Annotated in this window: 62 protein-coding genes (2 of these 62 running past the window's edge); 15 read left to right on the forward strand and 47 right to left on the reverse strand. The window is 53.6% G+C overall.

The features are described 5' to 3' along the window. The 6 genes from Q9245_RS15035 to Q9245_RS15060 all read left to right on the forward strand — a co-directional run. A protein-coding gene (locus tag Q9245_RS15035) for a YrbL family protein (protein ID WP_305897946.1) crosses the window boundary here: on the forward strand, positions 1-641 show its 3' portion. 31 nt of this gene lie to the left of the window's left edge; only the last 641 of its 672 coding nucleotides appear in the window; its start codon lies off the left edge, out of view; it ends in the stop codon at positions 639-641. An 84-nt stretch (positions 642-725) separates the two neighbouring features. Further along, entirely contained in the window at positions 726-2,147 is a 1,422-nt protein-coding gene (locus tag Q9245_RS15040) for a mannose-1-phosphate guanylyltransferase/mannose-6-phosphate isomerase (RefSeq protein ID WP_305897947.1), read from the forward strand. After that, positions 2,144-3,052, forward strand: coding sequence for a lysophospholipid acyltransferase family protein (locus Q9245_RS15045; protein WP_305897948.1), 909 nt, complete (start codon positions 2,144-2,146; stop codon positions 3,050-3,052). The genes Q9245_RS15040 and Q9245_RS15045 overlap by 4 nt, the downstream gene beginning before the upstream one ends. A gap of 106 nt (positions 3,053-3,158) precedes the next feature. Continuing rightward, on the forward strand, positions 3,159-3,998 hold the full coding sequence (locus Q9245_RS15050; RefSeq protein ID WP_305897949.1) for a glycosyltransferase family 2 protein: 840 nt from the start codon (positions 3,159-3,161) through the stop codon (positions 3,996-3,998). Positions 3,999-4,027: 29 nt separating this feature from the next. Continuing rightward, the gene (locus tag Q9245_RS15055) at positions 4,028-4,858 is read left to right on the forward strand and encodes a glycosyltransferase (RefSeq protein ID WP_305897950.1); all 831 of its coding nucleotides are present in this window, start codon (positions 4,028-4,030) and stop codon (positions 4,856-4,858) included. 8 nt (positions 4,859-4,866) lie between these two features. Next, on the forward strand, positions 4,867-5,679 hold the full coding sequence (locus tag Q9245_RS15060) for a hypothetical protein (RefSeq protein WP_305897951.1): 813 nt from the start codon (positions 4,867-4,869) through the stop codon (positions 5,677-5,679). Here the strand turns inward: Q9245_RS15060 and Q9245_RS15065 are convergent, their stop codons facing one another. Continuing rightward, the gene (locus Q9245_RS15065; RefSeq protein ID WP_305897952.1) at positions 5,680-6,555 is read right to left on the reverse strand and encodes a glycosyltransferase family A protein; all 876 of its coding nucleotides are present in this window, start codon (positions 6,553-6,555) and stop codon (positions 5,680-5,682) included. It abuts the gene before it with no gap. Positions 6,556-6,723: 168 nt separating this feature from the next. Here Q9245_RS15065 and Q9245_RS15070 point away from each other — a divergent pair, with 168 nt between their 5' ends. After that, positions 6,724-7,944, forward strand: a complete 1,221-nt coding sequence (locus tag Q9245_RS15070) for an O-antigen ligase (protein WP_305897953.1) — start codon at positions 6,724-6,726, stop codon at positions 7,942-7,944. 6 nt (positions 7,945-7,950) lie between these two features. Here the strand turns inward: Q9245_RS15070 and Q9245_RS15075 are convergent, their stop codons facing one another. The 3 genes from Q9245_RS15075 to Q9245_RS15085 are packed head-to-tail and all read right to left on the reverse strand — an operon-like array spanning position 7,951 to position 10,186. Next, positions 7,951-8,727, reverse strand: a complete 777-nt coding sequence (locus tag Q9245_RS15075) for a glycosyltransferase family 25 protein (RefSeq protein WP_305897954.1) — start codon at positions 8,725-8,727, stop codon at positions 7,951-7,953. Next, on the reverse strand, positions 8,727-9,425 hold the full coding sequence (locus Q9245_RS15080) for a lipopolysaccharide kinase InaA family protein (protein WP_305897955.1): 699 nt from the start codon (positions 9,423-9,425) through the stop codon (positions 8,727-8,729). The genes Q9245_RS15075 and Q9245_RS15080 overlap by 1 nt, the downstream gene beginning before the upstream one ends. 29 nt (positions 9,426-9,454) lie before the next feature. After that, entirely contained in the window at positions 9,455-10,186 is a 732-nt protein-coding gene (locus Q9245_RS15085; RefSeq protein ID WP_305897956.1) for a 3-deoxy-D-manno-octulosonic acid kinase, read from the reverse strand. A 145-nt stretch (positions 10,187-10,331) separates the two neighbouring features. Here Q9245_RS15085 and Q9245_RS15090 point away from each other — a divergent pair, with 145 nt between their 5' ends. Continuing rightward, the gene (locus Q9245_RS15090; protein WP_305897989.1) at positions 10,332-11,363 is read left to right on the forward strand and encodes a glycosyltransferase family 9 protein; all 1,032 of its coding nucleotides are present in this window, start codon (positions 10,332-10,334) and stop codon (positions 11,361-11,363) included. Between the two features lie 85 nt (positions 11,364-11,448). Here Q9245_RS15090 and Q9245_RS15095 read toward each other — a convergent pair whose 3' ends face one another. The 3 genes from Q9245_RS15095 to glnE all read right to left on the reverse strand — a co-directional run bounded on the left by Q9245_RS15095 (position 11,449) and on the right by glnE (position 15,845). Further along, the gene (locus Q9245_RS15095; protein ID WP_305897957.1) at positions 11,449-11,856 is read right to left on the reverse strand and encodes a DUF6165 family protein; all 408 of its coding nucleotides are present in this window, start codon (positions 11,854-11,856) and stop codon (positions 11,449-11,451) included. 87 nt (positions 11,857-11,943) lie between these two features. Further along, entirely contained in the window at positions 11,944-12,870 is a 927-nt protein-coding gene (locus Q9245_RS15100) for a branched-chain amino acid transaminase (RefSeq protein ID WP_305897958.1), read from the reverse strand. Positions 12,871-12,950: 80 nt separating this feature from the next. Beyond that, complete coding sequence (glnE, locus tag Q9245_RS15105) at positions 12,951-15,845, reverse strand: bifunctional [glutamate--ammonia ligase]-adenylyl-L-tyrosine phosphorylase/[glutamate--ammonia-ligase] adenylyltransferase (protein WP_305897959.1); 2,895 nt, start codon at positions 15,843-15,845, stop codon at positions 12,951-12,953. Between the two features lie 80 nt (positions 15,846-15,925). Between glnE and Q9245_RS15110 the strand changes: the two genes are divergently transcribed. Both Q9245_RS15110 and mgtE read left to right on the forward strand, forming a co-directional pair. Then, a complete protein-coding gene (locus tag Q9245_RS15110; RefSeq protein WP_305897960.1) occupies positions 15,926-17,077 on the forward strand; it encodes a potassium channel family protein in 1,152 nt (383 codons plus the stop codon). A 17-nt stretch (positions 17,078-17,094) separates the two neighbouring features. After that, on the forward strand, positions 17,095-18,444 hold the full coding sequence (gene mgtE, locus Q9245_RS15115; RefSeq protein ID WP_305897961.1) for a magnesium transporter: 1,350 nt from the start codon (positions 17,095-17,097) through the stop codon (positions 18,442-18,444). Here the strand turns inward: mgtE and Q9245_RS15120 are convergent. From Q9245_RS15120 to typA, 5 genes are all read right to left on the reverse strand, one after another. Beyond that, complete coding sequence (locus Q9245_RS15120; protein ID WP_305897962.1) at positions 18,437-19,297, reverse strand: CYTH domain-containing protein; 861 nt, start codon at positions 19,295-19,297, stop codon at positions 18,437-18,439. The genes mgtE and Q9245_RS15120 overlap by 8 nt on opposite strands. A gap of 93 nt (positions 19,298-19,390) precedes the next feature. Further along, on the reverse strand, positions 19,391-20,389 hold the full coding sequence (locus Q9245_RS15125) for a porin (protein WP_305897963.1): 999 nt from the start codon (positions 20,387-20,389) through the stop codon (positions 19,391-19,393). Positions 20,390-20,789: 400 nt separating this feature from the next. After that, positions 20,790-21,257 (reverse strand): D-aminoacyl-tRNA deacylase, encoded by a 468-nt coding sequence (gene dtd / locus Q9245_RS15130; RefSeq protein WP_305897964.1) that lies wholly within the window; start codon positions 21,255-21,257, stop codon positions 20,790-20,792. 109 nt (positions 21,258-21,366) lie between these two features. Further along, positions 21,367-22,329, reverse strand: coding sequence for a prolyl aminopeptidase (pip, locus tag Q9245_RS15135; protein WP_305897965.1), 963 nt, complete (start codon positions 22,327-22,329; stop codon positions 21,367-21,369). 179 nt (positions 22,330-22,508) lie between these two features. Continuing rightward, the gene (gene typA / locus Q9245_RS15140; RefSeq protein ID WP_305897966.1) at positions 22,509-24,320 is read right to left on the reverse strand and encodes a translational GTPase TypA; all 1,812 of its coding nucleotides are present in this window, start codon (positions 24,318-24,320) and stop codon (positions 22,509-22,511) included. 392 nt (positions 24,321-24,712) lie between these two features. Here typA and glnA point away from each other — a divergent pair, with 392 nt between their 5' ends. The 4 genes from glnA to ntrC all read left to right on the forward strand — a co-directional run bounded on the left by glnA (position 24,713) and on the right by ntrC (position 29,604). After that, positions 24,713-26,116 (forward strand): glutamate--ammonia ligase, encoded by a 1,404-nt coding sequence (glnA, locus tag Q9245_RS15145; RefSeq protein WP_305897967.1) that lies wholly within the window; start codon positions 24,713-24,715, stop codon positions 26,114-26,116. Positions 26,117-26,311: 195 nt separating this feature from the next. Beyond that, positions 26,312-26,836, forward strand: a complete 525-nt coding sequence (locus Q9245_RS15150; protein WP_305897968.1) for a DUF4124 domain-containing protein — start codon at positions 26,312-26,314, stop codon at positions 26,834-26,836. Positions 26,837-27,073: 237 nt separating this feature from the next. Continuing rightward, positions 27,074-28,174 carry a nitrogen regulation protein NR(II) gene (gene glnL / locus Q9245_RS15155; RefSeq protein ID WP_305897969.1) on the forward strand — a complete coding sequence of 367 codons (1,101 nt, stop codon included), beginning with the start codon at positions 27,074-27,076 and terminating at the stop codon, positions 28,172-28,174. Further along, the gene (gene ntrC, locus Q9245_RS15160) at positions 28,171-29,604 is read left to right on the forward strand and encodes a nitrogen regulation protein NR(I) (protein ID WP_305897970.1); all 1,434 of its coding nucleotides are present in this window, start codon (positions 28,171-28,173) and stop codon (positions 29,602-29,604) included. The genes glnL and ntrC overlap by 4 nt, the downstream gene beginning before the upstream one ends. A gap of 80 nt (positions 29,605-29,684) precedes the next feature. On the opposite strand, the gene ssb is transcribed toward ntrC, so the two are convergent. Continuing rightward, positions 29,685-30,221, reverse strand: a complete 537-nt coding sequence (gene ssb / locus Q9245_RS15165; protein WP_305897971.1) for a single-stranded DNA-binding protein — start codon at positions 30,219-30,221, stop codon at positions 29,685-29,687. Between the two features lie 57 nt (positions 30,222-30,278). Next, positions 30,279-31,649, reverse strand: a complete 1,371-nt coding sequence (locus tag Q9245_RS15170; protein WP_305897972.1) for an MFS transporter — start codon at positions 31,647-31,649, stop codon at positions 30,279-30,281. 179 nt (positions 31,650-31,828) lie between these two features. Here Q9245_RS15170 and uvrA point away from each other — a divergent pair, with 179 nt between their 5' ends. Next, the gene (gene uvrA, locus Q9245_RS15175) at positions 31,829-34,651 is read left to right on the forward strand and encodes an excinuclease ABC subunit UvrA (protein WP_305897973.1); all 2,823 of its coding nucleotides are present in this window, start codon (positions 31,829-31,831) and stop codon (positions 34,649-34,651) included. Positions 34,652-34,868: 217 nt separating this feature from the next. Here uvrA and rplQ read toward each other — a convergent pair whose 3' ends face one another. The 33 genes from rplQ to rpoC all read right to left on the reverse strand — a co-directional run. Further along, complete coding sequence (gene rplQ, locus Q9245_RS15180; protein WP_114335808.1) at positions 34,869-35,264, reverse strand: 50S ribosomal protein L17; 396 nt, start codon at positions 35,262-35,264, stop codon at positions 34,869-34,871. A gap of 33 nt (positions 35,265-35,297) precedes the next feature. After that, a complete protein-coding gene (rpoA, locus tag Q9245_RS15185) occupies positions 35,298-36,302 on the reverse strand; it encodes a DNA-directed RNA polymerase subunit alpha (protein ID WP_133006537.1) in 1,005 nt (334 codons plus the stop codon). Between the two features lie 35 nt (positions 36,303-36,337). After that, on the reverse strand, positions 36,338-36,958 hold the full coding sequence (rpsD, locus tag Q9245_RS15190) for a 30S ribosomal protein S4 (protein ID WP_199007989.1): 621 nt from the start codon (positions 36,956-36,958) through the stop codon (positions 36,338-36,340). Positions 36,959-36,976: 18 nt separating this feature from the next. Next, a complete protein-coding gene (gene rpsK, locus Q9245_RS15195) occupies positions 36,977-37,366 on the reverse strand; it encodes a 30S ribosomal protein S11 (protein WP_004580767.1) in 390 nt (129 codons plus the stop codon). Between the two features lie 13 nt (positions 37,367-37,379). Beyond that, positions 37,380-37,736 (reverse strand): 30S ribosomal protein S13, encoded by a 357-nt coding sequence (gene rpsM / locus Q9245_RS15200; RefSeq protein WP_029655315.1) that lies wholly within the window; start codon positions 37,734-37,736, stop codon positions 37,380-37,382. A 140-nt stretch (positions 37,737-37,876) separates the two neighbouring features. Next, on the reverse strand, positions 37,877-37,990 hold the full coding sequence (gene rpmJ, locus Q9245_RS15205; RefSeq protein WP_008174902.1) for a 50S ribosomal protein L36: 114 nt from the start codon (positions 37,988-37,990) through the stop codon (positions 37,877-37,879). Positions 37,991-38,021: 31 nt separating this feature from the next. Beyond that, positions 38,022-39,344 (reverse strand): preprotein translocase subunit SecY, encoded by a 1,323-nt coding sequence (gene secY / locus Q9245_RS15210; RefSeq protein ID WP_199007990.1) that lies wholly within the window; start codon positions 39,342-39,344, stop codon positions 38,022-38,024. 17 nt (positions 39,345-39,361) lie between these two features. Next, positions 39,362-39,796 carry a 50S ribosomal protein L15 gene (gene rplO / locus Q9245_RS15215; protein ID WP_305897974.1) on the reverse strand — a complete coding sequence of 145 codons (435 nt, stop codon included), beginning with the start codon at positions 39,794-39,796 and terminating at the stop codon, positions 39,362-39,364. Between the two features lies 1 nt (position 39,797). After that, positions 39,798-39,986: a 50S ribosomal protein L30 gene (gene rpmD, locus Q9245_RS15220; RefSeq protein WP_007153997.1), complete on the reverse strand. Its 189-nt coding sequence runs from the start codon at positions 39,984-39,986 to the stop codon at positions 39,798-39,800. A gap of 4 nt (positions 39,987-39,990) precedes the next feature. Then, the gene (rpsE, locus tag Q9245_RS15225; protein ID WP_305897975.1) at positions 39,991-40,491 is read right to left on the reverse strand and encodes a 30S ribosomal protein S5; all 501 of its coding nucleotides are present in this window, start codon (positions 40,489-40,491) and stop codon (positions 39,991-39,993) included. 12 nt (positions 40,492-40,503) lie between these two features. Then, complete coding sequence (rplR, locus tag Q9245_RS15230) at positions 40,504-40,851, reverse strand: 50S ribosomal protein L18 (RefSeq protein ID WP_114335801.1); 348 nt, start codon at positions 40,849-40,851, stop codon at positions 40,504-40,506. 9 nt (positions 40,852-40,860) lie between these two features. Further along, positions 40,861-41,394 carry a 50S ribosomal protein L6 gene (gene rplF / locus Q9245_RS15235; RefSeq protein ID WP_223132796.1) on the reverse strand — a complete coding sequence of 178 codons (534 nt, stop codon included), beginning with the start codon at positions 41,392-41,394 and terminating at the stop codon, positions 40,861-40,863. A 9-nt stretch (positions 41,395-41,403) separates the two neighbouring features. After that, a complete protein-coding gene (gene rpsH, locus Q9245_RS15240; RefSeq protein ID WP_114335799.1) occupies positions 41,404-41,796 on the reverse strand; it encodes a 30S ribosomal protein S8 in 393 nt (130 codons plus the stop codon). An 88-nt stretch (positions 41,797-41,884) separates the two neighbouring features. After that, a complete protein-coding gene (rpsN, locus tag Q9245_RS15245) occupies positions 41,885-42,190 on the reverse strand; it encodes a 30S ribosomal protein S14 (protein WP_199007993.1) in 306 nt (101 codons plus the stop codon). 12 nt (positions 42,191-42,202) lie between these two features. Next, entirely contained in the window at positions 42,203-42,742 is a 540-nt protein-coding gene (rplE, locus tag Q9245_RS15250) for a 50S ribosomal protein L5 (protein WP_133006544.1), read from the reverse strand. Between the two features lie 15 nt (positions 42,743-42,757). After that, complete coding sequence (gene rplX, locus Q9245_RS15255) at positions 42,758-43,078, reverse strand: 50S ribosomal protein L24 (protein WP_114335796.1); 321 nt, start codon at positions 43,076-43,078, stop codon at positions 42,758-42,760. A gap of 17 nt (positions 43,079-43,095) precedes the next feature. Next, entirely contained in the window at positions 43,096-43,464 is a 369-nt protein-coding gene (gene rplN, locus Q9245_RS15260) for a 50S ribosomal protein L14 (protein WP_007154005.1), read from the reverse strand. Positions 43,465-43,482: 18 nt separating this feature from the next. Then, on the reverse strand, positions 43,483-43,749 hold the full coding sequence (gene rpsQ / locus Q9245_RS15265; RefSeq protein ID WP_114335794.1) for a 30S ribosomal protein S17: 267 nt from the start codon (positions 43,747-43,749) through the stop codon (positions 43,483-43,485). Between the two features lies 1 nt (position 43,750). Next, the gene (gene rpmC, locus Q9245_RS15270; protein ID WP_114335793.1) at positions 43,751-43,942 is read right to left on the reverse strand and encodes a 50S ribosomal protein L29; all 192 of its coding nucleotides are present in this window, start codon (positions 43,940-43,942) and stop codon (positions 43,751-43,753) included. After that, a complete protein-coding gene (gene rplP / locus Q9245_RS15275) occupies positions 43,942-44,355 on the reverse strand; it encodes a 50S ribosomal protein L16 (RefSeq protein WP_114335792.1) in 414 nt (137 codons plus the stop codon). Before rplP ends, rpmC begins: the two co-directional genes overlap by 1 nt. Positions 44,356-44,367: 12 nt before the next feature. Next, positions 44,368-45,051: a 30S ribosomal protein S3 gene (gene rpsC / locus Q9245_RS15280; protein WP_011784249.1), complete on the reverse strand. Its 684-nt coding sequence runs from the start codon at positions 45,049-45,051 to the stop codon at positions 44,368-44,370. An 11-nt stretch (positions 45,052-45,062) separates the two neighbouring features. Beyond that, on the reverse strand, positions 45,063-45,395 hold the full coding sequence (rplV, locus tag Q9245_RS15285) for a 50S ribosomal protein L22 (RefSeq protein ID WP_044387658.1): 333 nt from the start codon (positions 45,393-45,395) through the stop codon (positions 45,063-45,065). A gap of 16 nt (positions 45,396-45,411) precedes the next feature. Next, the gene (gene rpsS / locus Q9245_RS15290; protein ID WP_114335791.1) at positions 45,412-45,687 is read right to left on the reverse strand and encodes a 30S ribosomal protein S19; all 276 of its coding nucleotides are present in this window, start codon (positions 45,685-45,687) and stop codon (positions 45,412-45,414) included. Between the two features lie 23 nt (positions 45,688-45,710). Further along, positions 45,711-46,538, reverse strand: a complete 828-nt coding sequence (gene rplB, locus Q9245_RS15295; protein ID WP_199007995.1) for a 50S ribosomal protein L2 — start codon at positions 46,536-46,538, stop codon at positions 45,711-45,713. A gap of 17 nt (positions 46,539-46,555) precedes the next feature. Further along, positions 46,556-46,849 carry a 50S ribosomal protein L23 gene (rplW, locus tag Q9245_RS15300; protein ID WP_114335789.1) on the reverse strand — a complete coding sequence of 98 codons (294 nt, stop codon included), beginning with the start codon at positions 46,847-46,849 and terminating at the stop codon, positions 46,556-46,558. Next, entirely contained in the window at positions 46,846-47,451 is a 606-nt protein-coding gene (rplD, locus tag Q9245_RS15305; protein WP_114335788.1) for a 50S ribosomal protein L4, read from the reverse strand. Before rplD ends, rplW begins: the two co-directional genes overlap by 4 nt. Before the next feature lie 11 nt (positions 47,452-47,462). Beyond that, positions 47,463-48,101, reverse strand: coding sequence for a 50S ribosomal protein L3 (rplC, locus tag Q9245_RS15310; RefSeq protein ID WP_305897976.1), 639 nt, complete (start codon positions 48,099-48,101; stop codon positions 47,463-47,465). 75 nt (positions 48,102-48,176) lie between these two features. Beyond that, on the reverse strand, positions 48,177-48,488 hold the full coding sequence (gene rpsJ / locus Q9245_RS15315) for a 30S ribosomal protein S10 (RefSeq protein WP_041341420.1): 312 nt from the start codon (positions 48,486-48,488) through the stop codon (positions 48,177-48,179). 187 nt (positions 48,489-48,675) lie between these two features. Beyond that, the gene (gene tuf, locus Q9245_RS15320; RefSeq protein ID WP_199007996.1) at positions 48,676-49,872 is read right to left on the reverse strand and encodes an elongation factor Tu; all 1,197 of its coding nucleotides are present in this window, start codon (positions 49,870-49,872) and stop codon (positions 48,676-48,678) included. Positions 49,873-49,907: 35 nt separating this feature from the next. Next, the gene (gene fusA / locus Q9245_RS15325) at positions 49,908-52,013 is read right to left on the reverse strand and encodes an elongation factor G (protein WP_305897977.1); all 2,106 of its coding nucleotides are present in this window, start codon (positions 52,011-52,013) and stop codon (positions 49,908-49,910) included. An 18-nt stretch (positions 52,014-52,031) separates the two neighbouring features. Next, positions 52,032-52,502, reverse strand: a complete 471-nt coding sequence (gene rpsG, locus Q9245_RS15330) for a 30S ribosomal protein S7 (protein ID WP_247065278.1) — start codon at positions 52,500-52,502, stop codon at positions 52,032-52,034. 111 nt (positions 52,503-52,613) lie between these two features. Continuing rightward, a complete protein-coding gene (gene rpsL, locus Q9245_RS15335) occupies positions 52,614-52,988 on the reverse strand; it encodes a 30S ribosomal protein S12 (RefSeq protein WP_012139854.1) in 375 nt (124 codons plus the stop codon). Positions 52,989-53,153: 165 nt separating this feature from the next. Further along, on the reverse strand, positions 53,154-56,268 hold the 3' portion of the coding sequence (gene rpoC / locus Q9245_RS15340; RefSeq protein ID WP_305897978.1) for a DNA-directed RNA polymerase subunit beta'. 1,100 nt of this gene lie beyond the right edge of the window; 3,115 of the gene's 4,215 nt are visible here — the last part of the coding sequence; its start codon lies off the right edge, out of view; the stop codon is at positions 53,154-53,156.

Below are 56,268 nucleotides of genomic sequence, written 5' to 3' on the forward strand. Positions count from 1 at the left end.
CACAAGGCTATAACCGAAAATGCTACGAGCACCCCCTAGCTCCGGACCGGTGCCTGAAAATCCTTCGCCCCGAAAACATGACCTCAAGATTTCAACGGGCCTCACTTGCCAAAAAGCTGCTTGGTAAAAGCAGGCTCAACGATAATACTCAAGAGACCCTTGCACACAAACAGCGGGCGATAAAACACCTCGTCGCAAAAGGGCAAGAAGAGCTTGTCTGGGTACATCTGCCCAAATTCTATGGCAGCGTTGAAACCTCATTGGGCAAAGCCAATGAAAGCGAGCTCATACGCTGCGCTGACGGCAGCGTTGCGCCGACGCTGGAGCGGCTAATTAAAGAACAAGGTCTTACCCCCGAGCTGCGCCAAGGCATCGAAGAGTTTCTGTCGTGGATGCGGAAAACCAAGATTCTGACCCGAAATCTGCTCCCGCATAACTTGGTGGTTTCAGATCGATTCGATCATCCTCGCCTATTTCTGGTTGACGGGCTGGGGGCACCAACCATCCCGCAAGCATTGGATTTCGTGCCCGGCTGGAGTTCACGTTACATTACTCGAAAAATCGAACGATTCAGGAAAAGGCTGGCCTGGGAACAAAGCAATGAGGGCCTATCGTGGGAAGATTTCCAAGCCTTAAGATAAACCGCACTAGGCCAGCATGTTAGTATATTGCCCACTTTGAATATAAACGAAACTGCTCAACAGTTAATCGCGCGGAGTGCACACATGATTCATCCCGTCATCATGGCCGGCGGCACCGGCTCTCGCCTATGGCCCTTGTCCAGGCAATTGAATCCGAAGCAGTTCCTCAAACTGACGGATGATCATTTGTCGATGTTGCAGCTCACTGTGGCCCGTTTGGACGGTATGGAGTCGGCAGACCCACTTCTGATCTGCAACGAAGACCACCGGTTTCTGGCGGCCGAGCAGATGCGCCAGGCGGGTTATAACGATGCACGCATTATCCTGGAGCCTTGCGGTCGCAATACCGCACCCGCGATTGCACTGGCAGCCCTGCAACTGGCGAAGGCTACCGATGACAGTGCCGACGATCCACTGATGCTGGTGCTGGCCGCAGATCACTTGATTCAGGATGTTGCAGCTTTTCAGCAAGGTATCCAGAAAGCGATCCCTCTGGCACGACAGGGAAAACTTGTCACTTTCGGCATTGTTCCCAGCCATCCTGAAACCGGCTACGGATATATCGAACAAGGCAAAGAGCTTGAAGACAGCTGTTACAGTGTCGACCGGTTTGTGGAAAAGCCGGACTTGGCAACAGCACAAGACTACTTGGCTTCCGGTGACTACCTCTGGAACAGCGGCATGTTTATGTTTGGCGCGCGCCAGTACCTCAACGAGCTTGAGAAGCACCGGCCGGAGATTCTGTCGATCTGCCAGGCTGCCGTTGAAGATGCCAACGAAGATCTTCATTTCACGCGCATTAACGAAGCAGTATTCGCCGAGTGCCCTGAAGATTCCATCGATTATGCAGTAATGGAGAAAACCCAAAACGCGGCGGTCGTTGCATTGGATGCCGGCTGGAGCGACATCGGTTCCTGGTCGGCCCTTTGGGATGTCTCCGAGAAAGACGCAAACGACAACAGTTTCATCGGCGATGTGATTGCCCACGACACTGCCAGCACCTTGGCCCGGTCAGAAAACCGTTTGATCGCCACCGTCGGCGTTAGTGATTTGGTGATTATCGAGACCAAAGATGCCCTGCTCGTTGCCCATAAAGACAAGGTGCAAGACGTTAAAAAGATCGTCGAGCAACTCAAGAGCGACGGTCGAAACGAGCACATCAATCACCGGGAAGTTTACCGGCCTTGGGGCGTTTACGACTCCATCGACAGCGGTGAGCGATACCAGGTCAAACGCATTACTGTAAAACCCGGCGCAAAGCTGTCCGTTCAGATGCATCATCACCGCGCGGAACACTGGATTGTGGTGAGCGGCACGGCCAAGGTGACCAATGGCGAAAAGACATACTTAGTGACGGAAAACCAATCCACGTTCATTCCGGTTGGCCAAGTTCACTCGCTGGAAAACCCGGGGGTCATCGATCTCGAACTAATTGAGGTTCAGTCCGGCTCCTATCTGGGTGAAGACGACATCGTACGCTACGAGGATCGGTACGGCAGGTCATGAGTAAACTGAAGTACTTTCTGATCGCGGGCCTTTTGAGGCTCGTTAGTTTTTTACCTTTGCGGGCCGCCCAATTTATCGGGAAGTGGCTTGGTTTGCTTGGCTGGGCCATGAATGGCAGGTCACGTAAGACAACCGACACCAACATTCGCATCTGCCTACCCGAATTGTCTTCTGCTGAGCAGCGCCAGCTGTCCAAAGACTCCATGGCACACACCGGCATGACCGCAGCTGAAATTCCGCTGATGTGGGAATGGCCGGTTGAGAAATGCTTAGGGCTGATCAAGGAAACCAGAGGGCTGGAGCTGGTAGATAAAGCGATGGCCTCGGACAAAGGTTTGATTCTGCTCGCGCCCCACATTGGCAACTGGGAGCTGATCGGCCTGCTTTTCTCGTCCCGCTACAAAATGGCCTCACTCTATAGCCCTCCACATATCAAAGAATTCGAGGAATATATGATCCGGGTTCGAAGCCGTGTTGGCTCCGAGCTAGTGCGAGGAGATCGCCGAGGATTGCTCCGGCTAATGGGCATTCTCAAGGAAGGCGGCGTTGCCGGCATCCTTCCCGACCAATCCCCACGCGGAAAAACCAACGCCTACGCGCCTTTTTTCGGAATGGAAGTGCGCACGATGACGTTGGTCAACAAGCTGATGCTGAAAACGGGCGCGAACGTACTGGTGGCCTTCGCCGAACGACTACCTCAAAGCAACGGTTTCCGCATTATCGTGGAAGAAGCCGCACCCGGAAACGCGGATGCAGACCCAGTTGTCGCGGCAACGGCGTTGAACAAGTCCGTCGAGAAGGTTGTTCGAATGGCGCCTGCGCAGTATCAATGGGAGTATAAGCGGCTCCGGCACCGGCCGCCTGGAAACCCGAATCCGTATTACCCTGACAAAATCTGTCGCTGATTTCCCGTTGCCCAATATCTGAGCAAGTACAGACAGGCATCTGACCAGCACCCGCGTTATACTAGCCACTTTCTTTTACCCGCTAACATTTGGACACTGGAACTTTATGGCCCCAACGTCAATTGGTGTGGTTATCACCACCTACAACTCTCCCCTCTGGCTGAGCAAAGTACTGACGGGTTATGAATGCCAGACATTCACTAAGTTCCGAGTCATCATTGCTGACGATGGTTCTACCGATGAAACCCGCACCCTCATCAATAGCTTTAAAGAGCGCGGCATTTTGGCGATCGACCATGTATGGCATGAGGACGAAGGTTTTCGGAAATGCCAGATCCTCAACAAAGCTATCCAAGAAACCAGCTGCGATTACTTGATTTTCACCGATGGCGATTGCATACCGGAACCGGATTTCGTAAAAACTCACCACGATCTTGCTAGGCCGGGGCTGTTTTTGTCGGGGGGTTATATCAAACTCACCATGCCGGTGTCCGAAGCCATTGGCGATGACGACATCCGCTCCGGGGTCATATTCAAGCGGGACTGGCTGGTGGCTCACGGGCAGCCGAAGAATCACAAATTGTGGAAACTTTCCCCTTCAACGGGATTCCGCAACTTCATGAACCGCATCACGCCTGCCGCTGCAAGCTGGAACGGCATGAACAGTTCCACCTGGACTCAGGATTTGATTGCCGTTAACGGCTTCAACGAAGACATGCAGTACGGTGGCTTGGATCGAGAACTCGGCGAGCGCCTCTGGAACTACGGCCACAAATCTCAACAGATACGCTACAGCACGGTTTGCCTCCACCTCGATCACGCTCGTGGCTATTCCAAGCCCGAGATATGGGCAAAAAATCGGGCGATCCGAAAAGCGGTGAAAGACAATAAAACCTTCTGGGCGGAAAACGGCATCGCAAACGACCGACCAACAGCCCCTAAATAAGTACAAGCCTCTTATCAAAGGTTCTGAGAATGAAAGTTAAAGAATATCCACCGTCGTTGTGGCGCACACTTCAGCTGAAATCGTTTCCTGCTACGAAGATTAAAGGTGGGCATTCTCAGACCGCTGCCCAAGATGTTGTCATCTCGTTTACATCGATCGCATCGAGACTTGAGTACGCGCACTTGGCGGTGCGAAGCATTCTTACTCAGACAGTAACGCCTGAGCGCATTGTTCTCTGGCTTGGAAAAGACTGCGAGCCTAAAATCCCTCAACAACTGCTCAAATTAACTGGCGACATATTTAGCATTAGATTCTGCGAAGACGTGGGCCCCCATACCAAACTGATTTATAGCCTCTCTGAATTTCCAGATCACCGTATTGTCACCTGTGACGATGACCTGATGTACCCTAAGGATTGGTTGGAAAATCTCCTGAAAGCTGCCGAAGAGTTTCCGAATGAGATTATCGGCAATCAGTGTCGACTGATCACGGTGGCGGCTGATGGGGAGCTTTGGCCTTATAAAAAATGGCCATACGAACAACCGGGCGCATCGCATGCCAACACGCTCCCCCTAGGTTATGCCGGCGTTATCTACCCCCCAAAATCACTCCCCGCGTCAACGCTATCGCGCGAACTGTTCAAACAGCTGTCACCGAAAGCTGACGACTTGTGGTTTAAGGCTATGAGTGCCGTAAACGGAACGAAATCCAGACGCTCGCCATACCAGACGAGCAAGCCGCTGCCAATTCCATTCTCACAGGCCGTATCCCTGAAAAAGACTAATGTCAGGGAAGACGGTAACCGTGAGCAATGGAGCAAGCTTGCGGAGCACTTCGAATTGTCATTAGATAGAGCTTAGATCAGTACATGCGATATTTACGGGACACACTGTATCAAGAGGTTGATGCTGGCCACGGCATCACAGCCTTTAAGCGTACTGATTGGCCTAATGAAGACACAGGGTGTGTCAGCTGGGAAGAAGCAATCGCAAATATGCTCCATGGAGAACAGCCCAAAGCTAGCGTCCCATGGAGTAACGGTGCTACCACCCCCGTCATACTAAAAGTAAACGCGCTGAAGTACCCAAGTCAGCGAGTAAGAGCTCTACTCGGAATTCAGCGCCATGGCCGATATGAGTGGGCTACCGCCGAAATTCACACTGCTCTGCAGATGCAGGGGAAACCTTACATACCAAAACTGTATGCATACGGGTGGTCAAAAACTCGTTTCGGCATGCCGGACAGAATATTCTCGATTACGGAATTTCTGCGCGAAACCAAAAGCGTTGAAGAGATTGCTCGCGACGAGGAGAGTTCCGAAATAGCATTACGCTTGGCTCTCGACACATTCCGCCAGGCCATCGACGACGGCCTTCTTCACTTAGACCCTTGGGCTGGAAATTGCCTAATTTCTGATGACCAGAAAAAATGCTGGCTGGTCGATCTAGAGTTTTCCAAGCTAAACAGTAAAGCTCCCATCGAACATACGCTGGGCTTTTGCTGCGGTTTTTTCTACAAGGGAAGTATAACCGAACGCTTCACCCCTCTTGAGTACCAAAAATTTGTCACAGATTGGTTTTCCCAAGCATTGCCAAGCAGAAACTTGCAATTCTTCATCGAGAAGACGGACTTTTACATGAATAATCATGTGAAAAGGAAGCGGCGTTTTGCAGCGTTTTAGTTATAAACGAAACATTGATAGAAGCAGCCGCTTTAAAGCTCGAACATCCAGCGGGTTGACACGCAAAATCCGCACAAGTGTCCGCCTATAGTCTTTTATTAGCCCCGCATCTTTTTGTCGTCTTGCTAGCAAATTCAAATAACGAGAAGCAAGCGTAGGGTGACGGTCAATAAACTTTGAATGTCGATCCGCGACCAAAGCGTCACTTTGAGCTTGCTTAAGCAGATTCTCATTGGTGCTCAGCCGAGGCCCCGCATGAACAAAACAGTCAACGAGAGGCGTTGTTATAGCACCACAGCCGCTCCCGCCACTTAACATTCTAAACGCTAACTCACGATCCTCTGACACCGTAAGCGATTCATCAAACCCTTCAAACTGGCGTAGGACTTCGGCTCTAAAACACATACCACTAGCTCCTACGTAGGCCACAGCTTCGTAGTCTAGCTCTGAAGAACGAGACTGCCGACGAATCATGCACGGCCGCTGACGGGCTACCGTACTTTTTCCGGACGATTCGTCCTGAACGCTTAATGAAGACCACGCAAAATCAATCTCACCTTTATTCGAATCAAAAAATTCGACCATAGCTTCCGCATAGCCTGGGCGTAGCACATCGTCATCATCCAAGAACGCAATGTACTCTCCGGTCGCTTGCGCTAGCCCCGTATTGCGGGCTGCGGACACACCACGAGCAGACTCATGACGAAACCCAAAAACCTTGGAGCCCATTTTCTCGCAATTAGCAGCGGGATCACTTCCATCGTCCACCACAATTATTTCGAGATCCTCATAGGACTGCGTCATTGCCGATTCGACAGCTTTTTTCAGCCTATCAGGTCGGTTATGGGTAGGAATTACGATTGATAGTTTAGGCATAGTTCTCTCGCCAATTGGGTTTACGCGAGTGCAAAAGTATATCTGATTAAGCTTTAGCGTTCAGCGCCTGCATAACGCATTACACAATGAACATAACCGCCTCTCAAGCCACAAACATGTTACGATACGCACTCTTTACCATGCCGTCAGCTTTCCAAGAAACCATCAATGCTCAAACACGCCCCACAGGCTTTCCGTGCCTCGGACTGGCCCGACATTGTGAATTTTGCGCCGCTCTTCTACGTCATGACCGTAATGTGGTGGATGCCTGATGGTGACAAATATCCTCCAGCCATAATTCTTGCCATTCTTGTTTTTTACATCGCGTCACAAGCATGGAAAACCAGCCAAAGCGCTAAAAATTGTGCCAAGCATTATTTTGCGAGTGCCGTAACTGCATCCGCTCTAATTTGCGGGACTGGCTACTTACTTAACGGTGGCAGCATTTCGGAGTTAAGAACACTTGCAGCGCTATCGATTTTTGCGTGGCTATCAACAGCTTTCAAGCTCAATTACTGGGTTTGGTTGTCAGTCATTTTAATTGCAGCAGCAGGTTTTATTACCGTAAGCTTCTATCAGCACTTCATAGGAGGAGTGTCTCGCGCGCACCTTTATTATAACCCTATCCCCTACGCGACCGGGCTCGCGACCGTAATGGTCAGCTCTCTGTTTTTAGCAGTGACATCTCGAAAACTTCCCGTCACATTATCCGCTTGGGCCGTAACGCTACTTCTCTTTTCGGCGACTGCAATGACTGGGACTAGGGGAGTTGTTCTTCCAGCCTCGGTGATCCTATGCACAGTTACAATCTATTACCTTTGCGGCAGCAAAAAGCTCAGAAAAACGGCAATCGCTGCAACTGTGGCCGCACTCACTCTCATCACCGCACTTGGCGCCCACATTTTTGAAGACCGAATCAACCACACGGTAACGGAGCTGTCTCTCATTGCATCTGGAAACAAGACCAGCTCAATCGGGCTACGCCTCCAGTTTTGGGAAGCGGCATCCGTAATGGCGACGATGGAGCCACTTACCGGACTTGGGGAAGGTCACATATCTGTATATCAAGACTTAGCGGCACAGGGGTTGGTTGATCAAGCCGCAGCAGCCTACGCTCCTTACCACTATCACAACCAGTTTCTGGATACTCTGGTAAAGCGGGGCGTTCCGGGATTACTAGCTTTATTGCTCTTACTCAGCTTGCCATTGGCGCTCGCGGCAAAATATTATCGCGACACGCCATTGGTACTTGGCAGCATCGGAGGAATGACAATTCTGTATACCGTAGCGTCACTAACGGATGTTCCGTTCAACCACCCTGTAACGATCAACCTTTTCGTGTTGTCGTCGTTAGCCCTGTTTAGCCTGAAAACCGAATCACAACGCTAGCAACGTTCACGGCACAACCCGCCTGTACCCCGCGAGCTTGCAGAGAGCGGCGCCGAACTTTCGCTTCAGCCTTAACCGCCGCTTCTTTAAATAGTTAGCAAAACCTTTCTCAGTTTTCTCACTCAGACCAGCCCGACTACTTTCAATATAGCTTTCATTTCGATCTTCGGGGTGCGCCAACCGGTTGCTGAAATGAATGACCCCGTCCGCTTCCGTAACAAAAAACATCCCCCAAGCATCGGCCAATTTTAACGACTCTCTCTGGGAGGCCAGAATACGTTCCGCGCTTGATCGGGTTATACCGTAACAGCAGGTCCGAAGTATGTGAGCATTTGAGTACTGGGGCAGCGCATACACATGATCCCGCCCCGTTCCTTTACCGACTATGTACTTCCGGGAAGGCAGACCTTCTTGCCCACCAAAAATGATCAAACCATCAGCAGGAATGGCCCAAAGGTCTTCGATGGATTCCGTTAAAGATCCGTCGTCTCCGATCACATCATCCTCAAGGATAACGGCTCGCTCGGCTTCAGTTTGCAGAAATAACTCAAGTGCTTTTATGTGACTTAAACTGCAGCCCACCTCGGCCGGCGCGAGTATCCGACGATGATTTACCATTGCACTTGAGGCGTAGCGAAAATAGCCTTGGGCCCCAAGCTTGCGGCCATCCACTGCCTCTACCAAAGTCATGGACGAGTATAGCTCGGGAAAACTTTTCTCTAGGCGCTCGCGACGAGCAGAGTCCCCTTTCATGGAGACCAAAAATATCGGCGTGCTTTCCATCAATCAAACTCTCGGTCGGGTGCCGCATCTCTAGCAGCACGCTTGATGCGTAACATTTGCTTTTTCTCAAAGACCCGGTGTTCAAAACATTCGGGATCAGACCTTAACTCCCCCGGACTTGCTCCCCAAGCATCCAAGTATGCTTCGTGCAAGATCCGCGGCAGATCTCCAGGTGGAAGCCTCGCCCCCAAATTGGCCAAATTCGTAAGTGCCAGCGATTCATTCAGGCCTCGCGGGTGCAGCCGCACATCATCCTCGTCCACCATTCGGATAACGTTATCGGCATTTATCAGGTAATTGGTCAAATTGCAGTCGAGTTGCTCAATCCCTAACTTATGGAGATCAGCTACGCAGCGCCCTAAAAGGTCTAAAAGCTCTAAAACTCGAGCCTGGTCACTTTGCTCGTAGGCTGACCTAAGAACCTCACGCATTGATCTATATCCCGAAAGGAATTCAGTGGCAAAACCAAAACACTGAAGTTTCTGAACCCACCCAGCATATACAATACCCGGCACCGGCCCACCTGCTCGCCGGATTTTCTTTCCACGCCGCAGCGCTCTCAACCAATGAATTAATCCAAACAACGGCTTTCGATAGCATTTGACCGCAACTTCCTGCCCATCAACCAAAGCACGATAAGTAATTCGGGTGCGCCGAATATTGGAGTGCAGTTCTTCTTTAAACTCGATAGTGGCCATCAGTAAAAATTGCGCCTTAAAACATCAAATTAACGTTCTTCATACTCATAGGCATGAAGAAGAACGTCCCAGTTCGCTTGCCGTTCTCTATCACTCAGATGCACACATCGTTTCTCAACAGAACGACGTAAGCGACTTAGATTCTTCTGGCGCCACGGAGAATCTGGCCTTCTGTCGCTCGGCGTCACTAGTCTGCATCGATCGAAATCAATCAGATAAATGCGCTCGCCCGCCACCAAGATATTGTCACAATTCAAGTCCACATGATCCAAGCCATGATCGTGAAACTGGCGAATCACCCTGCCCAACTTTCTCCATAGATGCTCATGAGTGATCGACGCACAGTCAGCAAAGGTTACGGCACCGGGTATACGTTTAATCAAAATGGCCGCCTGATACCAAAACCAACGACGCCTCCACACAATCGCGGCAACAGGCTCCGGCACGGGCAAGCCCGCAGCATACAAACGTTCGAGTAGTCGATGCTCCGCCACCGATCGCGCTCGCTCAAAACCCGTGAAAAAGTAGGTTATCTTAGCAATGCGGGACATAAGCCCGCCCCGCCGATAGTGTCGAAGAACAAGATTGTTTGCATCTCGGCGAATGAACCAAGCCCCTCCTCTACCCCCAGAGGAGACAGGCTCCGCACTGTCACCCCAGTATTCGGGATAAAACCATGCTTCAGTAACACCGTGACAGGCTTCAGCAACCACCAGCTTCAGCTGGTCAGGAGGAGTAATTCGGCTCGCGGCAGAGTTCACAAACTATTTTCTCCGAGGCTGGCACTGACCGGAGCCAGATAAAGACGTTGATAGCTCATTAGGCTAAACTGGCGATCAGTTTACCAACGAGCCCTCCCGGGCTCCACATCCTGCTGTGAAAGATTCGTAAATGGCTCTTAAATCGATGAAATCCATCTGCATCCTCCGCCTATCCGCCATCGGCGACGTCACTCACGTCATCCCGGTTGTCCTGAGCCTTCAAGAGCAACTGCCCGACGTCAAAATCACCTGGGTCATCGGCAAAATCGAAGCCAAGCTGATCGGCGACCTGCCAGGCGTCGAATTCATCATCTTCGACAAAAAAGCCGGGCGTCAGGGCTATGCGGAGCTGCGAAAGCACATGAAAGGCCGTAAGTTCGATGCCTTGTTGCACATGCAGGTCGCGTTGAGAGCAAATCTCGCCGCAGCGTTGATTCCGGCCAAAATCAAAGTCGGTTACGACAAAGCCCGCAGTAAAGACTTACACAGTTTGTTCATTAACAAGCGCATTGCTCCCGCGGCTCAGCAGCACGTCAGAGATTGTCTGGCGAGCTTCCTGGAACCACTTGGGCTCAAAGCCGCCCCACCTCGGTGGTACATCCCGCTGTCAGACGCAGATCACGAATTTGCTCGTAGCCATCTGGCAGCAGATCGCAAGAATCTGATCATTAGCCCCTGTGCGAGTCACACGCTCAGAAACTGGCCGGCAGAGCGCTACGCGCAGCTTGCAGACTATGCCATCGAAGTTTACGGCATGAAGGTCATTCTGGTGGGTAGTCCGGCACCGTTTGAAGCGGAGTATTGCGCAGCTATCGAAAGCTCCATGAAACACAAAGCTCACAACATTTGCGGCAAAGACACTTTAAAACAGCTCACGGCTTTAATGAGCAAGGCCGACCTTGTAGTGGCACCGGACACCGGCCCGGCTCATATCGCCAGCTCGGTGAATACCGATGTCTTGGGCATTTTCGCCGCCAGTAACCCCAATCGCTCAGGGCCCTACAATTCGCTGGAATGGTGTGTAAACCGTTATCCGGACGCACTGAAAAAGTTTACCGGCAAAGCCATAGAAGAAGCGCGCTGGGGCGCCAAAGCAGAATTCGAGGGGGCGATGGAGTTGGTGTCTGTCAAAGACGCGACTGAAATGCTGGATCGCTGGATGACCGAAAACACCTAATCCCCAAACAAATCCGCTGAAGCTCCTGAACACGACCGGGTTAACGGTCGTTCAGCAGCTTCAGCGAACCCTGCGGCTGCCCGCCTTACTTGCGCGCGGTGTAATCCTGATAAGACTTCTCTTCAACAAAGCGGGAGCCCAGCGCCAGGTTCACTTCCTTCTTGATAGCCGCACGCTTGTCGTTGGTGACATAGACCGCACGAGCGAGCTCAATAAAACGTGGGCCGAAGTTCTGGTCCGCCTCTTCGTCACGGATATCGTCTTCAATCACCCAAAGCTCTTCGTTCACCGCTTTAAGCTGCTTGCGCAGATCCGCAATCTCGGCCGCTTTGTCTTTTACGGCCTCGTCCCAGGTTGCGCTCAGCTCATCCAGCTCCAAACGCACGTTTTTGACCTTTGCTTCGTCTTTAATGCGCTCGGATTTGATTTCAAGGATCGTGATCTTATCCAGCACTTCACCGAAAGAAACCGGTACCTTGATTACGTCTGCCATTGTCTTGCCCTGTTTTTCCGTGAGTTCAATATAGCGAAGCCGCCGGCACTGGAAGCACCGGCGGCCACTTTGGAATAGCTAACTGCTTTAGCCTTTAACGTGAGTCAGCCACTCAGAATGCTGAGCCAGCTTACCCTTAACGGCATCAAAATACATGCTCTGAAGCTTTTCAGTGATCGGGCCGCGCTTACCTGCGCCGATGGCACGACCATCCAGTTCACGAATCGGCAGTACTTCCGCAGCGGTGCCGGTAAAGAAAGCTTCTTCAGCAACATATACTTCGTCACGAGTGATCCGGCGCTCTTTCACCTGCAAGCCCAGCTCTTTGGCGAAATCGATGATGGTGGCGCGGGTAATACCTTCCAGGCAAGAGGTTAGCTCAGGCGTGTGCAGCACGCCGTCACGAACGATGAAGATATTCTCACCGGAACCTTCTGCGACGTAGCCTTCGTTGTCCAGCAACAACGCTTCTTCCGCACCGCCAGAGATGGCTTCGTTCAACGCCAGCATGGAGTTGATGTAGTTACCGTTCGCCTTCGCCTTACACATGGTGATGTTGACGTGGTGGCGAGTGTAAGAAGAGGTACGCACCTTGATGCCCACTTCTTTGGCCTCAGGCGACATGTAGGAAGGCCAGCTCCAGGCGGCAACCATCACGTGCACTTTCAGGTTATCGGCGCGAAGTCCCATACCTTCAGATCCCAAAAACACCATCGGGCGCAGGTAGGCTTCGTCCAGATTGTTTTCACGAACAGCGGCGCGCTGGGCTTCGTTGATCTCATCTTTGCTGAACGGCATTTTCATATTCAGGATATGAGCCGAGCGGAACAGACGGTCGGTGTGCTCTTTCAGACGGAAAATCGCCGGGCCATTGGCGGTATTGTAGGCTCGCACCCCTTCAAAACAGCCGAGGCCGTAGTGCAAGGTATGGGTAAGGACGTGGGTCTTGGCTTCGCGCCATTCAACCATTTCACCATCCAGCCAGATAACGCCATCGCGATCAGCCATCGACATTTCTTTTCTGCTCCTAAAAAAGCGATTTTCGGGGAACTCGCATTCTAGCAGGAATACCGGCCAGAAATAAATTTAGCTTGCTAATCAAGCATGACTTTTTTCCACATCTTTTCGATATAGTCACGTTCCTCGGCAAATCGCTCTCCCTCAACACGGCTGCTCAGGTTCTGCAGTGCCCGCCGATGGATCGTTGACCGCAAAACAATGTACGCTTCTCGCAACTTCTCGGTATCCGCCACGTCCAACACACCGGCACGTCCCAGCTCTTCCAACTGACGAATGTTATCGCTCCATTGGGTCAGTTCCGGATGCTCGCCACTCCACGCCAGCATCAGGTATTGCACCAGGAACTCGATGTCCACAATGCCACCAAAATCATGCTTAACGTGGAACTCTTCAGCCCTTTTCGCGACGGGTGTGCCAAGATTAACCCGCATCTTCTCCCGCATATCAACAACTTCTTTGCGGAGCGCCTGCTTGTCACGCTTGGCGCACAAAATAGCATGCCGCACGCGCTCAAAGGCCGCCAAGGTGTCCCGGCAACCTGCGACCCCGCGCGCCCGTGCCAGAGCTTGGTGCTCCCAGGTCCACGCATCGTTCTGCTGGTACTTCTCAAACGACTGCAGCGTGCTGACCAACAGCCCCGAATTGCCAGACGGCCGCAAGCGCATATCCACTTCGTACAGCTGGCCGGACGGGGTTTGCGTGCTGAGGATGTGCACAATGCGCTGGCCTAGACGGGTGTAGAAGATGGCATTATCGATCGGCTTGTCGCCGTCGGTTGCCAAAAGCGGGTCGGACTGGTGCACAAACACCAAATCCAGGTCCGAGGTGTAACCTAGCTCGATGCCACCCAGCTTGCCGTAGCCCAGGATGGCGAAGTCAGTATCGCAAGCGGTGCCATCCGAACGTTGGGGACGCCCGTGCCGGCTCACCAAATTCGAAAAGGCCACATCCACCACGTGGTCCAGCACCACCTCGGCAATCCAGGTCAGGTAATCACTCACCTTCATCAGTGGCAAGGTGCCTTTGATCTCCGAGGCGGCTACCCGCAGGGTGTGCGCTTTTTTGAAGTGTCGAAGAGACTCCATCTGTTCTTCAAGATCTTCATAAGGTATTCGCAGCATTTGCTGGCGCAAGTCATCCTGCAACGCCTCTTTAGCCGGCGGGCTGTATAGACTCTCGGCGTTCAATAACTCGTCCAGCAGCAGTGGCGTGTCTGCCAGCAACTTGGCTATCCACGGGCTCTCACTGCACAGCCCGACCAGCTGAGTCAGCGCGTTGGGGTTTTCCACCAACAAAACCATGTAGGCGGTTCGGCGCAGAATGGCCTCCACCAACAGCAAAACCCGCTCCAGGGTTTCCGAGGCGTTTTCCACCTCGGTCAGCGCGCTCAGGAGCAGAGGCATGAATTGATTCAGGCGCTTACGGCCCTGGGTTTGCATCGTTTGCACGGTGCGACCGTTATGTAAGGCCGCCAGCAACCGATAACTGCCTTCGGGGTTTTCATAACCCTGCTCAGCCAACCACTCGATGGCCGCAGGCTCATCCATTTCCGACAACCACAGCTCAAACCAGCCGTCGTCCACCGCAGCATCGCCTTCACCCTCTTCATCTTCGGTGGCAATGATATTGGCAAAATGCAGCGCCACCCGCTCTCGATGGCTCGCCAACGCCGACTCGCAAGCGGACCAGTCTTCAAACCCCATAATGCGTGCAATTCGGGCCTGGCACAGGGGGTTGTCCGGCAGGGTTTGGGTTTGTTTGTCTTCCACCCCTTGCAGAGCATGCTCGATGTTTCTCAAGAACACGTAGGCTTCGCGAAGCTCATTCACCACCGGCGAGGGCAGCAGTTCCAGCTCTTCCAGTTCTTTGAGAATATTCAGTAACTCGCGCTGCTGCAGCTCTCGGTCACGTCCACCGCGGATCAGCTGGAAGGCTTGCACCACAAACTCGATTTCGCGGATACCGCCGCTGCCCAGTTTGATGTTGTCTTCCAGCCCTTTGCGGCGCACTTCCCGGCCAATCATCGCTTTCATATTGCGAAGCGACTCGAAGGCGCTGAAATCGATGTATTTGCGGTACACAAACGGCCTCAAGCTCTCAATCAGAACAGCCCCTGCCCGCTGATCTCCCGCGACCACCCGCGCCTTTACCATGGCGTAGCGCTCCCAATCGCGGCCTTGGTCCTGATAGTAGGTTTCCAGCGCTGCAAAACTCAGCGCCAACGCCCCGCTTTGGCCGTAGGGCCGCAAACGCATATCAACTCGAAACACAAAGCCGTCGGCGGTGATTTGGTCCAACGCCTGAATCAGTCGCTGCCCCAGCCGAATGAAAAACTGCTGGTTATCCAAAGCGCGGCGACCGCCTTGGGTCTCGCCATTGGAAGGAAAAGCAAAAATCAGATCAATATCCGAGGATACGTTCAGCTCACGCCCCCCGAGCTTGCCCATACCCAGCACCACCATACGTTGAGGTGTATCCTCTCCGGTGATCGGGTCCTTGCCCCAAGGCGTGCCAAATTCATCGCAGGCTTTGTTGTAGAGCCAATTCAGCGCTCCATCAATACACACATCGGCAAAAGCACTGGTGGCAAGCATGGTTTCGTTGAGATCTGCCCAACCCATCAGATCGCGCCAGATGATGCGAAACTGTACTTCTCGGCGGAACCGGCGCAACGCGCTGTGCAAATCCGGCTCGGCTTGAACCGAATCCAGATAACTGGCCCAGCGTTCCGTCAGCCACGCCTCGGTGGTAGGCTCGGTCATAGGGCGACTGGCAAACACCTCGCGCATGCAGTCAGGATGACGCTGCAGGGTTTGGCGCAAAAACACGCTGCGCGCCACCGCTTCTGCAATGTCCGGCTCGGATATCACGGCCAACCACTCGGGCACACCGTCTGGAAATACCGACGACCAGCAGGCCGATACATCATCAGCAAGCGCTGCCGGTAGCGATTTCCAAGGCTCGGACATAACGCAACTCCCTTATCTCTCTGATATATTCCAAGTACTGTATAACGAACTCGCCAAGGACTGAACAGGCCCCAACCTTCATGATGAGAAATAAGCGACCGCTAAATCCGGAGCACACTCAGTCGCACCTGCCGATGGGTGGGCTGATTCGCCAACGGGTCAAGCGCTTGTTCCTGACACTCGCAGCACTGACCTGTACTCATATTCTGATTCTGTGGGCCTTTGAACCCCTGACGCTGTTCGAGTCCGCATGGCTAACCATGACCACACTGGTCACTGTGGGCTATGGCGACTTTGCCCCGGTGACAGCGGTTGGGCGCATCAGCACGGTATTGCTGATGTTCATTTCCTCTATCACGCTGCTGACGCTGATTGTCAGTGACTACATTGAGTACCGTTTTTACCGCCGCGAACGAATTCTGACTGGACGCTGGATCTACAACATGAAAGACCACATCGTAATCATCAACACGCCACGCAGCGGGGGCGAGCAATATTTCATGCGCTTCGCTTCTCAAATTCGCTCCATCCCGGAATACCATACCGTTCCGATCATTCTGCTGACTCGCCAGTTCCCCGGCGGCTTACCGGCCGAATTGAGGGACTGCGGCATGGTGCACTTTCATGGCGCGGGAAATGATCCGGAGGCACTTAAAGCCGCTCACGCGGGCGATGCCCGACATATCATCGTGCTTGCGGCCGACGAAACCGACGCTTTCTCTGACAGCCTGACGTTCGACATTTCTCATCGCTTAACGGAATCCAACCTGGGCAACCGCACTACCGTGGAGTGCGTCAGCGATATCAACCGAGACCGCTTCAAAACCCTGGGCGTGCGCACCGTGATTCGCCCTGTTCGCACCTACCCGGAAATCATGGTTCGGGCCGTCGTCGCACCGGGCTCCGAAAAAGTACTCGAAGACATGTTCAACTACGAACGCGATCACCCTCACCGCTACGAACTTGAACTGGATGATCTGACCTGGGCCGACATCGTCAGCGCCCTAGTCCGCCACGGCATCGGAACTGCGTTGGCCTATATCGATCACGACAACGAGGTGATCTGCCACCCCGCCTCAAACAAAGAGGTGGAAGGTAAAGGGCTCATTGTGCTGGTAAGCTCCAGCGACACCCCGACGGTGACCGTGGTGGAAGAGGCTCTGGATCGCTATCGAGAGTTCCTGAAGAAGTGGCGCGAGCTGCAAGGCAACGACGAAGCACATAACGAATAAGGTCAACGGGGTTCTCCATGTCATTACTGGACGTTGAATTCTTCCAGCCATTGTTTACTGCGCTCGCGGCAAACGATGACAGCCAGATGCAAATCGCCGCATCGTCCTTTAATGCCGCCGATTTGGCAGACTTCATTGAAGCGCACCCGGATTCGGGTATACGCCTGTTAAGCGCGCTACCCACCGAACAAGGCGGAAAAGTACTGGGGTATATTGGCCCGGCCACGCAAACCCTGATCGCCCAACAACTTCCGACTCGCAGCCTGACCGAACTAGTCACGGCGATGCCGTCTGACGAGCGGGCTGACTTCTTCCAGTTGCTGGACGAACAAAAACAGCACAGCCTGTTTCAATCCTTGGCCAGCAAAGAACGGGAAGACCTCCGGCGCCTGGCCAGCTTTGAGGAAGGCACCGCCGGGGCCTTGATGAGTTCCGATTACGCGATGATCAACACCGGCGTAACCGCCAGCGCGGCCATCGACTTGTTACGTAAAACCGCACCCGACAAAGAAACCATCTACCACGCGTATATCGTGGATGAAAACCACACCCTGTTAGGGGCTGTTTCTCTCAGAAACCTGATTACCGCCACACCCAGCGCCTCCGTCAACGATCTGATTGCGACCGGATTGGTGACCGCCAATACCGACACCCCCCAGGAAGAGGTGGCAAGGTTGATTTCGCGGTACGACTTATTGGCTCTGCCGATTGTCGATCAGGACGACCGACTGGTTGGCATTGTCACTTACGACGACGCCATGGACGCCGCGGAAGCCGAAGCGACAGAAGATATGCACAAAGGTGCGACGGTGGGAAAACTCACGGGCACCTTGAGAGATGCCTCACCGTTTTCACTCTATCGTTCCCGAGTGCAGTGGCTGGTCATTCTCGTGTTCGCCAATATCTTCACGGGTGCAGGCATCGCGTACTTTGAAGGCATTATCTCCGAGCACATCGCCCTGCTGTTTTTTATGCCGTTGCTGGTTGCCAGCGCGGGTAACGCCGGCGCTCAGTCAGCTACCCTGATGGTGCGAGGCATGGCCACGGGCGACGTGACCGTCAAGGACTGGGGGCGCTTGCTAGGGAAAGAAACCTTGGTCGCGACCGGCCTTGGCTTGACCATGGCCGCGGCTGTGATGGTGGTCGGACTACTGCGAGCAGGGCCAGAAATTGCCATCGTGGTTGCAGTGACGATGATTGTCGTAGTGATGGTCGGCAGCTTGATCGGCATGCTGCTGCCCTTTCTGCTCGACAAACTAAAATTCGACCCGGCGACCGCCAGCACCCCACTGATTACAACCATCGCGGACGTGAGCGGTGTGCTGATTTACTTCAGCATTGCCACCGCCTTACTCAATATCAGCTAGCGGAGGCCATCGCTAGCTGCAATTCGCCCATGCGGGGAATGCGTTCGATAATATCGGGAACGGTGGAACCGCGAATCAATTCAGGCATGAGCTGATCCCACACGTTCTGAAGACCAACTTTTCCGGCTAACCGTTGCACATCGAACAGCGATTCCTCGGACAAAACAACCGGCACACTTATCAGCCAAGCGCGACTTAGCTGGTACAAAAACTCCGTCACCGAGAGTACTTCGGTGCTTTGGCGAAGGGTTGGCTGATGAATGCCCGCCAGGTGATAGCCCTGCTCTGCTTTACTCACCAGATTAAGGAATACTGGCACCTCTCGGGCCAGTGCTGCCGCCCAGATCATCAATGATTCAGAGTGACCGGACTTCAATTCAAATTCCACTTCGTGCAACGGCCTAGCACCGCCTCCACCGGCAATTTCTCCGGAATCGACTGCCACCTCGATCACAGCTTCCCCAGTATTCAGCATGACGATCTGTCGCGTGAAGTTGGTTTCGAATGCCAGCTCTAATTCGGACAGATCCAACTGATTATTCAGCGGGGTTTGCTCGAGTAATGCTAAATCCAGATCTGCACTCGGGATCTCCCATTCCCACTCTTCCCTCCGATGAGCGCCATCGACAAACTCGCCTTGGGTTTTCAGGGTTTGAATATACCGGCCGCCAGCCTCACGCACACGTAGTGCCGCTCTGGCATGGTTCAGCGCTGCGCTGGGCGTGTCGTAATAACGGTTCACCAACACCTTTCTCGGGCCTTCGGAGGCTTCCGGTTGGGCCAGCAACCACGCCAATGCTTCAGCTTGAGACTGCTCAGCTAGGGTCAGTTTGATTTCGAGTTCGGTGGCCATAGGGGATTCCTGAAAAACTTGGAGGCTAAAAATACAAAAACCGGTGACCTGAGCCACCGGTTTTCGATACTACTGGATTAGCTGGTTAGCTGATCAGAAGTAGTAGGTAGCACCCACAGAGATGGCTGAAGCTTCGCTCTCGTCAGCAACACCATAAACTCCGTCATCGCCACCGGCCAGGTTACCTTCAACGTAGACGTACATGTTGTCAGACAGGTTGTGCAGCGCCTGCAGGGCAACAGTATCCATCTTCGCGTCGCCGCTCACACCGTCAGCTTCCGCCAGCTCGTATGACAGCGCAAACACGTTTTTGCCCAGAGTGTAGGTACCCTGAACACCAACAATGTCGTAAGCATCTTTACGGGTCTGGTATTCAAGTGAAGCACCGAAAGCATCAGCGGCGTATGCTACGCGCACACCGTAGGTGTTTTCGTTGTTCTTCGGAGCTTCGGCTGTGCTGGAAGAATACGATGTAGCACCATCGTTAGAGTCCATAGCAAAAGCAAGGGTCAGCGCATCAACGGAGTAGATGGCAGCCAACTGATACGGGTAGCTCTTCTTGCCACCAGATTGGCTATCGCCATCACCGTTCACCTGAACAGCAGCACCCAGCTTCAAACCACCGAAAGAAGGCGTCATGTACTGAATCAAGTCGCCTTCGCCAGTGGTGTAGCTGCCACCGATGTTGTACTTCGCCACTTCGTAGTAGTTAGCGATACGGTCGATAGTAGACTCATACAGAGAATCATCAGAGCCAACCCATACCTGACCGAAGTTGTCACCCTTCACACCGATGTATGCTTCGTCCAGCTTAATGCGACCACGACCTTTGGATTTGTCGTCAGCATCGATACCGTCAAGTTCAATCTTGAAGAAGCCAGTAACGCCAGGAGCAATTTCGTGGTCGTGCTTCAGGCCAATGGTGGAGCCATTGTCGTTGTGAGCGATATCGCTGCTGCCGCCTTCAACATTGTTGTGAGTCAGAGCATACTGAATGTTACCGTAAACAGTCGGCAGGTTGCTTTCTTGGGCCAGAGCAGCGCCAGAGAAGGTTGCAGCTGCGATAGCAGAAGCAAGGATAGTTTTTTTCATGTTGCATCTTCCTTTGTGAGTTAACTCAGGTTCTTCGACGGGTCTTAAGGCCCGGTCTTTTCTTTTTATCTAACAAGGCGAACAGCTGGCCTTGATTCTCAGTCACTTACAGGACTCTGTTAAAGTCCCCTGTGATGATCCTGTTTTAATACAACAATTACATTTTTGCAAATTTTTAGCGGTTAATTTTTAACCTAATTAAGCGCTCGACTTAAAACCTGTGAACCTACCAACACTTACGACAATAATGGTCTGCTACAGCATAATTCAGGCCCAAATTAACTATTTTCTTTCAGGCCAACAACTTACAAATTTAGCTTCTTTTTACCTGAGCCCTGCCATCAGCCATACACGACTCAGCTGCCCAAAAGCGCCCTAATCACGGGCATTATTACATCAGTTACCTGCTGGCCCGTTCTGACTGCCCCGTATCCAACAAAAACGTCACCGGCCCGTCATTAACTAACCCCACTTTCATATCTGCGCCAAACTCGCCGGTTTGCACGCGCTCAGATCCCAACAGACGCTTCGCCTGAATGATAAACTCTTCGTACAGACGATTAGCAACATCGGGGGAAGCCGCAAGAGAAAAGCCCGGCCGGGTTCCGGAAGAGGTATCCGCGGCTAAGGTAAACTGAGGAACAATCAAAAGGGCACCACCGGAGTCCTGAACGCTTACGTTCATCCGGCCCTGCTCGTCGGGAAAAACCCGGTACGACAGAATCTTTCGACACAGCGCCTTCGCCTGAACTGCTGTGTCATCCCTTTCCACGCCCAATAGCAATAAGAGCCCATTACCAATGCTGGCAATTTGGCGGCCCCCTACGGCGACATTTGCCTCCGATACTCGCTGGATCAAACCTTTCATGCAGTCCCTTGGCAACCTGGCTCGTAGGGTTAAAACACGGTAACGAGCCAGAGTGTATAGGGGCCATTCGCAGGTCGCAACCCCGCCAAGTCAACAAAAAGTCTAATAATCAACCAGCTGAAGGTGCGCCTTTGGCGACAACTTGCTCAACACCACGAATCAGCGCATCCACAATGGCGGGTTCGGAGGCTGAATGCCCGGCATCGCGAATGATTTGCAATTCGGCTTCAGGCCACGCTGCAATTAGGGCGAAGGCATTATCCAGCGGACACACCATGTCGTAGCGGCCGTGCACGATAATGCCCGGGATATCCGCCAGCTTATCGGTGTTATTAATAATTTGATCCGTCTGCAAAAAACCTTGATTCATGAAGTAATGGCATTCAATTCGAGCCAGTGCGATCGCAACATGAGGGTGCCCGAAATGCTCCACCACTTTCGGATTCGGCTGGAGCGTTGCGCAACGGCCTTCCCAAATAGACCAGGCCTTCGCCGCCTGAATCTGTTCGAGTTCATTGTGACTGGTCAAACGCCGGTAATAAGCGGCAACCATGTCACCTCGCTCTGCCTCTGGAACAGGCGCCAGGAAGTCTTGCCAGTAATCGGGGAAAATCCGGCTTGCGCCCTCCTGATAGAACCATTGAATATCCTTTGGCCGGCAAAGAAAAATGCCCCTCAGAACCAACCCCAACACCCGCTCCGGATGCGTTTGCGCATAAACCAGACTAAGCGTGGAGCCCCAGCTACCCCCAAACAACAACCAACGATCCACCCCGAGGAACTGGCGCACCTTTTCCATATCTTCCACCAAATTTTCGGTGCTGTTTTCCTCTAACTCCGCCAGCGGTGTCGAGCGGCCGGCTCCGCGCTGATCCAACAGAATGATTCGGAAGCGCTCTGCATCAAAAAATCGGCGATGGTAGTCCTCGCATCCACCACCGGGGCCACCGTGCACAACCAGCACAGGCGTTCCGTCCGGGTTGCCGGATTCTTCCAGGTACAGCTCATGAACCTCATCCATCGCAAGGTGATGACGAGCATAGGGTTGGATTTCAGGGTAAAGAGTAAGCATGACCGACTCCGATGATTGAATACCGAAAGTCTAGCCGAGATAAACGAGAGGGATTACAGATTTAATGCAGGGAATAGAAACAAAGCACGAAAGATAACCGGCCCGGAGGGCAGGCATCACGACCCGGAAAGACTGCGCTTTCCTCAACGTGATCACCTGCCCTTCCGGGCCAACAGTTCTTACTTCTTACCGGCGCGCTTACGCTCGTTTTCGGTCAGAAGCTTTTTACGCAGACGGATCGACTTTGGCGTTACTTCCACCAGCTCGTCGTCGTCAATAAACTCAAGCGCCTGTTCAAGCGTATGCTTGATGGGCGGCACCAGGCCGATAACTTCGTCTTTACCAGACGCACGCATGTTATCCAGCTTCTTACCCTTGGTCGGGTTAACCACCAGATCGGTATCGCGACTATGGATACCACACAACTGACCTTCGTAGATTTCCTGGCCCGGCTCAAGGAACAGCTTGCCTCGGCTCTGCAGGGTTTCCAGTGAGTACGTCAGCGCAGTGCCGGTCGCCATGGACACGATGACACCGTTCTGGCGGCTGGTGACTTCACCCAGTTTCACAGGACCGTAATGACTGAAAGTCGAGGTCAGGATACCAGTACCAGAAGTCATGGTCAGGAAGGCGTTCCGGAAACCAATCAAACCACGGGCAGGAATGGTGTATTCCAGACGCATGCGGCCTTTGCCGTCGGGGATCATATTGGTCATATCGCCACGGCGCAGACCCATTTGCTCCATGATGGGGCCTTGATGCTGCTCTTCGATGTCGATGATCACGTTTTCGTACGGTTCTTGCTTCTCGCCGTCTACTTCTTTGATCACCACTTCCGGACGACCCACCGCCAGCTCGAAGTTCTCGCGGCGCATGTTTTCAATCAGCACCGACAGGTGTAGCTCACCACGACCAGACACTTTGAACTTGTCCGCGGAGTCGCCTTCTTCAACTCGCAGCGCCACGTTGTGCAGCAACTCTTTTTCCAAACGCTCTTTAATGTTGCGGCTGGTTACGTACTTGCCTTCTTTACCCGCAAACGGCGAGTCGTTGACCTGGAAGGTCATCGAAACAGTAGGCTCGTCAACGGTCAGGGCCGGCAAAGCTTCAACATTCGAAGGATCACACAAGGTGTCAGAGATGAAGAGCTGGTCCAGGCCGCTCACGCACACGATGTCACCCGCCTGCGCCTCATCCACTTCAACGCGCTGAAGACCGGAGTGACCCATGATCTTGAGAATTCGACCGTTACGTTTTTTGCCGTCGGCACCAATAGCCACAACCGGCGTGTTGGTGGCCACTTTACCGCGTGCGATACGGCCGATGCCGATAACACCCAAAAAGCTGTTGTAGTCCAGCTGGGAAATCTGCATCTGGAAGGGCAGGTCCAGATCCACGTCTGGCGCTGGCACATAGTCAACAATGGCCTGGAATACGGCATCCATGTTGTCTTGCAGGTCTTCGTGATCCATACCGGCAATGCCGTTCAGGGCACTGGCGTACACGATCGGGAAGTCGAGCTGCTCGTCGGTCGCGCCGAGGTTGTCAAACAAGTCAAAAACTTGGTCCACAACCCAGTCCGGACGCGCGCCAGGACGGTCAATCTTGTTCACAACAACAATCGGGCGCAGCCCTGCCGCGAACGCTTTTTGCGTTACGAAGCGTGTTTGGGGCATGGGGCCGTCAATGGAATCGACCACGAGCAGAACACTGTCTACCATGCTCATGACTCGCTCAACTTCGCCACCGAAATCAGCGTGTCCCGGGGTGTCCACGATGTTGATGTCGTAGTCTTTCCACTTCAGCGCGGTGTTCTTCGCCAGAATGGTAATTCCACGCTCTTTTTCCTGGTCGTTGGAGTCCATAACGCGCTCGTTCTCGAGCTCTTTACGGTCCAAAGTACCGGACTTGCGCAACAATTGGTCAACCAGGGTCGTTTTACCGTGGTCTACGTGGGCAATAATGGCAACGTTTCTAAGCTTATCAATCACAACTGGTATCCTGCAGAAATTAGCGGGACGCAGTATATCGAAAAGTCCATGTCGATAATATGAAGATTAGTGCTTAATATGTAATCAATCGCGAAGCGCACTGTTATCAGGCATTTATTAGCCGAACGCACCATTTTGGCGCACGAATACGCGCTCAAAATTGCAGCGCCGAGCACCGCAAGCGCCCCGACATCGTCCGAAAACCCCGCTGCTGCGCTTTTGTGAGGCAATTTTAGAAAACTGGCAAGCCGCTTGCTTAGAGACAATCAGCCGCAATTGAAAGGTAAGGGCCGCCAGCTTCTGATAAGCTGCCCTCACCTGCAAGCAGATCGGGCCTCAGTACGCTGAACGATCCGGCACAACGAATATGTATAACTTACGGAGCATGCACAATGTCCAAGACTGTTGATTTGATCAAAGAGCACGAAGTCAAATGGGTCGACCTGCGTTTCACCGACACCCGCGGTAAAGAACAGCACGTAACCCTGCCCGCGTCTGAAGTTGACGAAGACTTCTTTGCCGATGGAAAGATGTTCGACGGCTCCTCCATCGCCGGCTGGAAAGGCATCAACGAATCCGACATGATCCTGATGCCGGACGACAGCAGCTCCGTTCTGGACCCGTTCACCGAAGAAGCCACCATCAACATTACCTGCGACATCGTGGAACCAACCACCATGCAAGGTTATGAGCGTGACCCCCGCTCCGTTGCCCAGCGTGCAGAAGAATATCTGAAGTCTACCGGCATCGCCGATGGCGCGCTGTTCGGCCCGGAGCCCGAGTTCTTCATCTTTGATTCGGCCAAATGGAAAACTGACATGCAGGGCTCCATGTACGAGCTCTACTCGGAAGAAGCCGCCTGGGTATCCGGCGAAGATTTCGATCGCAATAACATCGGTCACCGTCCCGGCGTCAAAGGCGGTTACTTCCCTGTTCCTCCGGTAGACAGCCTGCACGATCTGCGTGGCGCCATGTGTGCTGCCATGGAATCCATGGGACTGACCATTGAGGTTCACCACCACGAAGTTGGCACCGCTGGCCAGTGTGAAATCGGTGTTGGCCCCAACAGCCTGACCAAGAAAGCAGACGAAGTTCAGATCCTGAAGTACTGCGTGCACAACGTTGCTCACGCCTACGGCAAGACTGCGACTTTCATGCCTAAGCCGGTTGTCGGCGACAACGGTTCCGGCATGCACGTACACATGTCTCTGAGCAAAGATGGCAAGAACCTGTTCGCGGGTGACAGCTACGCTGGCCTGAGCGACGAAGCACTTTACTACGTTGGCGGCATCATCAAGCACGCCAAGGCCATCAACGCCTTCACCAACCCGGCCACCAACAGCTACAAGCGTTTGGTACCAGGCTACGAAGCTCCGGTTATGTTGGCCTACTCGGCTCGCAACCGCTCTGCCTCTATCCGTATCCCGTACGTGAACAGTGCGAAAGCCCGCCGCGTTGAAGTACGCTTCCCTGATCCGGCTGCCAACCCGTACCTGGCCTTCTCTGCACTGATGATGGCCGGCCTGGACGGCATCCAGAACAAGATCCACCCTGGCGATGCCATGGACAAGGATCTGTACGACTTGCCGAAAGAAGAAGCCCTGAACATTCCGAAGGTTGCCGAGACTCTGCAAGAAGCTCTGGACGCCCTGAAAGACGACCACGAGTTCCTGACCCGTGGTGGCGTGTTCACCGAAGACATGATTGCCGGCTACATCGACCTGAAGCGTGCCGAAGTTGAGCGCATCAACATGACCACGCACCCGGTTGAGTTCGAGCTGTACTACTCCTGCTAATACGCTGCACCGCGAAGGTGCGATGAAGCAGTAAAAAAACCCGCCTCGGCGGGTTTTTTTGTGGTCAGCTCCACAAAACCCGAAGAACACCTGTCGCTCTTAACGAGATGTAACCAAGCGAGCCATCCCGAGCGTTGATCTCCCTCTCATTGCGCCTGATAATCAAGTGAGTTCACCAGAGCACAGGCCACGACCATGAAAACTCTTGTCACGCTCGCATCCGCACTGCTGTTGCTTGCCGCCCCCACCAGTTGGGCAGAGGTTTATCGTCACGTTGATGCGCAAGGCAACGTGACCTACTCCGACGAACCCATCAAGGGCGGCGAAACCGTCAAGGTAAAGCCCGTCACCACCATCACACTGCCCAAACCCGAAGCCGTGCGCGAAACCCAAAAACTGCGGGAAGAAGTCAAACGCAAAGGGGCATCGTATGACGAACTCGGCTTTGCCTACCCGCAAAATGAACAGGCCTTTCACAGTGGCAACGGCACAGTCACCTTTGAAGTGCACAGCAGCCCCGGCCTGAAGCCCGGCCACAAATATGAGATCACACTCGACGGCCAGCCTGTCGGCCAAAGCACATCGGGCTCCGTTACCGTTCCAAACATCGATCGTGGCACCCACAACGCTGTCGTCCACATCATCGACCGCAACGGCGTCCAGGTGAAAACCGGCAGCCCCGTTCGCTTTACCGTGCACCGTCCCTCTGTTGCACGGTAACCAAACCGCACCAAATTAGTGCAATGGCACCACATTGGTGCCATGCTATAGGCGGCTAAAGGGCAAAACCCGGGCCGCTTGCCGCCTCTTCTCCTGCTTTGCATCGATTCAAAGCACGAACGGCCTCCCCCGGGGCACCCTATCTCGAATAAACGCCGCTAATTGAATAAGACCGAAAAACTGGTTCGTTTATTGCTAACCATAGTAATAACCCTGAGCGCCTAACGGGATTCCTTCATGTCGTTTCGACCGTCTACCACCCTGGAAACCGGGTACAAAAACATTCTCGACAGCCTAACCACCGCGGTACTGGTTCTTGGCGATGACCTAACCATCCGCTACCTGAACCCGGCTGCCGAGAACCTGTTTGAAACGAGCCTTATGCGAACGCAAGGTACGCCGCTGAACGATGTGCTTATCGATTCGGAGAATGCGCTGAGAACGTTGCATGCCGCGGCAAGGAATGGTCAATCCTACACACGGCGCGAAGCTGAATTTGCCTTGCTCACCGGCTCCAGTCTGATGGTGGACTATTCTGTGAGCCCCATCAGCACCGATCCGATTGAACTGCTTATCGAATTACAACCCATCGACCGCCAGCTTCGCATCAGTCGGGAAGAAGACATCATCTCCAAACAGGAAGCCTCGCGCATTCTGGTGCGCGGCATGGCTCACGAGATCAAGAACCCTTTGGGCGGCATTCGGGGCGCGGCACAACTGCTCGACCGAGAGCTCGACAGCGAGGGTCAGCGGGAATACACCCAAGTGATCATTAACGAAGCCGACCGATTGCGGAGCTTGGTCGATCGCATGCTCGGGCCCAATAAAGCTCTGCAAATTGCGTCTACCAACATCCATGAAGTTCTTGAACGGGTGCGCACCCTGATTGAAGCCGAAAGCCGGGGTAAAGTTCAGCTACTACGAGATTACGACCCCAGCATTCCGGAATTCTCGGGCGACAAAGAACAGCTCATTCAAGCCGTTTTGAACATTGCCCGAAACGCCATGGAAGCCGCTTTCGAAAACGAGAACGCTTCGGGCACCGAATCAACTCCGACGATCACCTTCCGTACTCGCACTTTGCGGCAGTTCACCATTGGTCATCACCGCCATCGACTGGTTTGCCGCATCGACATTATCGACAACGGGCCCGGCATTCCGGCTGACCTGTTGCAAAACGTTTTTTACCCCATGATCAGCGGCCGGGCTTCAGGCACAGGCTTAGGGCTTTCTATCACCCAAAGCATCATCGGCCAGCATCGTGGTTTGGTGGAATGTGAAAGCGAGCCAGGAAAAACCGACTTTATAATCTTCCTGCCTCTGGAGGACACTTTATGAATCAGCCAGAAAACGTCTGGATCATCGATGACGACAAGAGCATCCGCTGGGTGCTTGAACGGGCGCTAAGCCAAGCGGGCTTGCACGTGCAAGCGTTTGACAGCGGCGAAGGCATCATTGCCCGCCTGGAGCGTGAGCGGCCCGATGCCATTGTCAGCGATATACGTATGCCCGGCGTCGATGGCATCACCTTGCTTTCCCGGATTGTTGCGCTGCACCCAGACGTTCCCGTCATCATTATGACAGCCCACTCTGACCTGGACAGCGCCGTCACCAGCTACCAGACCGGTGCATTCGAATATCTGCCCAAGCCTTTCGATGTGGACGAAGCGGTTGCCTTGGTAAAGCGCGCCATTGCGCACAGCCATGAGCAAAGAGCCGCGGCCGAACCCCAGATCGAAGAAGTGCAGAAGAGCACCGAGATCATCGGCGAAGCGCCGGCCATGCAGGAAGTCTTTCGGGCCATAGGCCGCCTTTCGAACTCGAACATTACGGTGCTCATCAACGGTGAAAGTGGTACCGGCAAAGAGCTGGTCGCCCAGGCGCTACACAACCACAGCCCCCGCGCCCGCAATCCCTTCATTGCCCTGAACATGGCCGCCATCCCCAAAGACCTGATTGAGTCGGAACTGTTTGGTCATGAAAAGGGCGCGTTCACCGGCGCCGGAGGCACGCGCCAGGGGCGCTTCGAGCAAGCCAATGGCGGCACATTATTTCTGGATGAAATCGGCGACATGCCCGCCGATACCCAAACCCGGTTGCTGCGCGTTCTTGCCGATGGTGAGTTCTACCGGGTTGGCGGTACCACACCGATCAAAGTGGATGTCCGCATCATTGCCGCAACACACCAGGATCTTGAGAAACTGGTGAATGCCGGCAGCTTCCGGGAAGATTTGTTTCACCGCCTCAATGTGATTCGGATTCATTTGCCGAAACTCGCCGAGCGGCGCGCAGACATTCCCCGACTGGTGCAGCATTTTCTCGAACAGGCTGCCAAAGAACTCGCCGTGGAGCCCAAAATCCTGCGTAAAGACGCCGAGGAATACTTATCAACACTGCCCTGGCCCGGTAACGTTCGTCAGCTGGAAAACACTTGCCGCTGGCTAACCGTCATGGCCAGCGGGCGCGAAATCCATGTTGCCGACCTGCCGCCAGAACTCCTGGACCAAGCCGAGTCAGACAACGACGCCACCGGCCAGACCTGGCAAGAGGGCCTGAAAAACTGGGCGGAACAAGAACTGAAGCGAGGCAAGAAAAGCGTACTGGACAAAGCTGTACCGGAGTTCGAAAAGATCATGATTGAAACCGCGCTGAAGCACACCGGCGGGCGACGTCGTGACGCCTCCATTCTGCTTGGCTGGGGCCGAAACACGTTAACCCGAAAAATCAATGAACTGGGTTTGGATCACCCGGAAACAACGGAAGAATAGCGGGGCATGAGCCGAAGCGAATACCATAAAAAACCCGAGCCACTGCTCGGGTTTTTTATGCGACTTGATGTGACTTGGCCTTAGAACGGGATGTCATCATCAAAGTCGTCAATGGGCTCCGGCATCCCGCCCGCTTGTTGCTGCGGCGCAGGGTTGTTATAGCCGCCCTGCTGCTGAGGTTGTTGCGGTGCATTATACTGCTGCTGAGGTGCTTGCGGCTGCTGCTGGGGACGACCTTGCGGAGCGCCTTGGTTCATGCCGCCTTCGCTTCCGCGGCTATCCAGCATCTGCATCTGGCCGTTGATATCCACAACGATCTCTGTGGTGTACCGGTCCTGACCATCCTGGCCTTGCCACTTGCGAGTTTGCAGACGCCCTTCGATGTAAACCTTTGACCCTTTACGCAGGTATTGCCCGGCAACTTCCGCCACCTTGCCGAAAATGACAATCCGGTGCCACTCAGTTCTCGGCACCATCTGGCCAGTCTGGCGATCCTTGTAACTTTCGTCGGTCGCCAGGTTCAGGTTAACCACTGCATTGCCGTTCGGGGTGTATCGGGTATCCGGGTCCTGGCCCAGGTTGCCGATCAGAATTACCTTGTTTATGCCTCGTGCCATGTTCTGCTCCTGGTGTTTTTTGACCGAACGCCTGCGCTCCCTGCAGGCATCCAATGTTTAAGTATTGTCACCCTGCCGCACAAATTCCAGGTGCGCAAGCTGATCTTCATTAAAGTGCTGACGATCCACCTTCAAGTAGGCCGTCCCGGCTTCTTCAACAATAACCACATCCGCTACGCCAGACAGGCCGCGCAAGCGCTGGTCGATATCGTCAAAGGGCGTTGCGACCGCATTACGCAACTGCACTACAAAACTGGTGGTGTAACTGGGGGTAGGCATAGTAAGTGCCACCAGTAACCAAACAACCAACGCGCCAGCCATTAACCACAGCACGCCGTTCAAACCGGCTTGTTGCAACAAATAGCCACCCAACGCCCCCCCGAGAAACGCCCCCAAAAACTGAGACGTCGAATAAACGCCCATCGCGGTGCCTTTGCTCGCCGGAGGGGCTTCCTTGCTGATCAATGACGGCAAACTTGCTTCCAGCAAATTGAACGCCATAAAAAAGAAGAACAAAACCACCCACGCCAATCCCAGGCTATCCGTTACGCCGGTCATGGCAGCCGTCGCCGCTGCCAGCAAGGCAATCGCGCCACACAGTACGGGCTTCATTTTACGCTTTTTCTCACCAATAATGATAAAGGGCACCATGGCGAAAAAAGACGTAACCATCACCGTGAGGTAAAACCACCAATGCGAGGTCGCAGCCAACCCCAGCTCATCCTGGAGCAGAGTCGGAAAAACCAGAAACAGAGACGTCAGTGCGAAATGCAATGCAAAGATGCCAAAGTCCAGCCGTAACAGGCGACCATCTGCCAAGACCTTGCCGACCATTTCCCGCGCTGGATGCGTATCCGCACTCACCTTGTTCTGATGTGGCGTCGGCACGACCTTGGCTACCACCACTAATGCCAACAAAGCCAGCACCGCCGTGGTGTAGAAGATACCCGACAAGCCCCAAGCGGCGCCGAGCAAGGGCCCGACCACCAGCGAAACAGAAAAAGATAAACCAATGGAGATGCCCACGGTTGCCATCGCTTTGGTTCGCTGCTCTTCCCGGGTCAGGTCGCTCAGCATCGCCATCAAAACACTCGCAATAGCGCCGGCTCCCTGCAAAATCCGCCCGGCAATCACTACGTAAATGGAATCCGACGCACCTGCCAACACACTCCCGGCAGCGAACAAAATCAGGCCAAGATAGATCATTTTCTTGCGCCCTACCCGATCCGACATCAAACCGAACGGAATCTGAAGCAACGCCTGACTCAGCCCATAGGCCCCGATCGCAAAACCAATCAGTGCCGGTGTCGCCCCCTGCAAATCACTGCCAAGTAACACAAACACCGGCATAACCATGAAAAGCCCCAGCATACGCATGGCGTATACCGAAGCCAGAGCTGCGACTGAGCGTTTTTCAAGCGCGTTCATATAACCCGTGCCGGAGTGAATGAATAGGGTTGCAGCCGTCGGCCGCGGGCGCGCATTGTACCAGAAGCGAGTCGCTGACGGGACTCCTCACATAACGGGCGAGCCTACGTAGTGTCGGCAACTTAGCCGCGCTCTTCTGAAAACGATATACTGGTCGTTTTTATCGGAAGCGAGGTGTTATGGACCATATCCAGATCAAGGGTGCGCGCACCCACAACCTGAAAAACATCGACCTGGATATGCCGCGGGACAAACTCATCGTGATTACCGGGCTGTCGGGCTCGGGAAAATCGTCCCTGGCGTTCGATACACTCTATGCGGAAGGCCAAAGACGGTACGTAGAATCCTTGTCGACCTACGCGCGGCAATTCCTTTCCATGATGGAAAAGCCCGATGTAGACCACATCGAAGGGCTGTCACCGGCTATTTCCATCGAACAGAAGTCCACATCCCACAACCCGCGCTCGACCGTCGGTACCATCACCGAAATTTACGACTACCTGCGATTACTGTTCGCCCGTGCTGGCGAGCCCCGCTGCCCCGACCATCACCAACCACTGGAAGCTCAAACCGTCAGCCAAATGGTCGATCAGGTGTTGGCGCTCCCGGAAGACAGTAAACTGATGATCCTTGCGCCTGTTATCAGGGACCGCAAAGGTGAGCACCTGCAGGTTATCGACACCATGCGCAGCCAAGGCTTCATTCGGCTGCGGGTGGATGGAACGGTCTATGACATCGACGACGTGCCGGCGCTCGATAAAAAACGCAAACACCAAATTGATGTCGTCGTTGACCGCTTCAAAGTGAAACCCGGCTTGGAACAGCGGCTCGCGGAAAGCTTCGAAACGGCCCTAGATCTTTCCGACGGGATTGCGCTCGTCGCCCCTATGTCCGGCGAAGGCGAAGAACATACGTTTTCCGCCCGCTACGCGTGTAATCAGTGTGGCTATTCCCTAAGCGAGCTTGAACCTCGACTGTTTTCCTTCAACAACCCTGCGGGTGCCTGCCCCACCTGCGACGGATTGGGCGTTCGACAATTCTTCGACCCGGAAAAAATCATTCAGCATCCAGAGGCGACTCTAGCTTCAGGGGCCATCAAAGGCTGGGACCGCCGGGCCGTTTATTACTTTCAGATGCTAACCAGCGTCGCCGAACACTATGGTATGGATCTCGAAACACCGTGGGAGGAACTCCCCGCTGATTTCCAGAACGCGCTGCTACACGGCACCGGAGCTGAAGAAGTAACCTTCCGGTACGTGAACTCCCGGGGCCAGATCATCGAAAAGGCCCACCCCTTTGAAGGCATCCTGCCCAACCTCGAGCGCCGCTACCGCGAAACCGAGTCCCAAAGCATGCGCGAAGAGCTGGCCAGAAACCTCAGCACCCAGCCGTGCAAAGACTGCCACGGCTCCCGTTTAAGGCAGAGCGCACGGCACGTGTTTATCAAAGAACAAAACCTGCCGGACGTCACTCACATGCCGGTCGGTGAGGCGCACGAATACTTCGGAACGCTCACCCTACCCGGGCGAAAAGGCGAAATCGCGGACAAGATTCTGAAAGAAGTCCGCGAACGCCTCCAGTTTCTGGTCAACGTCGGCCTCGAATACCTGACCCTGGAGCGCAGCGCCGACACTTTGTCGGGCGGTGAAGCCCAACGTATTCGCCTTGCCAGCCAGATCGGCGCGGGACTGGTTGGCGTTATGTATATCCTTGACGAGCCCTCCATCGGCCTTCACCAGCGGGACAACGACCGCCTTCTGGCGACCCTCACCCATTTGCGGGATCTGGGCAATACCGTGATCGTGGTCGAACACGATGAAGACGCCATCCGCGCTGCGGACTACGTTATCGACATCGGCCCCGGTGCCGGAGTACACGGCGGCCAGGTGGTCGCCAGAGGCACACCAGCCGACATCATCGCCAACAAACACTCACTCACGGGCCAATACCTGAGCGGCGATAAAAGTATTGCTATACCGCCGGAGCGCAACAAAGGAAGCGGTAAACAACTGGTACTGAGCGGCGCCAGCGGAAACAACCTACAAGACGTCACGCTGACCCTGCCCCTGGGCATTATGACCTGCGTAACCGGCGTATCCGGCTCCGGCAAGTCCACCCTGATCAACAGCACCCTGTACCCGGTCGCGGCTGCGAAACTAAACAAAGCCACCAGTTTGAGCCACGCCCCGTATAAAAACCTTAAGGGCCTGGACCACCTGGACAAGGTCATCGACATTGACCAGAGCCCGATCGGCAGAACGCCCCGCTCCAACCCGGCGACCTACACAGGCCTGTTCACCCCGATACGCGAATTGTTCGCCGGCACGCAAGAAGCCCGCTCAAGAGGTTACAAAGTCGGCCGCTTCTCCTTCAACGTCAAAGGCGGCCGCTGCGAGGCATGCCAAGGCGATGGCGTCATCAAAGTAGAAATGCACTTCCTACCCGATGTGTACGTACCATGCGACATTTGCAAAGGCAAACGCTACAACCGGGAAACTCTGGAAGTTCGCTACAAAGGCAAAAACATCCACGAAGTGCTCGACATGACCGTGGAGGAAGGCCGAGAATTCTTCGACGCCGTGCCCTTCTTAGCCAGAAAATTACAAACCCTGATCGACGTAGGCCTTTCCTACATTCGACTCGGACAAAGTGCAGTCACGCTGTCTGGCGGTGAGGCACAGCGCGTGAAGCTCGCTAAAGAGCTCTCCAAGCGAGACACGGGCAAGACTCTATACATCCTGGACGAGCCAACAACCGGCCTACACTTCTACGACATTCAACAATTACTGAACGTCCTCCAGCGGCTGCGTGACCATGGCAACACCATCGTGGTGATCGAACACAACCTGGACGTCATCAAAACCGCGGATTGGATCGTCGATCTAGGCCCAGAAGGCGGTTCTGGTGGCGGTCAGATTATTGCGGAAGGTACACCGGAAGACGTAGCGAACAACGCAAACTCCCACACCGGCAAATACCTAAAACCGATGCTGGAAAAATAGGGAAAACACCACAAAACTACGTCGGCCAGGGGTGCTAGGTTTATTTTCTGCCGGAAAAAGATGTCTGAGCGCAGCGAGTTATTTTTCCGAAGAAAATAAACCTAGCACCCCAGGCCAGCCCGCCAAGTTAGCACGCCGCCAGAACCCCCAAATTCCAGACACAAAAAAACCGGGAACCTTTCGGATCCCGGCCTTTCAAGAAATAGCCGAAACGATTTTACTCGTCGTCGCCCATCTCTTCAGCTTCGATGTCCAGAGGACGACCGACCAGCTCAACAAATGCCATAGGGGCATTGTCGCCAGCACGGAAACCGCACTTCAGGACACGAAGGTAACCACCCGGTCGCTCGTTGTAACGGGGGCCCAGCTCGTTGAAAAGCTTGGCTACCGCTGCATCGCTACGCAGGCGCGCGAACGCCAGACGACGGTTTGCAACCGAATCATTCTTTGCGAGCGTGATCAATGGCTCTGCTACCCGACGCAATTCTTTCGCTTTCGGGAGCGTCGTTTTGATCAGCTCGTGCTCAACCAGTGACGCAGTCATGTTACGGAACATGGCCTTGCGATGCGCACTGGTCCTGTTGAACTTACGACCACTCTTACGATGACGCATTGCTCTGATTCCTTACCTTAAACTAATCGGCGATTAACCGCCCAGAACCCGGTCATCACCACGAAGGCTTGCCGGCGGCCAGTTATCAAGACGCATTCCCAGTGACAGACCACGGGACGCTAGAACGTCCTTGATCTCGGTCAGCGACTTTTTGCCAAGGTTAGGCGTCTTCAGCAGCTCCACTTCTGTGCGCTGAATTAGATCGCCGATATAGTAAATGTTTTCTGCCTTCAAGCAGTTAGCCGAACGTACAGTCAACTCAAGATCATCAACCGGACGCAACAGAATCGGATCAATTTCTTCCTCTTCCTCGACGCGTTCTGGCTCTTTCTCATGATCGAAATCGACGAATACAGCCAATTGCTGCTGGAGGATAGTCGCGGCCCGGCGAATTGCTTCTTCCGGATCGATCGTACCGTTAGTCTCCAGATCAATAACAAGCTTGTCGAGATCTGTACGCTGCTCAACCCGTGCACTTTCAACCGCATAAGACACTCGGCGAACCGGGCTGAACGTAGCATCAAGCTGCAAACGCCCAATGGCACGAGTTTCGTCCTCGTCCAGTCCACGCTGATCAGCTGGCTCGTAACCGCGACCACGAGACACACGCAAGCGCATGTTCAGTTCGCCGTTCTCGCTCAGGTGACAGATAACGTGTTCCGGGTTAGCGATTTCAACGTCGTGATCCAACGTGATATCACCAGCAGTTACAACGCCCGGACCTTTTTTGCTGAGTGTCAGCTCAGTGTCATCACGTCCGTTCATCTTTACGGCAACGCCCTTGAGGTTCAAAAGAATCTCAATGACGTCCTCCTGGACACCCTCGATGGCACTGTACTCGTGCAGGACACCGTCGATCTGTGCTTCAGTCACGGCGCAGCCTGGCATCGAAGACAGAAGAATGCGACGAAGCGCACTGCCCAAGGTGTGGCCGAAACCGCGCTCTAGCGGCTCCAGCGTCACCTTGGCACGCAAAGCGCCGGACTCTTTCACGTCGATCGTACGAGGTGTCAATAACTCATGTACTGAACGCTGCATAGACGCCCCTATCTGCTATCGTTGCTAACTGGGCTTTACTTAGAGTAAAGCTCGACGATGAGGTTCTCGTTGATGTCGGCAGGCAGTTCAGTACGCTCAGGTACTGACTTGTAAACGCCGGACATCTTGTTGGCGTCAACCTCTACCCAGCTCACCGGCGCGCGGCTGCTAGCCAGTTCCAGAGCGCCTTTAACGCGCAACTGGTTCTTGGCCTTCTCACGCAGACTCACAACATCACCTGCTTTAACCTGATAAGACGGAATGTTTACCGGCTTATCGTTAACCAGGATCGCTTTGTGAGAAACGAGCTGACGGGACTCAGCACGGGTAGAACCAAAGCCCATGCGATATACAACGTTATCCAGACGGCCTTCCAGAAGTTGCAGCAGGTTTTCACCGGTTGCACCCTTCCGACGGGCTGCCTCTTTGTAGTACCCACGGAACTGCTTCTCAAGCACACCGTAGATACGACGAACTTTTTGCTTCTCGCGAAGCTGCAAGCCGTACTCGGACAGACGACCGCGACGCGCGCCGTGCATACCCGGCGGAGTCTCGATGTTGCACTTGGAATCGAGCGCGCGAACACCGCTCTTCAGAAAAAGATCTGTCCCTTCACGACGAGACAGCTTGCACTTCGGGCCTATATAACGAGCCATATTTCACTGTCTCCTGTGTTAGACGCGGCGCTTTTTGGGCGGACGACAACCGTTATGGGGAATCGGCGTCACATCAGTGATGTTAGTGATCTTGTAGCCACACCCATTCAGGGCACGAACTGCAGATTCACGTCCGGGCCCAGGACCCTTAACCTCTACATCCAGGTTTTTAAGGCCGTATTCAGCAGCCGCATTACCGGCTCTTTCAGCTGCTACCTGCGCAGCAAAAGGTGTGCTCTTACGTGAGCCGCGGAAACCGGAACCACCTGAAGTGGCCCAGGACAATACATTGCCCTGACGGTCCGAAATGGTCACGATGGTGTTGTTGAAGGACGCGTGAATGTGCGCGACGCCATCAACAACCGTCTTTTTCACCTTTTTACGGGTACGTGTACCTGGCTTTGCCATGTTTGCCTACCTGTTACTTACGAATAGGTTTGCGTGGACCTTTACGGGTGCGGGCGTTGGTCTTGGTGCGCTGGCCGCGAACTGGAAGTCCGTGACGATGGCGCAGACCACGGAAGCAACCGAGATCCTTCAAACGCTTAATGTTCATCTGTACTTCACGACGCAAATCGCCTTCGACGGTGAACTTGCCCACTTCAGTACGAAGTGCTTCAAGCTGCTCGTCGCTAAGGTCTTTGACCTTGACGTCCGGCTTAACGCCGGTTGCATCGCAAAGCTTCTGGGCTGTTGTCTTGCCGACACCAAAGATGTATGTCAGTGAGATAACAGCATGTTTGTGATCGGGTATATTGACACCGGCTATACGTGCCATCCAAATTACTCCGCGTTCAAAGCTTTGCTGTGTGAATTTTCCGCCACAAAAAGGGCGCGAAATAATAACGCTTGACTCAGGCTTGAGTCAAGCGCCTTATTCCGAACCCCTTTTACAATGTCAGTTCTGATCCCGGAGGATTAGCCCTGGCGTTGCTTGTGGCGAGGCTCCGAGCAGATGACTCGCACTGAGCCATTGCGTCGAATTACTTTGCAGTTACGGCAAATTTTCTTTACCGAAGCGCGTACTTTCATTGTCGACTCCAGTTTTCAAGGGGAACGGCTATCAGCCGTTCCGTCCATAGCCCTTGAGATTGGATTTCTTCATCAGTGATTCATACTGATGAGACATCAGGTGCGACTGAACCTGCGCCATGAAATCCATCACCACGACTACAACAATCAGCAGTGAGGTACCACCAAGATAGAAAGGTACGTTACCTGCAACCATCAGGAACTGAGGGAACAGGGACACCGCCGCAATATACATAGCCCCGAACAACGTAAGACGAGTAAGAACACCATCGATGTACTTTGCCGTCTGTTCTCCCGGACGAATCCCCGGAATGAACGCGCCGGAACGCTTGAGGTTATCCGCAACTTCTTTAGGGTTGTACATCAGCGCTGTGTAGAAGAAGCAGAAGAAAACGACTGCTGCTGCGAACAGAATAATATACAAAGGTTGGCTCGGAGCCAATGCCTGTGAGATATCGCTCAACCATTCCATGCCCTCACCTTGCCCGAACCACTGACCCAATGACGCCGGGAACAGTAGGATCGAAGAAGCAAAGATCGGCGGAATAACACCAGCCATATTGACCTTGAGAGGCAAATGACTGGACTGCTGTGCAAATACCTGACGCCCCTGCTGCCGTTTTGCGTAATTAATGGTCAGGCGGCGCTGGCCGCGTTCCATAAACACTACGAATCCGACTACAGCAACGGCCAGCACGCCAATACCGAGTACAACCAGCAGACTCATCTCTCCGTTACGTGCCTGCTCCAGGGTCTGACCTATAGCCCCCGGCAAGCCCGCGACGATACCTGCAAAAATAAGCAGGGAGATACCGTTTCCGATACCACGCTCAGTGATCTGCTCACCAAGCCACATCATGAAGACGGCACCACAAACGAAAGAGACAACTGCCACAAAGTGGAAGCTGAAGCTATCGTTAAAGGTAACACCTTGAGAGGCAAGCCCCACCGAAATACCAAAGCCCTGAACCAGGGCTAGGATAACCGTACCATACCGTGTGTACTGGCTAATCTTGCGACGACCAGCTTCACCCTCTTTCTTCAGCTGCTCAAGCTGCGGACTAACCGCAGTCATGAGCTGCATGATAATCGAGGCTGAAATATACGGCATGATACCGAGTGCGAAAATACTCATGCGCTCAAGCGCACCACCGGAGAACATGTTAAACAGACTCAGGATCGTGCCCTGATTCTGATCAAACAATGCCGCCAAACGGTCTGGGTTGATGCCCGGCACCGGAATATGAGCACCGATGCGGTACACCAACAACGCCAGAAAGACAAACCAGAGCCGCGAACGCAGCTCTGCAAATCCTTTTCCAGCGCCCGCAGGCAATGATGCTGTCTTGGCCATTTAGTCCTCGACTCGTCTTAGTCTTCGACTTTCCCACCCGCGGCAACAATTGCCTCGCGTGCGCCTTTGGTGACACGTAGCCCTTTAACGGTTACAGCACGGTCCAGCTCACCAGACAGCATAACCTTAGCAACGCGAATTTCTTCACGGATAATGTCAGCCTTCTTCAGTGCAGCCAGATCGACCACGTCACCCTCGACTTTCGCCAGTTCGTTCAGGCGGATTTCAGCAACGTAGCGCTGCTGACGAGAAGTGAAACCGAATTTTGGCAGACGACGGGCCAAAGGCTGCTGACCACCCTCGAAACCGGGAGCTACAGAGCCACCGGAACGGGATTTCAGACCTTTATGACCGCGACCGCCCGTTTTACCGAGTCCGCTACCGATACCACGACCAACACGCTTGGCGTTTGGACGTGAACCAGGTTCCGGAGCAAGTTCGTTCAGACGCATCTTAGTTCTCCTCAACCTGCACCAGGTAATTAACCCGGTTGATCATACCGCGAATCGAAGGAGTATCTTCAACTTCAACAGTGTGACCGATTTTACGAAGACCCAAGCCTTTTACACAAAGCTTGTGCTTAGGCTGGCAGCCGATCGGGCTGCGGGTCAGAGTTACTTTGATCGTTTTTGCGTTCGCCATGACTTCAACCCAGGATATCTTCGACGGATTTACCGCGCTTGGCTGCAACATCTTCAGGCGCATTCATTGCCTGCAGACCCTTAATGGTTGAACGTACAACGTTCACCGGGTTGGTAGAGCCGTAGCACTTGGAGAGAACGTTTTGAACGCCCGCAACTTCAAGCACTGCACGCATCGCACCACCAGCAATAACACCGGTACCTTCAGAAGCCGGCATCATGAACACTTTAGATCCGCCGTGCTGAGCACGAACCGGGTACTGAAGCGTGTTGCCGTCTAGGGCGACGTCTACCATGTTTTTACGCGCAGCTTCCATAGCCTTCTGGATCGCGACCGGAACTTCCCGGGCCTTACCACGACCAAAACCAACGCGCCCTTTACCATCACCCACTACGGTCAGTGCGGTGAAGGCAAAGATACGGCCGCCTTTCACAACTTTAGCGACTCGATTGACCTGAACCAGCCTTTCCTGGAGCTCAGGCGCCTTCTGTTCGTTAACGCTCATCTTCTCCACCTCTTAGAATTGCAAGCCAGCTTCACGAGCACCGTCGGCCAAAGCCTGAATGCGACCGTGATAACGGTAACCTGAGCGGTCAAATGCGACCTTCTCAATGCCTGCCGCCTTAGCGCGTTCAGCAATCAGCTGACCCACTTTTTTGGCGGCGTCCACGTTACCGGTTGCACCCTGGCGCAATTCCTTATCCAACGTGGAGGCAGTTGCCAGCACTTTGCTGCCATCTGCTGTAGTAACCTGGGCGTACATATGACGCGGCGTGCGGTGAACGCACAGACGGTCAGTACCCAGCTCACGAATCTTCATGCGCACTTTACGTGCGCGACGCAGTCTTTCGTTATTCGCGCTCATAGTCCCGCCTTATTTCTTCTTGGCTTCTTTGCGTCTTACCTGCTCATCCGCATATCGAACACCCTTGCCCTTATAAGGCTCGGGCGGACGGAACGCGCGAATGTCTGCAGCGACCTGGCCAACCTGTTGCTTGTCGATACCGCGAATAACAACTTCCGTATTAGACGGAGTTTCAGCGGTAACACCCTCGGGCAGCTCATATTCAACCGGGTGAGAAAAACCCAGTGTCAGATTGAGCTTCTTGCCTTGCGCCTGAGCACGGTAACCTACGCCTGTCAGCTGAAGCTTGCGCTCCCAGCCTGTAGACACGCCGTTAACCATATTGTTAACCAACGCCCGAGTAGTACCAGCAAGAGCGCGGGACTTTTTAGCACCATCGCGAGCTGCAAAGCGAAGACGACCGTCTTCCTGCTTTACTTCGACTAATTGGTGAATAGTGAGTTCAAGTGCTCCTTTGGAGCCCTTTACATTGATTTCCTGTCCGTTCAGCTTAACCTCAACACCGGAAGGCAGCACGACAGGATTATTGGCAACCCTGGACATGTGATTCTCCTAGAATACGGTGCAGATGACTTCGCCACCCACGCCAGCAGCTCGTGCGGCGCGGTCTGTCATAACGCCCTTGGACGTTGAGACAATCGCGACTCCCAGACCACCGGATACTTTCGGTAGTTCCCCAGCGCCCTTGTACTGGCGCAGACTCGGACGACTAACCCGCTTGATCTCTTCAATAACCGGCTTGCCACCGAAGTATTTCAGGTTGATCGTTAGCTGGGGCTTCGCGTCAGCTGAAACGGAAAATTCTCCAACGTAACCTTCGTCCTTCAGGACTTGGGCCACGGAGATTTTCATTTTGGAAGACGGCATGACCACATCGGCCTTCTGTGCCATCTGAGCATTACGAATACGAGTAAACATATCCGCAAGCGTATCTTGCATACTCATTACAATGAGTCTCCTGATCTTTTTAGTTGTGCAGCGGCGCGCCGCACCGCTTACCAACGGGCTCCTGACCGAAGTCAGGATGCCTGTCTTACCAGCTAGCCTTGGTCAGTCCTGGAACGTCACCGCGCATGCCGTATTCACGGAGTTTGATCCGTGAAAGCTCGAACTTGCGCAGAACGCCGTGAGGACGACCAGTCACCTGGCAACGATTCCGAAGACGTGAAGGGCTCGCATTGCGAGGCTGCTGCTGCAGCTTCATCTGCGCGTCCCAACGATCTTCGTCGCTGGTATTAGGGTTTTTAATAATTGCCTTGAGCTCAGCGCGCTTGGCTGCGTACTTAGCCACAGTCTGCTCACGCTTAAGCTCGCGGTTTTTCATTGAAACCTTAGCCATGTCACTCGTTCCTTATTTCTTGAACGGAAAGCCGAAGGCTTTCAACAGTTCGCGACCTTCGTCGTCGGTACCGGCAGAGGTAGTGATGGTGATATCCAGCCCGCGGACCTTGTCGACTTTGTCGTACTCGATCTCAGGGAAGATGATCTGCTCACGTACACCCATGCTGTAGTTACCGCGACCGTCGAAGGATTTCGGATTGAGGCCACGGAAGTCACGAATGCGGGGAACCGCAATGTGAACCAGGCGATCAAAGAAATCCCACATACGCTCACCGCGCAGGGTCACTTTACAACCAATCGGCCAACCTTCACGGATTTTAAAGCCCGCTACAGATTTTCTTGCCTTGGTCACAACAACTTTTTGACCTGCCAGACGCTCAAGATCTGCGACGGCATTTTCAATCAGCTTTTTGTCACCAACAGCTTCACCGACACCCATGTTCAGGGTGATTTTTTCGATACGCGGAACCTGCATAACGTTCTTGTAGCCGAACTCTTTCTGCAGGGCGGGTACCACTTCCTTTGAATACTGCTCTTTCATGTTAAGCATCGTAACCACCACCGCTTACTGGTTATCGACAGGTTCTTTCGTGGACTTGAAGATCCGCACTTTAGTGCCGTCTTCCTTGATCTGGAAGCCAACACGATCGGCTTTGCCGGTCTGCGGATTAAAAATAGCCACGTTGGAAGCCTGGATAGGCGCTTCTTTTTCGACGATACCACCTGGGGTGCCGAGCATCGGGTTAGGCTTCGTGTGCTTCTTGATCATGTTGATACCAGAAACAATCACGCGACCGTCGTCCTGAACCTTCAGGACTTTACCACGTTTCTCTTTGTCTTTCCCCGCGGTGACGATTACTTCGTCATCTCGTTTAATCTTTTTCATAACCGGCCTCTGGTCCTTTAAAGTACTTCGGGTGCCAGTGAGATAATCTTCATGAACTTTTCGTTTCGCAGCTCACGAGTAACCGGTCCGAAGATACGGGTACCAATGGGCGCGTCCTGATTGTTCAGAAGTACCGCCGCGTTACCGTCAAAACGGATCAAAGAACCGTCCGGACGACGCACACCCTTACGGGTACGTACTACAACAGCCTTAAGGACCTGGCCTTTCTTCACCTTGCCGCGTGGGATGGCTTCCTTAACGGTCACCTTAATGATATCCCCAACGCTGGCATAACGCCGGTGAGATCCGCCCAGGACCTTGATACACATAACTTGACGTGCACCGCTGTTATCCGCGACTTCAAGCATTGTTTGAGTCTGAATCATGGTTGTTCTCCGGGCGAATTACACCTTGGAAGCGCGTTCGGTGACCTCAACCAGAGCCCAGCTCTTAGTCTTGGAGACCGGACGGGTTTCCTCGATGGTTACGGTGTCGCCGATGTTGCACTGATTGCTTTCATCGTGCGCATGGATCTTGGTTGAACGCTTCATGTACTTACCGTACAGAGGGTGTTTTACCTGACGCTCAACCAGGACCACGATGGACTTGTCCATCTTGTTGCTCACGACCTTCCCGCTCAGAGTTCTGGCAGTTTGGGTAGCTTCGGTCATGTCACTGTCCTGCCTTTTCATTCATTACCGTTTTAACGCGCGCAATGTCGCGTTTCACGTTGCCGAGGAGGTGAGACTGATTCAGCTGACCTGTCGCTTTACGCATACGCAGGTTGAACTGCTCCTTCAGGAGGTTGATCAGCTCGCTGTTCAGCTCCTCAACGGACTTTTCACGCAGCTCTGTTGCTTTCATCACATCACCGTCCTCGTTACAAAGGTGGTCTGTACAGGCAGTTTGGCCGCTGCCAATGTGAAGGCTTCCCGCGCCAACTCCTCGGAAACACCTTCCATTTCGTAGAGCATGCGGCCTGGCTGAATTTCAGCCACCCAATACTCGACAGAACCCTTACCTTTACCCATTCGAACTTCGAGTGGCTTACCGGTGATCGGCTTATCCGGGAAAACCCGAATCCAGATCTTACCGCCCCTCTTGATCTTACGAGTCATGGTACGACGCGCTGCCTCAATCTGACGCGCAGTTATACGTCCACGGGTTGTCGCTTTCAATCCGTATTCACCGAAGCTCACCTTAGTAGCTCGCTGAGCAAGACCGGTGTTACGGCCTTTCATTACCTTGCGAAATTTGGTGCGTTTTGGTTGCAGCATAAGAGTGCCCCTTTACTTAGAACCTTTCTTCCCAGAGGCTTTCTTGTCAGCACGGACCTGTTCCATACCACCAAGAATCTCACCTTTGAAGATCCATACCTTCACGCCGATAACGCCGTAAGTGGTGTGCGCTTCATAGGTTGCGTAATCAATATCTGCACGCAGTGTGTGCAGAGGAACACGACCTTCGCGATACCACTCGGAACGTGCGATTTCAGCACCCCCAAGACGACCACCAACCTGAATCTTGATACCCTTGGCGCCCTGACGCATGGCGTTCTGAACCGCACGCTTCATAGCGCGACGGAACATCACACGACGCTCGAGCTGACCGGCAACGTTTTGCGCTACCAGGCGGGCATCCAGGTCCGGCTTGCGGACTTCTTCGATGTTGATGTGCACAGGCACACCCATCATGTCGCTAACTTCACGACGCAGACGGTCAACATCTTCACCCTTCTTACCGATAACAATACCGGGACGGGCGGTATGGATCGTGATCCGGGCGTTCTGAGCAGGGCGCTCGATCACGATCTTGCTGACAGACGCCTTAACCAGACGCTTGTCGAGGAACTCGCGAACCTGAATATCATTCAACAGGTTTTTCGCGTAGTCCTTTTTGTCGGCGTACCAAACTGAGTTGTGCTCTTTAATCACACCCAGGCGTATGCCGGTCGGATTTACTTTATGACCCATCTGAGCATCTCCTACTTGTCGGCGACCTTGACGGTGATATGACAGGTGCGCTTCATAATACGGTCAGCGCGCCCCTTGGCTCGAGCTTTGATTCGCTTGAGCGTTGGGCCTTCATCCACCATGACAGTGGAGACCCGCAGATCATCAACGTCCAGACCTTCGTTGTGCTCAGCGTTAGCGATGGCAGATTCAAGAGCTTTCTTGATCACACCAGCCGCCTTCTTCGGGCTGAAAGTCAGAATATTCAGGGCGTCCTCAACAGCCTTGCCGCGTACTTGGTCAGCGACAAGACGCGCTTTCTGAGCTGAGAGGCGAGCGCCCTTATACTTGGCTGCTACTTCCATTTCTATTACCTCAGGATCAGCGTTTAGCTTTCTTGTCGGCCGCATGACCACGATAAGTACGCGTTGCCGCGAACTCACCCAGCTTATGTCCTACCATATCTTCGGTGACATAAACCGGCACGTGCTGCTTGCCGTTGTGGACTGCAATGGTCAGGCCTACCATCTCTGGGAAAATTGTCGACCGGCGGGACCAGGTTTTAATTGGACGCTTGTCGCTTTTTTCCAGAGCTGCCTCGACCTTCTTCAACAGATGCAGGTCTATAAAAGGACCTTTCTTTAAAGAACGTGGCACAGCAATTACCTCTATGTAGTCGTTTACTTGGCCGAACGACGACGTACTATCATCTTATCAGTACGTTTGTTCTTACGAGTCTTATGCCCTTTGGTCGGAACACCCCACGGAGTAACCGGGTGACGTCCACCAGAGGTACGCCCTTCACCACCACCATGCGGGTGGTCAACTGGGTTCATAGCAACACCACGTACTGTTGGACGTTTACCGCGCCAACGTGATGCACCCGCTTTACCAAGCTGCTTCAGACTGTGCTCGCTGTTGGATACTTCACCCAACGTAGCGCGACAATCTACAAGCACCTTACGCATTTCACCTGAACGCAGGCGGATAGTGGCGTAAGCCCCTTCCCTTGCAACCAGCTGTACGGATGCGCCCGCAGAGCGAGCCAGCTGAGCACCTTTGCCAGGCTTGAGTTCGACGCAGTGAATCACTGAACCAACCGGAATGTTCCGGAGCGGCAAAGTGGAACCCACCTTGATCGGCGCGTCGACGCCGGAGCGCACAGGATCGCCAGCCTTCATGCCTTTAGGAGCGATGATGTAACGACGCTCGCCATCGGCATACTTGACCAACGCAATGTGCGCTGAACGGTTAGGATCGTATTCCAGGCGCTCAATGACCGCCGGGATACCATCTTTAGTCCGCTTAAAATCGATTACACGGTAGTGCTGCTTGTGGCCACCACCAATGTGACGACTGGTAATACGGCCATTGTTATTACGGCCACCAGTCCTACTCTGTGCTTCTACCAACGACTGGTATGGGCGCCCTTTGTGCAAATCCGGGTTGTAAAGCTTTACAACGTGACGGCGTCCGGCAGATGTTGGTTTGGTCTTGACGATCGGCATATTACGACCCCTTTACCTTATTCCACATCCAGAAAATCGATGTCCTGACCTTCTGCCAGCTTAACGTAAGCCTTACGAATGTCATTACGCTTGCCGAACCCGCGGATAGTGCGCTTAAGCTTACCCTTACGGTTCAGAACCTGAACACCTTCTACGGTGACGTTGAACAGCTGCTCAACGGCTTTCTTGATCTCGGGCTTGGTCGCATCAGGGGCAACACGAAAAACCACCTGACCGTGCTCCGCTACGCGAGAAGCTTTCTCTGACACGAGTGGTCCAAGCAGGACCTTGTAAATACGTTCCTGATTCATCCCAGCATCTCCTCGATCTTCTTCAGAGCGGGAACAGTGACCACGACCTTCTCGTAGGCAACCAGGCTAACAGGGTCCAGACCTGCAACGTCGCGAACGTCCACGTGAGGGATGTTGCGAGAAGCAAGGTGCAGGTTCTGCTCAACGGTCTCGGACAGAATCAGGGCATTGGAAACACCCAGGTCTGCGAGCTTCGCTGTGAACACCTTGGTTTTCGGAGTATCGACGCTGATCTCGTCAACCACTACCAGACGCTCCTGACGAACCAGCTCGGAAAGGATCGAGCACATGGCCGCACGGTACATCTTACGGTTAACTTTCTGTTCAAAGTCGCGAGGCTTGGCAGCGAACGTTACGCCACCTGAACGCCAGATCGGGCTACGAATGGTGCCAGCACGTGCACGGCCAGTACCTTTTTGACGCCAAGGCTTCTTACCACCACCTCTGACTTCAGAACGTGTCTTCTGAGCCTTGGTACCCTGACGGCCAGCTGCCATGTATGCAGTAACCACCTGGTGAACCAGAGCTTCGTTAAAATCTTTGGCAAATGCAGCATCGGAAACAGAGATTCCCTTGCCGCTACCAGTAATTGTCAATTCCATCGAACCGCTCCTCAGGCTTTGACTGCAGGCTTGATGACAACATCGCCGCCAGTTGCGCCGGGTACGGCACCACTTACTAGCAGCAGGTTGCGCTCGGCATCGACACGGACAACCTTGAGGTTCTGCACGGTAACCTGCGCATTACCCATCTGACCGGCCATCTTTTTACCCTTAAATACCTTACCCGGAGTTTGGTTCTGACCAATGGAACCCGGAGCACGGTGAGAAAGGGAGTTACCGTGGGTAGCATCCTGCATGGAGAAGTTCCAGCGCTTAACACCGCCCTGGAAGCCCTTACCCTTGGAGCGACCAGTGGCATCAACCACTTGACCGTCTTCGAATACAGAGACTGTCAGCTCGCCGCCAGCGGCCAGCTCTTCACCTTCACCATCTGCCAAACGGAATTCCCAGGAACCACGACCGGCTTCAACGCCAGCTTTTGCGTAGTGACCTGCTTCCGCCTTAGTAACACGGGAGGAACGACGAGAACCTACGGTTACCTGAACTGCGCGGTAGCCGTCGTTTTCGAGAGTTTTGAGTTGAGTAATCCGGTTGGGCTCAACCTCGATTACTGTAACAGGCAACGCCTGTCCATCTTCCGTAAAAATACGGGTCATACCGGCCTTACGACCGACAACACCAATTGCCATGTTTCACCTCTTAAGTGTACGGGGCTCGCACCCTCTATGGCCTATGACAGTTACACACTCTAATACCAAACGGTATTAGCCGAGGCTGATCTGAACGTCTACACCTGCTGCCAGGTCCAACTTCATCAGAGCATCCACTGTCTTTTCCGTAGGCTCAACAATGTCGAGCAAACGCTTGTGCGTACGAATTTCATACTGGTCACGCGCGTCTTTGTTGACGTGCGGGGATACCAGTATCGTGTACTTTTCCTTCCGCGTCGGCAGAGGAATAGGACCACGAACTTGAGCGCCAGTCCGCTTAGCGGTATCGACGATCTCCTGCGTGGACTGGTCGATAAGACGATAATCAAACGCCTTCAACCGGATTCGAATTTTTTGGCTTTGCATGATGCACCAAACTCCACTCGTAGCAGCTACTAGTTAGCCGACCTTCAAAAAAAGGAGCCGCATTGTATGCATAATACCCAACCGTGTCAACTGCCGAAGCAATTGACACGGTTGGGATAGCTTTGCGACCTAAACAGAAAAAGGGGCTGAGAATTTTCAGCCCCTTTTTCCTGATCAACCGAGCCTATTACTCGATGATCTTGGCAACAACACCGGCACCAACGGTACGGCCGCCTTCACGAATCGCGAAGCGCAGACCATCTTCCATGGCGATCGGAGCGATCAGAGTAACAACCATCTGAACGTTGTCACCCGGCATTACCATCTCAACACCTTCCGGCAGTTCGCAAGAACCGGTCACGTCAGTGGTCCGGAAGTAGAACTGAGGACGGTAGCCCTTGAAGAACGGAGTATGACGACCACCTTCTTCTTTGGACAATACGTACACTTCACACTCAAACTTGGTGTGCGGGTTGATAGAACCCGGTACGCACAGAACCTGACCACGCTCAACGTCGTCACGCTTGGTACCACGCAGCAGAACACCTACGTTCTCACCAGCACGACCTTCGTCCAGCAGCTTACGGAACATCTCAACGCCAGTACAAGTTGTCTTCACAGTATCTTTGATACCAACGATTTCAACTTCTTCACCAACCTTGATGATACCGCGCTCTACACGACCGGTTACAACTGTACCACGGCCAGAGATAGAGAATACGTCCTCGATCGGCATCAGGAACGGCTGATCAACAGCACGCTCAGGATCCGGGATGTACGCATCCAGAGCTTCTACCAGCTTCTTAACAGCGGTAGTACCCATTTCGTTGTCGTCTTTGCCTTCCAGAGCCATCAACGCCGAACCGGTAACGATCGGAGTGTCGTCGCCCGGGAAGTCGTACATGCTCAGCAGGTCACGAACTTCCATCTCAACCAGCTCAAGCAGCTCTTCATCGTCTACCATGTCCGCTTTGTTCAGGAACACAACGATGTAAGGAACGCCAACCTGACGAGACAGCAGGATGTGCTCACGAGTCTGCGGCATAGGGCCGTCAGCTGCGGAACAAACCAGGATCGCGCCATCCATCTGAGCCGCACCAGTGATCATGTTTTTAACATAGTCAGCGTGGCCCGGGCAGTCTACGTGTGCGTAGTGACGGCTTGGGGAATCGTACTCAACGTGTGAAGTGGCGATGGTTATACCACGTGCACGCTCTTCCGGTGCGTTATCGATCTGGTCGAAAGCACTTGCAGAACCTGTACCCCAAACTTCGTGACATACACGAGTCAGAGCAGCGGTCAGAGTGGTCTTACCATGGTCAACGTGACCGATGGTACCGACGTTTACGTGCGGCTTACTACGTTCAAATTTTTCTTTAGACACGGTTACACCTCTTCCTGTTTCTTAAGTCCTGGGGATCAACCCTTTTTAATGATCGCTTCGGCAATGTTCGAAGGAGCTTCCATATAACGGGAGAACTCCATCGCATAAGACGCCCGACCCTGTGTCGCTGAACGCAGATCAGTGGCGTAACCAAACATTTCCGACAACGGAACTTCTGCGCGGATGATCTTGCCCGCAGGGCCGTCATCCATACCCTGAATGAGACCACGACGACGGTTCAAGTCACCGACGACGTCACCCATGTATTCTTCAGGGCTGACAACTTCAACTTTCATGACCGGCTCCAGAAGCGCAGGATTGGCTTCCAGTGCACCTTTCTTCATTGCCATGGAACCGGCAACTTTAAAGGCCATTTCGTTGGAGTCAACATCGTGATACGAACCGTCGTACAGAGTCGCTTTGATGCGCAGCAACGGATAGCCTGCAAGGCAACCGTTCTGCATCTGCTCAGCGATACCCTGCTGTACAGCCGGGATGTATTCCTTGGGAACCACACCACCTACGATCTCGTTCACGAAGATGAAGTTTTCGCCATCTTCCTCATCCAGCGGCAGCGGCTCAAGCTTAACCTTGACGTGACCGTACTGACCACGACCACCAGACTGACGAACGAACTTACCTTCAACATCAACCGGCTTACGAATGCACTCGCGGTAGGCAACCTGAGGCTTACCAATGTTCGCCTCTACCTTGAACTCACGACGCATACGATCAACGATGATATCCAGGTGAAGCTCACCCATACCGGAGATGATGGTCTGACCGGATTCTTCATCGGTGCGCACACGGAAAGACGGATCTTCCTGGGCCAACTTACCCAAGGCCACACCCATTTTCTCTTGGTCAGCCTTAGACTTCGGCTCAACAGCTACAGAGATAACCGGCTCAGGGAACTCCATGCGCTCGAGAATGATCTTATGATTCTCATCACACAAAGTATCACCAGTGGTGACGTTCTTCAGACCGATTGCCGCAGCAATGTCGCCGGCCAGAACCTCTTTGATCTCTTCACGGTCGTTCGCGTGCATCTGAACCATACGGCCCACACGCTCTTTTTTGCCTTTCACCGAGTTGAATACGGAATTACCGGACTCAAGCTTACCGGAGTATACGCGGAAGAAGGTCAAAGCACCCACGAACGGGTCAGTCGCAATCTTGAACGCCAGAGCGGCGAACGGTGCGTTGTCATCAACAGGACGAGTTTCTTCGGTACCTTCGTCGTCGACTTCACCACGGATGGCGCGAACTTCGTCAGGAGCTGGCAGGTATTCAATAACCGCATCCAGAACCGCAGGAACACCCTTGTTCTTGAACGCAGAACCACAGCAAGCCAGAACGATTTCGTTGGCCAAGGTACGAGCGCGAAGACCCGCTTTGATCTCTTCCAGGGTAAGTTCGCCACCCTCGAGATACTTGTCCATGTACTCTTCGTTCGCTTCAGCGGCTGCTTCAATCAGCGCTTCACGGTATTCCTGAACCTGGTCAACCATATCCGCAGGAACTTCGTCCTCGCGGTAGGTCATACCCAGATCGTCGTCACTCCAGTAGATCGCCTTATTGCGCAGCAGATCCACAACACCCGCGAACTGATCTTCCGCACCAATCGGCAACTGAAGAGGCACAGGAGTAGCACCGAGGCGAGCTTTGATCTGCTCAACCACGCGCAGGAAGTCTGCGCCAGCACGGTCCATTTTGTTCACGAAAACCATGCGAGGCACTTCGTACTTGTTCGCCTGGCGCCAAACAGTCTCAGACTGAGGCTCAACACCAGAGGAACCACAGAACACAACTACCGCACCATCAAGAACACGCAAGGAACGCTCAACTTCGATCGTGAAGTCAACGTGTCCCGGTGTGTCGATGATGTTTACGCGGTGCTCATCGAACTGCTTGTCCATACCCTGCCAGAATGTGGTAACAGCGGCAGAGGTGATGGTAATACCACGCTCCTGCTCTTGCTCCATCCAGTCAGTGGTAGACGCGCCATCATGGGTTTCACCCATCTTATGACTACGACCCGTATAGTAAAGAATACGCTCGGTCGTGGTGGTCTTGCCCGCATCAACGTGCGCACAGATACCAATGTTTCTGTAACGTTTAATCGGTGTTTTGCGTGCCACTGTATAAACCTCGGCTGTTTAGAAACGGAAGTGAGAGAAGGCCTTGTTGGCCTCTGCCATGCGGTGTACGTCTTCACGCTTCTTAACTGCAGAACCTTTGCTCTCGGCCGCATCAAGAATTTCGCCAGCAAGACGCTGAGCCATGGACTTTTCACCACGCTTCCGAGAGAACTCCACCAACCAACGCATGGCCAGCGCATTCTGACGGGAAGGCCGTACTTCTACAGGCACCTGGTAAGTAGCACCACCCACACGACGGGACTTAACCTCGACCATCGGCTGGATGTTTTCCAGGGCCTTCTCGAACATGTCGATCGGCTCTTCATTAGACTTCTCGGCAACAATTGTCAGAGCACCGTAAACAATGCGCTCTGCAGTTGACTTCTTGCCGCTTTCCATCACGTGGTTGATGAATTTTGCAAGACGTGCACTGCCGAATTTAGGATCGGGAATGATTTCCCGCTTTGCTGCAACTCTTCTTCTAGGCATCGATAAGCCCTTATATTTAAAGGTCTTCAGGAACCCCTGAGATAGCAATAGCTACTCAGCCTTACTCTTACCGTTCTAACAAGCAACGATAAAAGACACCCGTCTGGGACATTAGGACTTGGGTCGTTTTGCACCGTACTTGGAGCGGCCCTGCTTACGGTTTTGAACACCTTGGGTATCCAAAGTACCGCGAACAGTGTGATAGCGCACACCCGGAAGGTCTTTTACTCGACCGCCACGGATCAACACAACACTGTGCTCCTGAAGGTTGTGACCTTCACCACCAATGTATGACGAAACCTCGAAGCCGTTAGTCAGACGAACACGGCACACTTTACGCAGTGCTGAGTTCGGCTTCTTCGGCGTTGTGGTGTATACACGAGTACATACACCACGGCGCTGAGGACAGGCCTGAAGAGCAGGAACATCGCTCTTGGCTACCTTGCGCTTACGAGGCTTACGCACCAACTGATTAATCGTTGCCATGTAAGCAAACTCCAAAAAACCATACCAATGAAACTTACCCTCCATACAGAGGGTAAAATTTAGGGTCGCAAGTTTAAGCCTGCGCCCGGGCACAGTCAAGACGACTGTTCTCTTTTTAACCACTCCCCGAGTAGGTATCTACCCGGGGGTGGCACGCTTTTTCAATCAGAGTTCGCGATTGAGTTCTGCGCTCAGAGCCTCTTCGACATCCGCAGCCGTTACGCCCTGCTCTTCCAGGTCGCGGCGACGGCGCCTTGCACTGTGATAAGCCAAACCGGTACCAGCCGGAATCAGTCGACCCACCACAACGTTTTCTTTCAGGCCGCGCAGGTAGTCACGCTTACCAGTGACCGCACCTTCGGTAAGAACCCGTGTCGTTTCCTGGAACGAAGCTGCGGAGATGAACGATTCGGTCGCAAGCGATGCCTTGGTGATACCCAGCAACAGACGATCGAAACGTGCCGGCTCTTTATCAGCCGCCTCAGCTTTTTCGTTTTCTTCCAGAACATGAGTGATCTCAACCTGATCACCCGACAACAAGGTGGTATCGCCCGGATCGGTGATCTCCACTTTGCGCAACATCTGACGAACGATAACTTCAATGTGCTTATCGTTGATCACAACGCCCTGCAGGCGGTAAACGTCCTGAATTTCGTTGGTGATGTATTTGGCCAGCTCAACTACACCCAGCAGACGCAAAATGTCGTGCGGATTAGACGGGCCGTCAGAAATTACTTCACCTTTCTCAACCGTCTCACCTTCAAACACGTTCATCTGACGGTGTTTCGGAATCAGAACTTCATAGGCATCGCCATCTTTCGGAGTCAGAACCAGACGCTTCTTGCCCTTGGTTTCTTTACCGAACGACACAACACCACTGATTTCAGCCAGAATCGCAGACTCTTTCGGGCGACGCGCCTCGAACAAGTCGGCAACACGCGGCAGACCACCCGTAATGTCTCGAGTCTTCGAGCTTTCCTGCGGGATACGGGCTACAACGTCACCCAGCTCCACTTTCGCGCCATTCGACATGCTCACCAGAGCGTTCGCTGGCAGGAAGAAGATCGCGGCGCCACCACCCGGCAGCTCTGCCTCTTCACCGTTTTCATCCAGCAACTGAATCGCAGGACGAATGTCTTTACCGGCAGCAGGACGCTCTTTGGCGTCAATCACTTCCATCGTGGAAAGACCGGTCAGCTCATCAGCCTGGGTGCGGACAGTAATGCCCTCTTCCATGTTGACGAACTTGGCCGTACCTTTTGCTTCCGCAATGATTGGGTGCGTGTGCGGATCCCATTTGGCAACCGCAACACCCGCTTCTACCTCGTCACCGTTCTTAACAGACAGAACAGCACCATACGGCAGTTTGTACCACTCGCGCTCACGACCCTGCTCATCGGCGATCGCCAAGGCAGACGAACGAGAGATGACAACCAGTGAACCGTCGGTCTTCTCGATAGACTTCAGGTTGTGCAGACGGACCGTACCACCGTGCTTAACCTGAATGTTGTCGACAGCAGACGCCCGGCTCGCAGCACCACCGATGTGGAACGTACGCATGGTCAGCTGGGTACCCGGCTCACCGATGGACTGAGCAGCGATAACACCGACAGCCTCACCGACGTTAACCTGGTGACCACGAGCCAGATCACGGCCGTAACACATAGAACAGATGCCGTGGCGAGTCTCACAGGTAATCGCCGAGCGCACCCAGATTTCGTCCACACCCGCGCGCTCAACCAACTCGACGGTCTTCTCGTCAAGCAGAGTGCCGGCTTCAACAACTGCGTTTTCTTTGTCGGTCGGGGTAAACACATCCCGAGCGGTAACACGACCAAGCACACGATCGCCCAGCGGCACAACAACGTCACCACCTTCGATGTGCGGCGTCATCAGCAGGCCTTCGTCAGTGCCACAGTCTTCTACCGTGACAACCAGATCCTGGGATACGTCAACCAGACGACGGGTCAGGTAACCGGAGTTCGCGGTCTTCAGAGCCGTATCCGCAAGACCCTTACGAGCACCGTGAGTCGAGATAAAGTACTGGAGTACGTTCAGACCTTCACGGAAGTTCGCTGTGATCGGCGTTTCGATGATCGAGCCATCCGGCTTGGCCATCAAACCACGCATACCAGACAGCTGACGAATCTGGGCTGCGGAACCCCGAGCACCGGAATCGGCCATCATGTACACGGAGTTAAACGACTCCTGCATCAGTTCTTTGCCGTCTTCGCCTTTGACCGGCTGACCATCAGGACCAATCACCTGCTCCTGGGACAGCCGCTCCATCATCGCCTTCGACACTTTGTCGTTAGCGCGGGACCAGATATCGATAACCTTGTTGTACTTCTCACCCTGGGTCAGCAGACCAGAGGCGTACTGGTTTTCGATGTCTTTTACTTCGTCAGAAGCAGCGTCTACCAACTCGTACTTCTCTGGCGGAATCTCGAAGTCGTTAAAGCAGATCGAGATGCCCGAGCGAGTTGCGTAGTGGTAACCCATGTACATTAGCTGGTCGGCAAAGATAACGGTATCTTTGAGACCGGCATCCCGGTAACAGGTGTTGATCAGATTCGAGATCGCCTTTTTCACCATCGGCTTGTTGACGATGTCGAACGGCAGGCCATCAGGAACGATGTCAAACAACAGCGCACGACCAACCGTGGTATCCACGATACGGTAGGCTTCGCTGCGGGATCCGTCCTCCGCGATCGCAACTTCCTTAACGCGAATCTTCACCTTCGCCTGAAGATCAACCTTGCCCGCGCCGTAGGCACGGTGGGCTTCTTTCACGTCTGAGAATACGATGCCTTCACCGACAGCCGCATGGCGCTCACGCGTCATGTAATACAAGCCCAATACAACGTCCTGAGAAGGAACGATGATCGGCTCGCCGTTGGCCGGCGACAACACGTTGTTGGTAGACATCATCAACGCGCGGGCTTCAAGCTGAGCTTCCAGGGTCAGCGGTACGTGTACCGCCATCTGGTCACCGTCAAAGTCGGCGTTATAGGCCGCACACACCAGCGGGTGCAGCTGAATCGCTTTACCTTCGATCAGTACTGGCTCGAATGCCTGGATACCCAAACGGTGCAGTGTAGGCGCACGGTTCAACAGGATCGGGTGCTCACGGATGACTTCATCCAGAATGTCCCAGACCACACCTTCTTCGCGCTCAACCATTTTCTTGGCGGCTTTGATGGTGGTAGCCAGTCCGCGGTGCTCAAGCTTCGAGAAAATAAACGGCTTGAACAGCTCCAGAGCCATTTTCTTCGGAAGA

The sequence above is a fragment of the Marinobacter sp. MDS2 genome (assembly GCF_030718085.1).
Lineage (GTDB): Bacteria > Pseudomonadota > Gammaproteobacteria > Pseudomonadales > Oleiphilaceae > Marinobacter.

What these genes read in the sequence shown, in the direction of transcription:
- Q9245_RS15060 (WP_305897951.1), top strand. Translation starts at nt 4,867, where the DNA reads ATGCGATATTTACGGGACACACTGTATCAAGAGGTTGATGCTGGCCAC.
- rplR (WP_114335801.1), bottom strand. Translation starts at nt 40,851, where the DNA reads ATGAGCGCGAATAACGAAAGACTGCGTCGCGCACGTAAAGTGCGCATG.
- rplN (WP_007154005.1), bottom strand. Translation starts at nt 43,464, where the DNA reads ATGATTCAGACTCAAACAATGCTTGAAGTCGCGGATAACAGCGGTGCA.
- uvrA (WP_305897973.1), top strand. Translation starts at nt 31,829, where the DNA reads ATGGACCATATCCAGATCAAGGGTGCGCGCACCCACAACCTGAAAAAC.
- Q9245_RS15110 (WP_305897960.1), top strand. Translation starts at nt 15,926, where the DNA reads ATGATGAGAAATAAGCGACCGCTAAATCCGGAGCACACTCAGTCGCAC.
- Q9245_RS15075 (WP_305897954.1), bottom strand. Translation starts at nt 8,727, where the DNA reads ATGGAAAGCACGCCGATATTTTTGGTCTCCATGAAAGGGGACTCTGCT.
- glnL (WP_305897969.1), top strand. Translation starts at nt 27,074, where the DNA reads ATGTCGTTTCGACCGTCTACCACCCTGGAAACCGGGTACAAAAACATT.
- Q9245_RS15090 (WP_305897989.1), top strand. Translation starts at nt 10,332, where the DNA reads ATGAAATCCATCTGCATCCTCCGCCTATCCGCCATCGGCGACGTCACT.
- Q9245_RS15065 (WP_305897952.1), bottom strand. Translation starts at nt 6,555, where the DNA reads ATGCCTAAACTATCAATCGTAATTCCTACCCATAACCGACCTGATAGG.
- Q9245_RS15070 (WP_305897953.1), top strand. Translation starts at nt 6,724, where the DNA reads ATGCTCAAACACGCCCCACAGGCTTTCCGTGCCTCGGACTGGCCCGAC.
- mgtE (WP_305897961.1), top strand. Translation starts at nt 17,095, where the DNA reads ATGTCATTACTGGACGTTGAATTCTTCCAGCCATTGTTTACTGCGCTC.
- secY (WP_199007990.1), bottom strand. Translation starts at nt 39,344, where the DNA reads ATGGCCAAGACAGCATCATTGCCTGCGGGCGCTGGAAAAGGATTTGCA.
- dtd (WP_305897964.1), bottom strand. Translation starts at nt 21,257, where the DNA reads ATGAAAGGTTTGATCCAGCGAGTATCGGAGGCAAATGTCGCCGTAGGG.
- Q9245_RS15080 (WP_305897955.1), bottom strand. Translation starts at nt 9,425, where the DNA reads ATGGCCACTATCGAGTTTAAAGAAGAACTGCACTCCAATATTCGGCGC.
- rpsL (WP_012139854.1), bottom strand. Translation starts at nt 52,988, where the DNA reads ATGGCAACGATTAATCAGTTGGTGCGTAAGCCTCGTAAGCGCAAGGTA.
- rplQ (WP_114335808.1), bottom strand. Translation starts at nt 35,264, where the DNA reads ATGCGTCATCGTAAGAGTGGTCGTAAGTTCAACAGGACCAGTGCGCAT.
- rplX (WP_114335796.1), bottom strand. Translation starts at nt 43,078, where the DNA reads ATGAAAAAGATTAAACGAGATGACGAAGTAATCGTCACCGCGGGGAAA.
- rpsH (WP_114335799.1), bottom strand. Translation starts at nt 41,796, where the DNA reads ATGAGTATGCAAGATACGCTTGCGGATATGTTTACTCGTATTCGTAAT.
- glnE (WP_305897959.1), bottom strand. Translation starts at nt 15,845, where the DNA reads ATGTCCGAGCCTTGGAAATCGCTACCGGCAGCGCTTGCTGATGATGTA.
- rpmJ (WP_008174902.1), bottom strand. Translation starts at nt 37,990, where the DNA reads ATGAAAGTACGCGCTTCGGTAAAGAAAATTTGCCGTAACTGCAAAGTA.
- rpoA (WP_133006537.1), bottom strand. Translation starts at nt 36,302, where the DNA reads ATGCAGCGTTCAGTACATGAGTTATTGACACCTCGTACGATCGACGTG.
- ntrC (WP_305897970.1), top strand. Translation starts at nt 28,171, where the DNA reads ATGAATCAGCCAGAAAACGTCTGGATCATCGATGACGACAAGAGCATC.
- rplC (WP_305897976.1), bottom strand. Translation starts at nt 48,101, where the DNA reads ATGGCAATTGGTGTTGTCGGTCGTAAGGCCGGTATGACCCGTATTTTT.
- Q9245_RS15095 (WP_305897957.1), bottom strand. Translation starts at nt 11,856, where the DNA reads ATGGCAGACGTAATCAAGGTACCGGTTTCTTTCGGTGAAGTGCTGGAT.
- rplD (WP_114335788.1), bottom strand. Translation starts at nt 47,451, where the DNA reads ATGGAATTGACAATTACTGGTAGCGGCAAGGGAATCTCTGTTTCCGAT.
- Q9245_RS15055 (WP_305897950.1), top strand. Translation starts at nt 4,028, where the DNA reads ATGAAAGTTAAAGAATATCCACCGTCGTTGTGGCGCACACTTCAGCTG.
- rplP (WP_114335792.1), bottom strand. Translation starts at nt 44,355, where the DNA reads ATGCTGCAACCAAAACGCACCAAATTTCGCAAGGTAATGAAAGGCCGT.
- Q9245_RS15100 (WP_305897958.1), bottom strand. Translation starts at nt 12,870, where the DNA reads ATGTCGATGGCTGATCGCGATGGCGTTATCTGGCTGGATGGTGAAATG.
- rplF (WP_223132796.1), bottom strand. Translation starts at nt 41,394, where the DNA reads ATGTCCAGGGTTGCCAATAATCCTGTCGTGCTGCCTTCCGGTGTTGAG.
- rpsE (WP_305897975.1), bottom strand. Translation starts at nt 40,491, where the DNA reads ATGAGCGTTAACGAACAGAAGGCGCCTGAGCTCCAGGAAAGGCTGGTT.
- rplW (WP_114335789.1), bottom strand. Translation starts at nt 46,849, where the DNA reads ATGAATCAGGAACGTATTTACAAGGTCCTGCTTGGACCACTCGTGTCA.
- rplB (WP_199007995.1), bottom strand. Translation starts at nt 46,538, where the DNA reads ATGCCGATCGTCAAGACCAAACCAACATCTGCCGGACGCCGTCACGTT.
- rpsG (WP_247065278.1), bottom strand. Translation starts at nt 52,502, where the DNA reads ATGCCTAGAAGAAGAGTTGCAGCAAAGCGGGAAATCATTCCCGATCCT.
- rpsJ (WP_041341420.1), bottom strand. Translation starts at nt 48,488, where the DNA reads ATGCAAAGCCAAAAAATTCGAATCCGGTTGAAGGCGTTTGATTATCGT.
- rplO (WP_305897974.1), bottom strand. Translation starts at nt 39,796, where the DNA reads ATGCGTCTGAACGAACTTGCTCCGGAACCTGGTTCACGTCCAAACGCC.
- glnA (WP_305897967.1), top strand. Translation starts at nt 24,713, where the DNA reads ATGTCCAAGACTGTTGATTTGATCAAAGAGCACGAAGTCAAATGGGTC.
- rpsD (WP_199007989.1), bottom strand. Translation starts at nt 36,958, where the DNA reads ATGGCTCGTTATATAGGCCCGAAGTGCAAGCTGTCTCGTCGTGAAGGG.
- Q9245_RS15125 (WP_305897963.1), bottom strand. Translation starts at nt 20,389, where the DNA reads ATGAAAAAAACTATCCTTGCTTCTGCTATCGCAGCTGCAACCTTCTCT.
- rplV (WP_044387658.1), bottom strand. Translation starts at nt 45,395, where the DNA reads ATGGAAGTAGCAGCCAAGTATAAGGGCGCTCGCCTCTCAGCTCAGAAA.
- Q9245_RS15045 (WP_305897948.1), top strand. Translation starts at nt 2,144, where the DNA reads ATGAGTAAACTGAAGTACTTTCTGATCGCGGGCCTTTTGAGGCTCGTT.
- Q9245_RS15120 (WP_305897962.1), bottom strand. Translation starts at nt 19,297, where the DNA reads ATGGCCACCGAACTCGAAATCAAACTGACCCTAGCTGAGCAGTCTCAA.
- rpsM (WP_029655315.1), bottom strand. Translation starts at nt 37,736, where the DNA reads ATGGCACGTATAGCCGGTGTCAATATACCCGATCACAAACATGCTGTT.
- Q9245_RS15040 (WP_305897947.1), top strand. Translation starts at nt 726, where the DNA reads ATGATTCATCCCGTCATCATGGCCGGCGGCACCGGCTCTCGCCTATGG.
- ssb (WP_305897971.1), bottom strand. Translation starts at nt 30,221, where the DNA reads ATGGCACGAGGCATAAACAAGGTAATTCTGATCGGCAACCTGGGCCAG.
- rpmD (WP_007153997.1), bottom strand. Translation starts at nt 39,986, where the DNA reads ATGGCGAACGCAAAAACGATCAAAGTAACTCTGACCCGCAGCCCGATC.
- rplE (WP_133006544.1), bottom strand. Translation starts at nt 42,742, where the DNA reads ATGCTTAACATGAAAGAGCAGTATTCAAAGGAAGTGGTACCCGCCCTG.
- rpsQ (WP_114335794.1), bottom strand. Translation starts at nt 43,749, where the DNA reads ATGACCGAAGCTACCCAAACTGCCAGAACTCTGAGCGGGAAGGTCGTG.
- rpsK (WP_004580767.1), bottom strand. Translation starts at nt 37,366, where the DNA reads ATGGCAAAGCCAGGTACACGTACCCGTAAAAAGGTGAAAAAGACGGTT.
- rpsC (WP_011784249.1), bottom strand. Translation starts at nt 45,051, where the DNA reads ATGGGTCATAAAGTAAATCCGACCGGCATACGCCTGGGTGTGATTAAA.
- pip (WP_305897965.1), bottom strand. Translation starts at nt 22,329, where the DNA reads ATGCTTACTCTTTACCCTGAAATCCAACCCTATGCTCGTCATCACCTT.
- Q9245_RS15050 (WP_305897949.1), top strand. Translation starts at nt 3,159, where the DNA reads ATGGCCCCAACGTCAATTGGTGTGGTTATCACCACCTACAACTCTCCC.
- Q9245_RS15150 (WP_305897968.1), top strand. Translation starts at nt 26,312, where the DNA reads ATGAAAACTCTTGTCACGCTCGCATCCGCACTGCTGTTGCTTGCCGCC.
- Q9245_RS15170 (WP_305897972.1), bottom strand. Translation starts at nt 31,649, where the DNA reads ATGAACGCGCTTGAAAAACGCTCAGTCGCAGCTCTGGCTTCGGTATAC.
- rpsN (WP_199007993.1), bottom strand. Translation starts at nt 42,190, where the DNA reads ATGGCTAAGGTTTCAATGAAAAACCGCGAGCTTAAGCGTGAGCAGACT.
- rpmC (WP_114335793.1), bottom strand. Translation starts at nt 43,942, where the DNA reads ATGAAAGCAACAGAGCTGCGTGAAAAGTCCGTTGAGGAGCTGAACAGC.